The 55,783-nt window shown below is 68.4% G+C and carries 55 protein-coding genes and 3 pseudogenes; 42 read left to right on the forward strand and 16 right to left on the reverse strand.

The annotated features are described in order from the left end of the window. Window positions 1–1,581: 1,581 nt before the first annotated feature. The 3 genes from ACIBGM_RS41265 to ACIBGM_RS41275 form a co-directional block, all read right to left on the reverse strand. A complete protein-coding gene (locus tag ACIBGM_RS41265; RefSeq protein ID WP_396388651.1) occupies window positions 1,582–2,235 on the reverse strand; it encodes a DedA family protein in 654 nt (217 codons plus the stop codon). Between the two features lie 46 nt (window positions 2,236–2,281). Further along, window positions 2,282–3,316: a helix-turn-helix domain-containing protein gene (locus tag ACIBGM_RS41270; RefSeq protein ID WP_396388652.1), complete on the reverse strand. Its 1,035-nt coding sequence runs from the start codon at window positions 3,314–3,316 to the stop codon at window positions 2,282–2,284. 62 nt (window positions 3,317–3,378) lie between these two features. After that, the gene (locus tag ACIBGM_RS41275; RefSeq protein WP_360530799.1) at window positions 3,379–3,825 is read right to left on the reverse strand and encodes a hypothetical protein; all 447 of its coding nucleotides are present in this window, start codon (window positions 3,823–3,825) and stop codon (window positions 3,379–3,381) included. An 81-nt stretch (window positions 3,826–3,906) separates the two neighbouring features. Between ACIBGM_RS41275 and ACIBGM_RS41280 the strand changes: the two genes are divergently transcribed. From ACIBGM_RS41280 to ACIBGM_RS41305, 6 genes are all read left to right on the forward strand, one after another. Then, window positions 3,907–4,728, forward strand: coding sequence for a tryptophan 2,3-dioxygenase (locus ACIBGM_RS41280; RefSeq protein ID WP_396388653.1), 822 nt, complete (start codon window positions 3,907–3,909; stop codon window positions 4,726–4,728). 107 nt (window positions 4,729–4,835) lie between these two features. Continuing rightward, window positions 4,836–5,420, forward strand: coding sequence for a DUF6036 family nucleotidyltransferase (locus ACIBGM_RS41285; RefSeq protein ID WP_360530805.1), 585 nt, complete (start codon window positions 4,836–4,838; stop codon window positions 5,418–5,420). 103 nt (window positions 5,421–5,523) lie between these two features. Continuing rightward, complete coding sequence (locus ACIBGM_RS41290; protein ID WP_360530808.1) at window positions 5,524–6,336, forward strand: winged helix-turn-helix domain-containing protein; 813 nt, start codon at window positions 5,524–5,526, stop codon at window positions 6,334–6,336. A 56-nt stretch (window positions 6,337–6,392) separates the two neighbouring features. Beyond that, window positions 6,393–7,556 carry a murein biosynthesis integral membrane protein MurJ gene (gene murJ, locus ACIBGM_RS41295; RefSeq protein ID WP_396388654.1) on the forward strand — a complete coding sequence of 388 codons (1,164 nt, stop codon included), beginning with the start codon at window positions 6,393–6,395 and terminating at the stop codon, window positions 7,554–7,556. Next, window positions 7,529–7,906, forward strand: a complete 378-nt coding sequence (locus tag ACIBGM_RS41300) for a polysaccharide biosynthesis C-terminal domain-containing protein (RefSeq protein ID WP_396388722.1) — start codon at window positions 7,529–7,531, stop codon at window positions 7,904–7,906. The genes murJ and ACIBGM_RS41300 overlap by 28 nt, the downstream gene beginning before the upstream one ends. An 81-nt stretch (window positions 7,907–7,987) precedes the next feature. Beyond that, complete coding sequence (locus ACIBGM_RS41305; RefSeq protein WP_396388655.1) at window positions 7,988–8,710, forward strand: hypothetical protein; 723 nt, start codon at window positions 7,988–7,990, stop codon at window positions 8,708–8,710. A 57-nt stretch (window positions 8,711–8,767) separates the two neighbouring features. Here ACIBGM_RS41305 and ACIBGM_RS41310 read toward each other — a convergent pair whose 3' ends face one another. Next, window positions 8,768–9,445 (reverse strand): response regulator transcription factor, encoded by a 678-nt coding sequence (locus tag ACIBGM_RS41310; protein ID WP_396388656.1) that lies wholly within the window; start codon window positions 9,443–9,445, stop codon window positions 8,768–8,770. Next, window positions 9,442–10,980: an ATP-binding protein gene (locus ACIBGM_RS41315; protein WP_396388657.1), complete on the reverse strand. Its 1,539-nt coding sequence runs from the start codon at window positions 10,978–10,980 to the stop codon at window positions 9,442–9,444. Before ACIBGM_RS41315 ends, ACIBGM_RS41310 begins: the two co-directional genes overlap by 4 nt. 11 nt (window positions 10,981–10,991) lie before the next feature. Between ACIBGM_RS41315 and ACIBGM_RS41320 the strand changes: the two genes are divergently transcribed. The 4 genes from ACIBGM_RS41320 to ACIBGM_RS41335 all read left to right on the forward strand — a co-directional run bounded on the left by ACIBGM_RS41320 (window position 10,992) and on the right by ACIBGM_RS41335 (window position 14,014). Next, window positions 10,992–11,135, forward strand: coding sequence for a hypothetical protein (locus tag ACIBGM_RS41320; protein ID WP_360530823.1), 144 nt, complete (start codon window positions 10,992–10,994; stop codon window positions 11,133–11,135). A 242-nt stretch (window positions 11,136–11,377) separates the two neighbouring features. Next, window positions 11,378–11,983, forward strand: a complete 606-nt coding sequence (locus tag ACIBGM_RS41325; RefSeq protein WP_396388658.1) for a hypothetical protein — start codon at window positions 11,378–11,380, stop codon at window positions 11,981–11,983. Window positions 11,984–12,026: 43 nt separating this feature from the next. Further along, window positions 12,027–12,707, forward strand: coding sequence for a response regulator transcription factor (locus ACIBGM_RS41330; protein WP_360530829.1), 681 nt, complete (start codon window positions 12,027–12,029; stop codon window positions 12,705–12,707). A gap of 2 nt (window positions 12,708–12,709) precedes the next feature. Further along, window positions 12,710–14,014, forward strand: coding sequence for a sensor histidine kinase (locus ACIBGM_RS41335; protein WP_396388659.1), 1,305 nt, complete (start codon window positions 12,710–12,712; stop codon window positions 14,012–14,014). On the opposite strand, the gene ACIBGM_RS41340 is transcribed toward ACIBGM_RS41335, so the two are convergent. Further along, on the reverse strand, window positions 13,995–14,951 hold the full coding sequence (locus ACIBGM_RS41340; protein WP_360530835.1) for a helix-turn-helix transcriptional regulator: 957 nt from the start codon (window positions 14,949–14,951) through the stop codon (window positions 13,995–13,997). The two genes, ACIBGM_RS41335 and ACIBGM_RS41340, sit on opposite strands and share 20 nt — an antisense overlap. 145 nt (window positions 14,952–15,096) lie before the next feature. On the opposite strand from ACIBGM_RS41340, the gene ACIBGM_RS41345 reads away from it, so the two are divergent. Then, window positions 15,097–15,858, forward strand: coding sequence for a GAF and ANTAR domain-containing protein (locus ACIBGM_RS41345; RefSeq protein ID WP_360530838.1), 762 nt, complete (start codon window positions 15,097–15,099; stop codon window positions 15,856–15,858). Here ACIBGM_RS41345 and ACIBGM_RS41350 read toward each other — a convergent pair. Continuing rightward, complete coding sequence (locus tag ACIBGM_RS41350) at window positions 15,805–16,389, reverse strand: helix-turn-helix domain-containing protein (protein WP_360530840.1); 585 nt, start codon at window positions 16,387–16,389, stop codon at window positions 15,805–15,807. The genes ACIBGM_RS41345 and ACIBGM_RS41350 overlap by 54 nt on opposite strands. Before the next feature lie 57 nt (window positions 16,390–16,446). On the opposite strand from ACIBGM_RS41350, the gene ACIBGM_RS41355 reads away from it, so the two are divergent. Then, on the forward strand, window positions 16,447–17,418 hold the full coding sequence (locus tag ACIBGM_RS41355; protein ID WP_360530843.1) for an alpha/beta hydrolase: 972 nt from the start codon (window positions 16,447–16,449) through the stop codon (window positions 17,416–17,418). A 31-nt stretch (window positions 17,419–17,449) separates the two neighbouring features. Here the strand turns inward: ACIBGM_RS41355 and ACIBGM_RS41360 are convergent, their stop codons facing one another. After that, window positions 17,450–19,138 carry a sigma-54-dependent Fis family transcriptional regulator gene (locus ACIBGM_RS41360; protein ID WP_396388660.1) on the reverse strand — a complete coding sequence of 563 codons (1,689 nt, stop codon included), beginning with the start codon at window positions 19,136–19,138 and terminating at the stop codon, window positions 17,450–17,452. 186 nt (window positions 19,139–19,324) lie between these two features. Here ACIBGM_RS41360 and ACIBGM_RS41365 point away from each other — a divergent pair, with 186 nt between their 5' ends. The 11 genes from ACIBGM_RS41365 (at window position 19,325) to ACIBGM_RS41415 (ending at window position 30,648) form a co-directional block, all read left to right on the forward strand. Further along, window positions 19,325–20,971: a hypothetical protein gene (locus ACIBGM_RS41365; protein ID WP_360530849.1), complete on the forward strand. Its 1,647-nt coding sequence runs from the start codon at window positions 19,325–19,327 to the stop codon at window positions 20,969–20,971. 79 nt (window positions 20,972–21,050) lie between these two features. Continuing rightward, window positions 21,051–22,091 carry an FAD-binding oxidoreductase gene (locus tag ACIBGM_RS41370; protein ID WP_396388661.1) on the forward strand — a complete coding sequence of 347 codons (1,041 nt, stop codon included), beginning with the start codon at window positions 21,051–21,053 and terminating at the stop codon, window positions 22,089–22,091. Between the two features lies 1 nt (window position 22,092). Continuing rightward, window positions 22,093–23,190, forward strand: a complete 1,098-nt coding sequence (locus tag ACIBGM_RS41375; protein ID WP_396388662.1) for an aromatic/alkene monooxygenase hydroxylase subunit beta — start codon at window positions 22,093–22,095, stop codon at window positions 23,188–23,190. A 2-nt stretch (window positions 23,191–23,192) separates the two neighbouring features. After that, a complete protein-coding gene (gene mimD, locus ACIBGM_RS41380; RefSeq protein WP_360530992.1) occupies window positions 23,193–23,528 on the forward strand; it encodes a propane 2-monooxygenase effector subunit MimD in 336 nt (111 codons plus the stop codon). Between the two features lie 11 nt (window positions 23,529–23,539). Next, window positions 23,540–24,571 carry an amidohydrolase family protein gene (locus ACIBGM_RS41385; RefSeq protein ID WP_360530858.1) on the forward strand — a complete coding sequence of 344 codons (1,032 nt, stop codon included), beginning with the start codon at window positions 23,540–23,542 and terminating at the stop codon, window positions 24,569–24,571. Between the two features lie 116 nt (window positions 24,572–24,687). Then, window positions 24,688–25,416: an iron-sulfur cluster assembly protein gene (locus ACIBGM_RS41390; RefSeq protein WP_396388663.1), complete on the forward strand. Its 729-nt coding sequence runs from the start codon at window positions 24,688–24,690 to the stop codon at window positions 25,414–25,416. Then, the gene (locus ACIBGM_RS41395; RefSeq protein WP_396388664.1) at window positions 25,413–26,438 is read left to right on the forward strand and encodes an NAD(P)-dependent alcohol dehydrogenase; all 1,026 of its coding nucleotides are present in this window, start codon (window positions 25,413–25,415) and stop codon (window positions 26,436–26,438) included. Before ACIBGM_RS41390 ends, ACIBGM_RS41395 begins: the two co-directional genes overlap by 4 nt. A gap of 39 nt (window positions 26,439–26,477) precedes the next feature. Further along, window positions 26,478–28,127 (forward strand): chaperonin GroEL, encoded by a 1,650-nt coding sequence (gene groL, locus ACIBGM_RS41400; protein WP_396388665.1) that lies wholly within the window; start codon window positions 26,478–26,480, stop codon window positions 28,125–28,127. Between the two features lie 3 nt (window positions 28,128–28,130). After that, complete coding sequence (locus tag ACIBGM_RS41405) at window positions 28,131–28,361, forward strand: FeoA family protein (RefSeq protein WP_360530870.1); 231 nt, start codon at window positions 28,131–28,133, stop codon at window positions 28,359–28,361. Beyond that, window positions 28,358–30,283, forward strand: a complete 1,926-nt coding sequence (locus ACIBGM_RS41410; RefSeq protein ID WP_360530873.1) for a ferrous iron transporter B — start codon at window positions 28,358–28,360, stop codon at window positions 30,281–30,283. Before ACIBGM_RS41405 ends, ACIBGM_RS41410 begins: the two co-directional genes overlap by 4 nt. Beyond that, the gene (locus ACIBGM_RS41415) at window positions 30,283–30,648 is read left to right on the forward strand and encodes a metalloregulator ArsR/SmtB family transcription factor (protein ID WP_360530876.1); all 366 of its coding nucleotides are present in this window, start codon (window positions 30,283–30,285) and stop codon (window positions 30,646–30,648) included. The genes ACIBGM_RS41410 and ACIBGM_RS41415 overlap by 1 nt, the downstream gene beginning before the upstream one ends. On the opposite strand, the gene ACIBGM_RS41420 is transcribed toward ACIBGM_RS41415, so the two are convergent. Continuing rightward, entirely contained in the window at window positions 30,617–31,174 is a 558-nt protein-coding gene (locus ACIBGM_RS41420) for a hypothetical protein (RefSeq protein WP_360530879.1), read from the reverse strand. The genes ACIBGM_RS41415 and ACIBGM_RS41420 overlap by 32 nt on opposite strands. Window positions 31,175–31,472: 298 nt before the next feature. Between ACIBGM_RS41420 and ACIBGM_RS41425 the strand changes: the two genes are divergently transcribed. Both ACIBGM_RS41425 and ACIBGM_RS41430 read left to right on the forward strand, forming a co-directional pair. Continuing rightward, window positions 31,473–32,069, forward strand: coding sequence for a sigma-70 family RNA polymerase sigma factor (locus ACIBGM_RS41425; protein WP_360530882.1), 597 nt, complete (start codon window positions 31,473–31,475; stop codon window positions 32,067–32,069). Next, a complete protein-coding gene (locus ACIBGM_RS41430) occupies window positions 32,066–32,545 on the forward strand; it encodes a hypothetical protein (protein ID WP_360530885.1) in 480 nt (159 codons plus the stop codon). The genes ACIBGM_RS41425 and ACIBGM_RS41430 overlap by 4 nt, the downstream gene beginning before the upstream one ends. A gap of 8 nt (window positions 32,546–32,553) precedes the next feature. On the opposite strand, the gene ACIBGM_RS41435 is transcribed toward ACIBGM_RS41430, so the two are convergent. Then, window positions 32,554–35,172, reverse strand: coding sequence for a CHAT domain-containing tetratricopeptide repeat protein (locus ACIBGM_RS41435; RefSeq protein ID WP_360530888.1), 2,619 nt, complete (start codon window positions 35,170–35,172; stop codon window positions 32,554–32,556). A 41-nt stretch (window positions 35,173–35,213) separates the two neighbouring features. Here ACIBGM_RS41435 and ACIBGM_RS41440 point away from each other — a divergent pair, with 41 nt between their 5' ends. Beyond that, window positions 35,214–36,620 carry a S8 family peptidase gene (locus ACIBGM_RS41440; RefSeq protein ID WP_396388666.1) on the forward strand — a complete coding sequence of 469 codons (1,407 nt, stop codon included), beginning with the start codon at window positions 35,214–35,216 and terminating at the stop codon, window positions 36,618–36,620. On the opposite strand, the gene ACIBGM_RS41445 is transcribed toward ACIBGM_RS41440, so the two are convergent. After that, on the reverse strand, window positions 36,621–37,226 hold the full coding sequence (locus ACIBGM_RS41445) for a hypothetical protein (protein ID WP_360530894.1): 606 nt from the start codon (window positions 37,224–37,226) through the stop codon (window positions 36,621–36,623). A gap of 223 nt (window positions 37,227–37,449) precedes the next feature. Between ACIBGM_RS41445 and ACIBGM_RS41450 the strand changes: the two genes are divergently transcribed. After that, the gene (locus ACIBGM_RS41450; protein WP_396388667.1) at window positions 37,450–38,535 is read left to right on the forward strand and encodes a hypothetical protein; all 1,086 of its coding nucleotides are present in this window, start codon (window positions 37,450–37,452) and stop codon (window positions 38,533–38,535) included. Between the two features lie 211 nt (window positions 38,536–38,746). On the opposite strand, the gene ACIBGM_RS41455 is transcribed toward ACIBGM_RS41450, so the two are convergent. Continuing rightward, on the reverse strand, window positions 38,747–38,920 hold the full coding sequence (locus ACIBGM_RS41455; RefSeq protein WP_396388668.1) for a hypothetical protein: 174 nt from the start codon (window positions 38,918–38,920) through the stop codon (window positions 38,747–38,749). Between the two features lie 157 nt (window positions 38,921–39,077). On the opposite strand from ACIBGM_RS41455, the gene ACIBGM_RS41460 reads away from it, so the two are divergent. The 9 genes from ACIBGM_RS41460 to ACIBGM_RS41500 all read left to right on the forward strand — a co-directional run bounded on the left by ACIBGM_RS41460 (window position 39,078) and on the right by ACIBGM_RS41500 (window position 46,332). Then, window positions 39,078–40,247 carry a sensor histidine kinase gene (locus tag ACIBGM_RS41460; RefSeq protein ID WP_396388669.1) on the forward strand — a complete coding sequence of 390 codons (1,170 nt, stop codon included), beginning with the start codon at window positions 39,078–39,080 and terminating at the stop codon, window positions 40,245–40,247. Beyond that, window positions 40,244–40,930 (forward strand): response regulator, encoded by a 687-nt coding sequence (locus tag ACIBGM_RS41465; RefSeq protein WP_396388670.1) that lies wholly within the window; start codon window positions 40,244–40,246, stop codon window positions 40,928–40,930. Before ACIBGM_RS41460 ends, ACIBGM_RS41465 begins: the two co-directional genes overlap by 4 nt. 142 nt (window positions 40,931–41,072) lie before the next feature. Then, on the forward strand, window positions 41,073–41,969 hold the full coding sequence (locus tag ACIBGM_RS41470; protein ID WP_396388671.1) for an ABC transporter ATP-binding protein: 897 nt from the start codon (window positions 41,073–41,075) through the stop codon (window positions 41,967–41,969). Then, window positions 41,966–42,763 carry an ABC transporter permease gene (locus ACIBGM_RS41475; RefSeq protein ID WP_396388672.1) on the forward strand — a complete coding sequence of 266 codons (798 nt, stop codon included), beginning with the start codon at window positions 41,966–41,968 and terminating at the stop codon, window positions 42,761–42,763. The genes ACIBGM_RS41470 and ACIBGM_RS41475 overlap by 4 nt, the downstream gene beginning before the upstream one ends. A 172-nt stretch (window positions 42,764–42,935) precedes the next feature. Beyond that, window positions 42,936–43,433: a SigE family RNA polymerase sigma factor gene (locus ACIBGM_RS41480; RefSeq protein WP_396388673.1), complete on the forward strand. Its 498-nt coding sequence runs from the start codon at window positions 42,936–42,938 to the stop codon at window positions 43,431–43,433. Next, the gene (locus tag ACIBGM_RS41485) at window positions 43,430–44,515 is read left to right on the forward strand and encodes a hypothetical protein (protein WP_396388674.1); all 1,086 of its coding nucleotides are present in this window, start codon (window positions 43,430–43,432) and stop codon (window positions 44,513–44,515) included. The genes ACIBGM_RS41480 and ACIBGM_RS41485 overlap by 4 nt, the downstream gene beginning before the upstream one ends. Window positions 44,516–44,584: 69 nt before the next feature. Beyond that, window positions 44,585–45,235 carry a hypothetical protein gene (locus ACIBGM_RS41490; protein WP_396388675.1) on the forward strand — a complete coding sequence of 217 codons (651 nt, stop codon included), beginning with the start codon at window positions 44,585–44,587 and terminating at the stop codon, window positions 45,233–45,235. Window positions 45,236–45,356: 121 nt separating this feature from the next. Then, window positions 45,357–45,554 (forward strand): hypothetical protein, encoded by a 198-nt coding sequence (locus ACIBGM_RS41495; RefSeq protein WP_360530923.1) that lies wholly within the window; start codon window positions 45,357–45,359, stop codon window positions 45,552–45,554. A gap of 127 nt (window positions 45,555–45,681) precedes the next feature. Then, entirely contained in the window at window positions 45,682–46,332 is a 651-nt protein-coding gene (locus ACIBGM_RS41500) for a TMEM175 family protein (RefSeq protein WP_360530926.1), read from the forward strand. Between the two features lie 86 nt (window positions 46,333–46,418). On the opposite strand, the gene ACIBGM_RS41505 is transcribed toward ACIBGM_RS41500, so the two are convergent. The 3 genes and pseudogenes from ACIBGM_RS41505 to ACIBGM_RS41515 form a co-directional block, all read right to left on the reverse strand. Beyond that, window positions 46,419–47,021 (reverse strand): MMPL family transporter, encoded by a 603-nt coding sequence (locus ACIBGM_RS41505; RefSeq protein WP_396388676.1) that lies wholly within the window; start codon window positions 47,019–47,021, stop codon window positions 46,419–46,421. After that, window positions 46,954–47,457, reverse strand: a pseudogene (locus tag ACIBGM_RS41510) (MMPL family transporter); the annotation flags it as partial. The gene ACIBGM_RS41505 and the pseudogene ACIBGM_RS41510, both read right to left, overlap by 68 nt. Window positions 47,458–47,512: 55 nt before the next feature. Continuing rightward, window positions 47,513–47,764 (reverse strand): annotated as a pseudogene (locus ACIBGM_RS41515) (MMPL family transporter); the annotation flags it as partial. 537 nt (window positions 47,765–48,301) lie between these two features. Between ACIBGM_RS41515 and ACIBGM_RS41520 the strand changes: the two are divergent. From ACIBGM_RS41520 to ACIBGM_RS41540, 5 genes and pseudogenes are all read left to right on the forward strand, one after another. Further along, window positions 48,302–48,517, forward strand: coding sequence for a hypothetical protein (locus tag ACIBGM_RS41520; RefSeq protein WP_360530932.1), 216 nt, complete (start codon window positions 48,302–48,304; stop codon window positions 48,515–48,517). 671 nt (window positions 48,518–49,188) lie between these two features. Next, window positions 49,189–49,326 (forward strand): annotated as a pseudogene (gene gvpJ, locus ACIBGM_RS41525) (gas vesicle protein GvpJ); the annotation flags it as partial. Between the two features lie 706 nt (window positions 49,327–50,032). Continuing rightward, the gene (locus tag ACIBGM_RS41530; protein WP_396388677.1) at window positions 50,033–51,685 is read left to right on the forward strand and encodes a caspase domain-containing protein; all 1,653 of its coding nucleotides are present in this window, start codon (window positions 50,033–50,035) and stop codon (window positions 51,683–51,685) included. A gap of 464 nt (window positions 51,686–52,149) precedes the next feature. Beyond that, entirely contained in the window at window positions 52,150–52,551 is a 402-nt protein-coding gene (locus ACIBGM_RS41535) for a hypothetical protein (protein ID WP_360530938.1), read from the forward strand. Window positions 52,552–52,626: 75 nt separating this feature from the next. Beyond that, window positions 52,627–53,397, forward strand: coding sequence for a trypsin-like serine protease (locus ACIBGM_RS41540; protein ID WP_360530941.1), 771 nt, complete (start codon window positions 52,627–52,629; stop codon window positions 53,395–53,397). A gap of 304 nt (window positions 53,398–53,701) precedes the next feature. Here the strand turns inward: ACIBGM_RS41540 and ACIBGM_RS41545 are convergent, their stop codons facing one another. Next, window positions 53,702–54,403: a serine hydrolase domain-containing protein gene (locus tag ACIBGM_RS41545; protein WP_360530944.1), complete on the reverse strand. Its 702-nt coding sequence runs from the start codon at window positions 54,401–54,403 to the stop codon at window positions 53,702–53,704. A gap of 362 nt (window positions 54,404–54,765) precedes the next feature. On the opposite strand from ACIBGM_RS41545, the gene ACIBGM_RS41550 reads away from it, so the two are divergent. Beyond that, on the forward strand, window positions 54,766–55,539 hold the full coding sequence (locus ACIBGM_RS41550; RefSeq protein ID WP_396388678.1) for a class I SAM-dependent methyltransferase: 774 nt from the start codon (window positions 54,766–54,768) through the stop codon (window positions 55,537–55,539). Window positions 55,540–55,783 lie beyond the last annotated feature (244 nt).

The raw sequence follows: 55,783 nt of genomic DNA on the forward strand, positions 1-55,783 counted from the left end.
GATTCTGTGGAAGGTTGACTCGAAGGATCACGCGGTGACCGCTTCCTCGTCGACGAGCTCGGCGACCGCGCTACACCACTATCGGGGACTCAACTCCGGCCGGTCGGCAGGTAGCCCGGTGGACGGGTGAACCGGTGAATGTCGCCGACTGCCTGGGCGACTCGCCGCCGGCAACCTCCCGATCTGACCGTCGAATCGTGGATTTCGGCTGATGCCGGCCGCCGAATCCGACCAAAACCCAAGACTCGACGAGGCTCTGGGCGTCGGGCGATTGGCCGGCGGCAACATCCCGCTCTGAGTCGACGAGTTGTGGATTCCGGCAGATGTTGGCCGCCGAATCCGACCAATATCGACAACTCGACGAGGAGTTGAGCGTCGGGCGATTGGCCGGCGGCAACATCCCGCTCTGAGTCGTCGAGTTGTGGATTCCGGCAGATGCCGGCCGCCGAATCCGACCAAAATCCACGACTCGGCGAGGAGTATGGGTGTCGGGTGGCGCGTCGGCGGCGACATCCTGCTGTGAGTCGTTGAGTTGTGGATTTCGGCTGATGTCGGCCGCCGAATCCGACCAAAATCGACAACTCGGCGAGGAGTATGGGTGTCGGGTGGCGCGTCGGCGGCGACATCCTGCTGTGAGTCGTTGAGTTGTGGATTTCGGCTGATGTCGGCCGCCGAATCCGACCAAAATCGACAACTCGGCGAGGAGTATGGGTGTCGGGTGGTGCGTCGGCGGCGACATTCTGCTGTGAGTCGTTGAGTTGTGTTTTGGCTGGTGTTGGCCGCGGAATTCGACCGAGATCGACGACTCGGCGAGGAGTTGGGTGTCGGGTGGTGCGTCGGCGGCGACATCCTGCTGTGGGTCGTTGGGTTGTGGATTTTGGTTGGTGTTGGCCGCGGAATCTGACCGAGATCGACGACTCGGCGAGGAGTTGGGTGTCGGGTGGTGCGTCGGCGGCGACATCCTGCTGTGGGTCGTTGGGTTGTGGATTTCGGCTGATGTCGGCCGCTGAATCCGACCACAATCCACGACTCGGCGGGGAACCTTCGTCGGGAGCGGAGCGGGGCGGGGCGGGAGCGGGCGGGAGCGGGGGTGGGGCGGGAGCGGGGGTGGGGCGGGGGCGACCACGCCGGTCGGGACGTGCTCGCGGTGCATTCGCGCAGCGACGACAGCCGTTCGGAGGCCGGCGCGGGAAGGCGAAGGGATGGGGCGGGTGGGTCGGGGGGGTTCGGGTTTGGATGTTGGGGGTCGTGTGTGGATGAGTGTGGATGGGGTGATCGGGTAGGACGGTTCATGGTGACCGTTACGGTAACCGTTTGCCGCGGGGGTTGTCGTGAGGAGCGACGAGTATTTTCGGGTGCACTCGATCGTCGTCCTGTATGACGATCCGCTCGGCGACGTGTTGGTCCCCCTCGTCGTCTTGCTCGCGGTCGTTGCCTTCAGCACCGGTTTCACGCGCTGGCGTATCCCGCGGTCGCCTACGCGCTGCGGTCTACGCGACCGGCCGCAGACCACATCTCACCGTGCTGAGGATTGGCCGCGGCAGGCGTCCTCGTGAACCAGGTCCCATTGGGCTGTGCAGGTCAACGCGTGGATCGTGCTCGGTGGATCAGGCGCTTGGTGACGGGGATGAGGAGGGCGAGGCCGATCATCGACAGGCTGATGATGGAGGCGTACCTGTCGATCATCAGGACGATGTCGACGGCTCGCTGACCGCTCCAGTAGCCGAGTGCTGCGATCAGGCCGGTCATGAGCACGGCGCCGGCGAGGTCCAGCAGGAGGAAGACGGACAGCCGCATCCGGGCCCAGCCGGCCATCGCGTACACCACCGCGGTGGGAACGCCAGGCAGTACGGCGAGAAGTACGGCGACTCGCAGGACCCACGGCGGGAGCTCGGTGGTCCGGGCGGCGAAGCGCAGTACCCGTTGGCTGGTGGTGAACATCCGGATGATGCCCTCGCCCCACTGCCGCCCGGTCCACCACGTCAGCCAGTCGAACTTCACCATCCCGGCCGCACCCGCGACGATGACCAGCCACAGCGGCGCTTCCCCGATCCGCGCGAAAGCCGCCGCGGCCCCGATCGCCACCAGGTCGCCGGTCAGGAACGCGAGCGCGACCGGATGCGACGCGACCAGGAACGGCTTGAGCGGACGCAACGCGAGCCCGAGTGCGACGACACCGAGGATCGCGCCCATCAACGCAACGTCGACCCGGGTCGCGCGGTCCTGCCAGGGCACGAAGCGACGCCAGGCAGGGGGTGCGTCCTGCTGAGCTTCCGACACCTCACGCCCCCAGCAGCGAGTCGCCCACCGGCGTACGGCGATAGACCACGCTGTTGCCGCGTCGAGTTCGTCCGACCAGACCCGCCCGCAGGAGGACCTGCAAGTGGTACGACACCGTCGGAGCACTCCACGGCAGTCGGCTGCTCAGCTCCTTCGTCGACTGGTGTTCGCCGAGCTCGGTCAGCAGTGCCGCGCGGGTCTCGCCGAGGAGGTCGGCCAGTGCGCGATTGGGTGCCTGGATGTCGCGCTGCCAGAGTCGGGCGATGCCGTTCGCGCGGTAGACGACGGCCGGTTGCTCCGGGCACTTCACCGTGAACTGCACCGGGCCGACGTGCGTCGAGGTCGGGATCATCAGTACGCCGTCGTCCGCCCAGTCGACGGTGACGTCGTACGACCGGTCCAGGACGATGCCTTCGCCGTCCCACACCATGCCGCGGCCGAGGTCGTTGAGCATGGCGACGGCTCCGCGGGAGGCGAGCAGGTCGCTCTTGCGGCGTACGTCGTCCTCAAGGACTGCTGTGGTCCGGCTCCAGTCCGGTTCGATCGCGAGCTCGAAGAAGAGTTGCAGCGCCTTCGCGGCGGCCATGGCGACCGCTTCCGGGCCTTCGGCGATCACGCGCTCGAGCGGCTCGGGCGCCGTACGACGCCACCGCAGGTAGGTCTCCTCGTCGCCGAACAGCGCCACGACGTCGTCGCGGACCGGCCGGCCGCGCAGGCTGATGTCGAGTTGGCGCTCGATGTCGTCAGGGGAGCTGTTGGCGATGAGCCGCGCCTGCTCCTCGATCGTCACCGTAGGCCGCGCGGGCGGCGGCGTCAGGAAGTCCGGGGCGTAGTCGTGATCGGCCGGGACCAGCGCCTCCAGCAACGCCAGCTCACTGGCCGGCATCAACGATCGCGCCCGCGAGTACCAGGTCCTGGCGTGCTGCGCGGGATGCCCGTCGCGAAGGCGGACTGTGCTCACGACCTCCTGTGCAGGCGAGACGGCGAAGCGCGACCGACCAAGCTGATCCGCGGTCATCGTCAGGTGAATCGCCACCACTGCAGTATGCCGAGCAGCCCCCGCCAAGGAACCAGATTCGACCAGCTTCGAATCCGGTGTTACGTCAGGAGGGAAATGAGGATGGCGAGGGTGGTGAGGAGGGTGAAGGTGATGGCCAGGCGACGGCCGCGGGTGGTGCGGTGGTGGTGAGCCGTGCGGTCGAGGGTCCTGGCGCACGGGGTGAAGTCGGCGGCGTCGGGCGGCGCGAGCGCGCTGCTCAGGCGGCACAGCGGCGTACGGCGGGAGGCCTGGTGGGCTGCCTCCTGGATGACGAGCCGGCGCATGACCTCGCGCGGGTACGACGTGTCGGGTGGCAGCGCACGCTGGACGACGGCATGCGCCGCGGCCACCCGTCGGGGCCGGCTGATCGAAGGCGGGAGGATCAGGTAGGCCAGGTGGACCAGGAAGGCGTAGTCGTCGGGCAGCAACGCCTCGATCTGGGGTTCCTCACGCGTGGGTCCCTGAATCGGGCCCGGAACGAGTGGGGTCTGGACCGTGGCGGACATGCAACTCCTCGAATTGGCGTACCTCACACCCAACGAGCGAATCCCTGACCGGTCACGGACGGGTCGGCTACCCTCGGCCTCATGAGCACTGGTGACGGGGTGGCCGGACGGTGGGACGGGGTCGACATCCACTTCGGTGAGGAGGGTGGGCGGCTGACGTACGGCAGCTACCTGCGGCTGGCGCAGCTGCTGGACCAGCAGCGGCTGGAGTCGGATCCGCCGGCGCACGACGAGCTGCTGTTCATCACCATCCACCAGGTGTACGAGCTGTGGTTCAAGCAGGTGCTTCACGAGCTGACCGCGTCCCGGGACGCGATGCTGTCCGGTGAGCTGTGGCTGGCTGAGCACCTGCTCCGCCGGGTGCACACCATCGAGCGGACGCTGACCCAGCAGGTCGACATCCTGGAGACGATGACTCCGCAGGACTTCGGCGAGTTCCGGCACCGGTTGTCCCCGGCAAGCGGCTTCCAGTCGGTGCAGTACCGCGAGATCGAGTTCCTCTCCGGGGCCAAGGACCCGTCGTTCGTGAGGCGGTTCCGGGGCCTGACCGACGCCGAGAAGGCCCGCCTCGAGGAACGCCTGGCGGCGCCCACGCTCTGGGACGCGTATCTCGCCGTCCTCGAGAAGGCCGGATTCGCCACCGACTCCGAGGACGCGGTCCGCGACGCCCTCCGCAAGGTCGCCGGCGACCGCGCGCACTACGCCGCCGTCTGGGAGCTCGCCGAGGCCCTGGTCCAGCACGACGAGCTCGCCGCCGCCTGGCGAGCCCGGCACGTCGTCATGGTCGAGCGAATGATCGGCACCAAGCCCGGCACCGGCGGCTCGTCCGGCGCCGGCTACCTGCGCAGCCGCCTCGACCTGCGCTACTACCCGCTGCTCTGGGACTTGCGCTCGGCGCTCTGACCTACAAGAAAGGGCTGGACAGAGGGCACGAACAGGGTTGACCGTCTTAGTTTGCCTGCACGAATCGACCAGTTTACATGTTCGATCTACCTCGATAACATGACAGTATGTTCGCGCTCGAAGGACTGGAGGAGGCTCTGCAGACCCTTGGCGCGGTGCTCGAGAGCCGGCAGATCGAGAGCCGCATCCTTGTGGTCGGCGGTAGCAGCCTGCTGCTTCTTGGGGTCGTGAAACGACCGACAGCAGACCTCGACGTCGTGGGGCTGGTCGAGGACAACCACTACGTGAAGGCCGAGAGAATTCCTGCACCGCTCGCCGACGCGGCTCGTGAAGTCGGCGCAGCGCTCGGTCTGTCGGAGCGGTGGCTCAACAACGGGCCGGCTTCGCTGTTCGACTTCGGTCTGCCGGACCATTTCGAGGACCGGGTCACGGTACGGCGCTATGGATCACTCGAGGTTCATGTGGTCGGCAGGTACGACATGATCTGCTTCAAGCTGTACGCCGCCGTCGATCATTCCGGTGTTCGAACCAGCAAGCATCTGACCGATCTGCAAGCGTTGGCGCCGACAGCCGACGAGCTGGTAGCGGCGTCGCGGTGGACTCGGACGCACGACGACTCCGGCGGTTTCCGTCAGGAGCTCACGACGATCCTTGCGCAGTTGGGAGTTGAGGCCGGAGATGTCGACCTCTAGGAACCAGCGCTCATCCCTGCGTGAGCTCGAGCTCGAACTGCTCTGGGGAGCGTGGGCCGAGCTCGGGGTCTCGGGTTGGGGGCGGACTCACCGATCGTGGATCGTGGATCCGGAGCCGTTGATACTCCGCACAGCAGAGGTTGCCGACTTCGATCCCAGGCTTCGCGACGAGGCGCTCGACTGGTGCATTCACTACTGGCGCTACGTCTCACGGGTGCGCCTACGCGGTCTGTTGCGGAACAGACCGGAGGCCGCGGCGGCCTGGGGCTGGTTCGCGGCTACAGTCAACGAACACTCGACAGCTCGGTGGCCCGGGGCCACCGACGAGATTCCCTACGAGACCACCAATCGATCATCGCTGACGAGCATGAAACAGCCGTCTCGTGCTTGGCTGCGGATGCGAGCCGCGTTCGGTGTCGGCGCCAGGACGGAGATTCTCCGCTACTTCCTCTCCGGACCGTCACTTGGCTCGACGACGATCATCAGCGAGTGGATAGGTTATGCGAAGAGCAATGTCGTCAACGAATGCGACTCGCTCGAGAAGGCAGGAATCCTGCGCAGACGCCGGATCGGTAACCGGTTCTACTATTCACTGACACGATCGGAAGCGCTGCAGGACTTCGTCGGCGAGCTCGGAGCGCACCGCCCGTCGTGGACAGCATTGCTCGACGTGACTGCTGCTCTTGTCGCGCTCGAGGATGCCGCGGAATGCTTGCCGCCTGCTGTGCTGATGGTCGAGTCACACAAGACGAACGGCCAGTTGGATGTGTTTCTCGATCAACTGAGCATCGAGGAACGACCCGATCTCAGCCGGTCCGACGAGTACTGGCCGAACACTCGAGAGTTTGCCTATGCCTATCTGTCGGCCTGGGCCTCAGGAGAGTGGGATCCTGCATCACCTCGGCGCTCTGAGTGATGAGAGTTCTCCAATCGTCGCGCTGAGAACCCGCACGGATCCCTAGACTGCCGCGCATGTGGAGCGTGACACGCGCTGCGGCCGTGGTCACGGTCCTCACCGCGGTATCGACGCTGCTCGGGTTCGCCCGGGACGTCGTCATCGCCGCGGTCTTCGGCGCCGGGGCAGCACTGGACGCGTACTTCGTCGCGCAAGGCCTGATGAACGTCGTACTCGGCCTGGTCGCCGGCGCGATGGCCAAGGCCGCCGTACCCGTGACAGCACGCGAAGCCCGCGACGAGGGCGGCTGTTGTCGCCCGCACCGCAGCTTCGACGTCGCGTTGTCGGTGACCTTGATCGTCCTGGGCCTCGGCTCGCTGGTGATGTGGATCGCGGTCACTCCCGTGGTCGCCGCCCTCGCCCCAGGCTTCGAGGGTGAGCAGGTCGAGCTCGCTCGCCAACTGACCCGAGTCGTGCTCGCCGCGACGGTCCTGATCGCCGGCACCAACCTGCTGGCCGGACTCGTCCAAGCCCATGGCCGCTTCGGCTGGTCCGGCTTCCAGGGCGTGCCGTTCAACCTCGTGATGATCGGAAGCGCTGCGATCTTCGGTCCCCAGTACGGCGTCATCGCGCTGGCATGGGGCTTCGTCGCGGGCTCTGCCACCCGCCTGCTCCTGCAACTGATCCCGGTGCATCAGTTGGGCATCCGGCTCCGCCCGTCGCTCCGCCTGGACGACCCGGGCTTCCGCGAGATCGCACGTCTCGTGCCCGCCCTGCTCGTCGGAAGCGCAGTCGGCAACGTCAACACCCTGGTCGACCGCGCGGTCGGTTCAACCCTTGCCGAAGGAACGATCTCGGCTCTCGGATACGCCTGGCGGCTGGTCAGTCTCGGCGAGACGTTGCTCGTCGCCTCGTTGCTCACGGCCCTCTATCCCGCCCTCGGCGCGTACGCGACGGATCGCGCCCGGATGCGGAAGCTCGTCGACCAAGGCCTCGCCGTGACAGCGGTGTGCCTGACACCGCTCTGCGTGATCCTGGTCTGCGCCGCAGAACCCTTGGTGACAACGGTCTTCGGCCACGGCGGGTTCTCGGACGACGATGCCGCGCTGTCTGCCAAGGCGATGGTCTTCTACGCCCCGGCGCTGCTCGCCCTCGGAGGGCGTCGTACGCGGTCGGCGACACGACTCGCCCGGTCGCGGTGGCCGTGGTGGCGATGGTGGTCAACGTCGTCGGCGACCTGACGCTTGGCCTGCGGTACGGCATCACCGGCCTGGCCGCCTCGACGACGTTGTCGCTCCTGCTGGCCGCGGCCGCGAACACCTGGCTACTAAGGCACCGGCACGACGGTGTCAGCCTCCGACCCGCGACGTTCCTTCTACTTCGATCGATGGCCCTCGCCGTCGTCGCAGCCGGCGCCGGGCTCGCCGTACGCGTTCTGCTGACCCCGCATGCGGTCATCGAGTCCGCCTGCGTCGCGGTCACCGTCTGCGCCGTGTACGGCGCCGGACTGCTGGTCACCAAGGCGCCAGAGGGACGCCTGCTCCTGGACACGGTGAAGAGGCTGCGCGGCCGCGTCCGTCAGGCTGCATGAAAGGACTCTCATCGTGGATTCATCCACTCGCGCGGATTCGGCTGCCAGGCTGCGGACGAACCCGCGAAAGGACCTCGAGGAATGTCCGCTTGGACCACGATCGCCGTGCCGACCCGATGGCTGGAACCCACCGACGACCTGACCCTCGCGCTGGCCGAGCACCTGCCCGCGCTGTCCTCCGACGACACGATCGTGATCAGCGAGAAGGTCGCCGTACTGCTGTCCGGGGGCGCCGTCCCGATCGCCTCGCTGGGGGTCGGAGCCCTGGCGCGGTTCCTGGCCGGGAGAGTCCGGCCACGGTCGGGATCCCAGGGACTCTCGGTGCCCGCCAAGATGCAGTACGTCGTCCAGACGCAGGGCCGGGTGCGGATCAGTCTCGCCGTCCTGTGCGCCGGATTCACCCGGCCGCTCGGCCACAAGGGCATGTTCTACCGGGTGGCCGGCAACCTGGCGCGTGACCTCGACGGCGCGCGACCGCCGTACGACGACGTGCTCATCCCGCCGATGCCGCCGTACCAGGCTGTGGAGCTCTGCCGGCGCCTGGAGGCGAGGTTCCAGGCCGGGGTGGCGATCGTGGACATCAACGACTTCGGTGGATCGATCCGGGCGACGTCGTCCCGGTCGCTGCCGCCGGCCGACCTGCTCCGGATCCTCGGCGGGAACCCGCTGGGCCAGCGCCGGACCGGAACCCCGTTCGGCGTCGTCCGGCGGGCCACAGCCAATCTAGTTGCTGACGGCAATGAGGCGCCGCCGGTGCCGAGCCTCGGCGGGAGTGGCCCGAGCGGCCACCCCTCCTCCTGCTGACGAGGCTCCGAACGGGCCGCCCGGGCTTCACCCCCCACCGGGCGGCCCCTTCGTCTGTCAGTCCAGCAGCTCCGGGCCGGGCGCGAGGCGATAGCCCATGCCCCGGACGGTCTCGATCCGTTCTGGGCCGAGCTTCTTGCGCAGGTACCGGACGTAGACGTCGACGATGTTCGACCCGGGGTCGTAGTCGTACCCCCAGATGTGGCTGAGCAACTGCTGCCGCGACAGCACCTGGCCGGGGTTGCGCAGGAACATCTCCACCAGCACGAACTCCCGCGCGGTCAGCTCCACCACCCGCCCGTCCGCGGAGGCACGCCGGCTGCGCAGGTCGAGCGACAGGTCGCCGCAGCGCAGCACTGTGGGCTCCGCCGTCCGGTCGTCGCGCAGCCGCAACCGGATCCTGGCCAGCAGTTCCTCGAACCGGAACGGCTTGGGGATGTAGTCGTCCGCACCGCCTTCGAGCCCGGCGACGGTGTCGTCGACGGAGTCCCGGGCGGTCAGGATCACGACCGGCATCGTGCTGCCCGCCGCGCGCAACCGGGCCAGCACCGTGAAGCCGTCCAGGTCCGGCAGTCCGAGGTCGAGCACCAGCAGGTCGAACTCGCTGCTCAGCGCCCGCTCCAGGGCGAGCTGCCCGAAGCCCACGGTGGTCGGCGTGAAGCCGTTCGCCCGCAGGCCTTTCGCGACGAACGACGCGATCAGCTCCTCGTCCTCCGCGATCAGGATGCGGTTCACGACCGGTCCTGGTGACTCACTGTGGTTCCCCCAGGGATCTCGTACGGCGACGCCGTCCGCGGAATCTCCAGCCGGAAGGTCGCGCCACTGCCCGGCGGCGACTCCACCCAGGCATGACCGCCGTGGGCTTCGGCGATGGCCTGCACGATCGCCAGGCCGAGCCCGGAGCCCTCCGCCCGTTGGCCGCCGCGCCCACGCCGGAAGCGTTCGAAGATCCGGACGGTGTCCTCGGCCGGGACCCCCATCCCGCTGTCCCGGACCCAGAACCGGACGACGATCGCGTTCGCCGACGACCCGATCGCGATCACGTCGTCCGGTCCGGTGAACTTGACCGCGTTCTCGGCCAGTTGCACCAGCGCCTGGGTCAGCCGCTGCGCGTCGGCCGCGATCGTCGCCTGGGCCCGTTGGTCAATACGCCACTGGCGCTTGCCGAGGGCACGCGCCTTGTCGAACACCTCGTCGGTCAGCATCTCGACATCGACCGGCGCGGGGCGCAGGAAGTCCGGCCGCTGTGCCCGGGCGAGCAGCACCAGATCCTCGACCAGCCGGCTCATCCGGTCCAGCTCGCCGACCAGCAGCGTCCGGGTCTCGGCGACGTCACGCGGGTCGGACTCGTCCAGCAGCTCCAAGTGGCCGCGCACGATCGTGATCGGCGTCCGCAGCTCGTGCCCGGCGTCGTTCAGGAACTCCCGCTGAGTGGCGAACGCATCCTCCAGCCGGTCCAGCATCGCATTGAACGTGCGGGCCAGCTCGGACACGTCGTCGTGCCCGGTGACGTCGATCCGGCGGGTCAGGTCGGTGTCGCTGATTGCCAGCGCGGTTCGCCGTACGTCGCGAATCGGGCGGAGCAACCGGCCGGCCGTCAGCCAGGCGGCCAGCGCGACCACGGCCAAGGCAACGACTGCGACGGCGAGGTAGGTGCGGATCACGTCGGCGAACTCGCCGTGCTCGGAGGCCGTGAAGTAGGCGACCACGAAGGTGCCTTGGTGATCGGACTGTTTGACCGGCATCGTCGCGTACCGGACCGGTCCGTCGGGTGAGTCGTAGCTGCCGAACACCGGGACGTCCGAGCCCGTCGTCGCGGCCCGGAACGCCGGATCGTTGTGCAGCGGGAGGGCGTCGCGAGGCGTGAAGGTCCGGTCGGGCAGGAACGCGACGATGGTCTGGTGCTCGTCCGGCACGTTCCGGCTCATCGCGACCTGGAGCAGCCGGTCGACGCTGGTGAACGGCTGCCCGGTGCCAGGATCGATCCCGGTCCGGTGGAACTCGGCGAACTCCGCGATCTCCTGCTGCAGCGAGCGGTCGATCCGGACGTCGATGCGCTCGGTCTCGAGCAGGTACGCCGTACCGGCGGCGCCGGCCATGCCGAGGGCGGTGAGCACGATGACCCAGGCCAGGATCCGGGCCCGGACCGACCGGACCACCTCCGAGCCCGCGCCGACCAGCCGGCCGACCCCGGCCGGCTGCTCAGCCGTCCCCGCCTGCTTCGCCGTCGTCCCCGTCCGTTGCGCCTGCACTGCCGTTGCGGTCGTCATCATCATCGTCCATGCCTTCACCCCGGGTGCTGGACCGCACCGGCCGGCTCGGCTTCGGGGCCGGTTTCGGCGCCGTGGCCTGGGTCCGGGCCGGTGCCCGGGTCTTCGTCGCGGTCGGTGCCGGCGCCGGTTCCGGCGTCGGCGTGACCGTGTGAGGTGGTGTAGCCGGGGTACTCGGTCCGGGCACGACCAACGGTTCGCCGAGATCGGGCGGATCGGCCTTCGCGCCGAACAGCGCGGCCGCCGCGACCCCGAAACCGGCCGCTCCGGTCAGCGCCAACGTCACCAGCCTGGGAGACAAGAGCATGCTCAGACTATGGCGCGCCCAGCAGGCGCCCCCATGAAATCTGGATGAGAATCCCTTCATCGACCGCCCCGCCTCGAGGGAGTTCCGCTTGTGAAGGTCTATTCCGACGTCGGCTCGCAGCGGTTCGGGCAGGTGCTGGGTGATCTGATGCTGGTGGGGTGGGTCTGGCTGTGTGTGCAGCTCGGCCGGCTGGTCTTCCGGATCACCAACGCGCTCGGCACCCCCGGGCGGAAGGCGGCCGAGGCGGGCGACGGGCTGGCGGGTGACCTGCGCAGGCTGTCGGAGCCGATCGGGAAGGTGCCGGCGGTCGGCGATCAGCTCCGGTCGCCGGTGGATGGAGCCGCCGCCGCGGCCGGGCGGCTCGCACAGGCCGGGCGGGACCAGGCGCACGCGGTGGAGCAACTCGCCTACGTGCTGGCCGGTGTGACGATCGGGCTGCCGGTGCTGTTCGCTTTGCTGCTCTGGCTGCCGCGGCGGATCCGGTTTTCCCGGCGGGCGACCGCAGCGCAGAAGTTCATCGACAACGATGCGGACCTGGACCTGTTCGCGCTTCGGGCGATGGCCAACCAGCCGATGCACCGGCTGGCCAAGATCTCCGACGACCCGGTCGCCGCGTGGCGCGAAGGCGACCGGGACATCATCGGCCGGCTCGCCGACCTGGAGCTCCGCAGCACCGGCCTGAAAGCACCTTCGTAACGACCTCACAGAGGGTGCCTCTTCGAGGCACTACTCTCATCGCATGGCGCGGGTGTTGCTGGTCGAGGACGATCATGCGATCCGGACGTCGCTGGGCAAGTCCCTGACGGCGGCCGGGCATGTCGTCACGGCCGTGGCCGCCGGCGCCGACGGGGTCGCCGTGGTGGCCCGGGACCGGCCCGACGTACTGCTGCTCGATCTCGGCCTGCCCGACCTGGACGGCCGGGACGTGCTGGCGATGGTTCGTTCGGTGAGCGACGTACCGGTGATCGTGGCGACGGCGCGTGACGACGACGCCAGCGTGGTCAAGCTGCTCGATGCGGGCGCGGACGACTACGTGATCAAGCCGTTCAGCTCGGCCCAGATCGACGCGCGGATCCGTGCCGTCCTGCGCCGCCTCGGCCAGGACCAGCAAGGCGAGACGATCGTCGACCTCGGCGCATTGCGGATCGATCCACGCAGTCGCGAGGTGACTGTCGATGGCGCGCCGGTCGACCTGACCCGCAAGGAGTTCGACCTGCTGCTCGCGCTGTCCCGCCGGCCCGGCGCGGTGGTCAGCAAGCGTGAGTTGCTCGCCGAGGTGTGGGGCCTGCCGTGGGGTGGCGGTGACCGTACGGTCGACGTCCACCTGTCCTGGTTGCGCCGCAAGCTGGGGGAGACGGCGGCCGAACCGCGGTTCCTGCACTCGGTTCGCGGTGTCGGCGTGAAGCTGTCGGGCGGCTGACCATGCGCCGGCGGATCCTGCTCCTGTCGGTCGGCATGACCACGCTGGTCGTGCTGGCATTCGCCGTACCGCTGATCATCCTGCTGCGGAGCACGACCGCGTCGGAGTCGAAGGAACAGGCGCGGTACCGGGCCGAGTCGGTGGCCTACTACGTCGGCGACAAGGCCCACACGCCGGACGACATCACGGCGTACATCGAAGGCCTGGAGAACGAGGGGCCCGGCAACATCTCGGTGCGCCTGGCCGACGGTACGACGCTGGGCAAGCCACCACCCGGTGGAGTCTCGGCGCCGAAGCCGCTGCCGAGTGACTACGACGACGGCGGCGACGGCAAGAAGGGACCGCCGAAGATCGGTGACGCCGACTACCGCGACGTCGGCGGCGGGATGGCGGTCGAGGTCGGCGTCGGCACCGAGGACGGCCCCGCCTCCGTCTGCCTGTTCCTGACCTCCGACGAGTTGTACGACGGCCTCGTCCCGCGGGTCCTGATCCTGATCGGCGGCAGCCTGCTCGTCCTGCTGCTCAGCATCGTCGGCGCCGAGCTCGTCTCCCGCCGCCTCGCCCGCCCACTCGAAGAGACAGCGCGTACGGCGGAACGCCTGGCTCGCGGCGACATGGACGCCCGTGCTCCGACGACCGGCCCGGCCGAGGTCGCCAAGGTCGGCGCCGCCCTCAACGGGCTGGCCGACCGGATCGACGAGGTGATCGCCGTCGAACGCGAGGCCGTCGCCGACCTGTCCCATCGCCTCCGGACACCATTGACCGCACTCCGACTGCAGGTCGAGGCACTGCCGGATCGCGAGCGCGCCGAGGAGCTCAACACCCAGGTGAACAGCCTGGAGCGGACCCTGACCGCGGTGATCAGCGCGGCCCGACGACCACAGCGAGAAGGCCGCGTGCCGCACTGCGACGCGGTTGAGGTGACGCGCAACCGGGCCGCCTTCTGGGAACCGCTCTTCGAGGACCAGGGCCGGGAGCTCGCACTCGACCTGCCGAGGCCGCCGGCCATGGTCCGCTCGTCCGCCGAGGACCTCGGCGCCGCGCTGGACGCGCTGGTCGAGAACGTGGTCGCGCACACCCCCGATGGCACACCGGCCCGGATCACGCTGACGCGCGAGCCGCACGGCGTACGCATCGTCGTCGCCGACAAGGGGCCGGGGATCCCGCTCGGCGCCGGCGAACGCGGCCGCAGCGACCGCGGCTCCACCGGCCTCGGCCTCGACATCGCCCGCCGCTGCGCCGAAGCCGCGGGTGGTCAGCTGACCATCGGCCGCAACGAGGTTGTGCTTACTCTCGCGACTCCGTGAGGCTGTGCAGCGTGGTGCGGGGAGACTGTCCGTACTCGGCGCGATAGGCGGCTGCGAACCGGCCGTGGTGGTGGAAACCCCAGTGAGCGGCGATCGACGTGACGCTGGTCGTGGCGGCGTCGGCTTCCTGCAGTGCTTGGTGCGCCAGCGCCAGCCGGACCCGCCGGACGTAGCCCATCGGCGTCGTGCCGAGATGGTGCTGGAACGCCAACTGGACCGCGCGTGGCGTGACCGACACGGCCCGTGCGATGTCGGCCAGGCTGAGGTCGGACTGCGGGTGCGACTCGATGAAATCGATCGCCCGTCGCAGGGTGGCCGGATGGGCGTCGCGACGGTCGCCGGCGACCGTCTCCGTCGGCACGGTGCTGGGGAATGCGTTGAGCACGCTGGCAGCCAGCAATTGTGAGGCGGTTGAGGCGACCAGGCTGCCGGCCGGGATGTCGGGTTGGGAAAGCACCGAGTCACGCAGGTAGCTGATGGTGTCGATCAACTGGCGCCCGGCCGCAGGCGAAACCGGCCGGTGATCGAGCAGCCGCACCGGGGCCGAGCTGATGCCGGCGACCTGGGTCAGCAGTTGCGGGTCGAACATGACGATGTTGTAGCGGGAGTGCCGGATCGTTCCCCGGTACGGCCGGTCGGGTGGCGCGAAGGCGAACACCTCACCCGGACCGAAGCTCTCCCGCCAGCCGTCGGTCTCCTGGTCCTCGATGCCGCCGGACTCGATCAGGCACAGGCAGATCCGGCCCAGCGGGTCCGCGTCGTACTGCATGTCGAAGCCGATGTCGATCCGGTCGATGCTGACGGAAGCGATCACGTCACGGATGACCTCGGCGTGGAAGTGCTCGCTGGAGCTGCCGATCTGCATCGTCGTGTACGCGCTGTTCAGGAACTCCTCGGTGTCGGCGACATCGCGGCTGCTGAACACGAGCGACTCCATCACGCCTCCTGCGCTCCGGGCCCGGCGGTCGCCGGGGGACCAGCCTAGACGGCCGCCCGGCATTCGTCCGGAGTGCGAAGCCACCTGCGCCGATCGTTCGTTCTCCGGCTTGAGGGCCGGCCCCCGCGAGACCAACACTCGCAGCGTGGAGGGGACTGTGGGCGCGGCCCAGAGGAGTGGGGTGGGCCGCGCCCATGAACTCGTCGAGCTCGCGACTGAGCTGGTCGCGCTCGACACCGTCGCCGCGACCGCCGCCCTCGGGGTAGCAGCGGGCCGGGAGTTGCTCGGAGCTGAGGGCGCAGTGAGCATCCAGGTACGCCGCCGGCGCCGGCTGACTCCGGTGGCGGCGAGTGACCCACTGCTTGCTCTCGCCGATGCGTGGCAGGTCGCGGACGACGAAGGCCCGGCGGTCGATGTCGCCGCCGGTGCGGCCTCCGCGGGGTGCTCGGACCTGGCGACCACACCGCTGTGGCCCGGCTGGGCAAGCGGAGCCGCGGCGCTCGGCTGGCGTGGCTGGCTCAGCGTCCCACTGATCGGCCGCCGGAAGAGCGTGCTCGGCGTGCTCACCTACGCCCACCCCAAGCCGGACACGATCGGCTCCGAGCTGGCCGGTGCCGTGGCCGTGCTTTCGTCGTACCTGTCGATCGCGATCGACACGGCCCGAACCATGGAGAGCCTGGCCGTCGCCGCCGACAGCCAGGCCCATGTGGCGGTGGCCGTCGGCCTCCTGATGGAGCGCTACCGGCTCAACGCGGAGCAGGCGTTCAGCGTGCTCAGCCGCTACTCCCAGGATCGGAACGTCAAGGTCCGCGACCTCGCGACCGACCTGATCCTCAACCGACGGCTCCCCGGCTCAGCCGGTCAGGGAGCGCTGGACCAGGGAGACCAGGAAGTCCGCAGCGGCTGAGGTGTCGTAGCCGGGGTCGTTGAGGCGCTCGATGACGATCGAGTCGATGGCGCCGCCGATGATGATCGCGAGGGTCCGGGCGTCCGCGTCGGGCATGTCGGACGCGCGGGCCGCGGTGAGCAGGTCGGCGAGCGGACGCCACCGGTCGGCCGTGTTCGCCAGGTCGCCCGCGTCGGTCATCGCCTCGATGATCACCCGGGTGTGCCGCGGGTGCTCGCGCAGGTGGCCGATCATCGAGCGGATGTAGGCCGCGGGCCGATCGGCCGGCGCGGCGGCCTCGACGGCGGCGGCGACCGTCCCGACCAGGGCGTCGAGGACATACTTGTGGGCTTCCCGGAGCACCGCGTCCTTGGACGGGAAGTGGTACAGCACCGCCGCCTTGGTGATCTCCGCGCCCTCCGCGATCCGGGCCAGCGAGGTGCCGCCGTACCCGTGCTCGGCGACGAGGCCGATGGTCACGTCGATCAGCTGGGCCCGCCGCGCCTGCTCGGTCAGGGTCAGGCGGCGCTCGCCGGTTCTTGGCTTTGGCATGGCCCTCAACTTACCGTACGATCAAATTACTTACCAAACGGTTAGGAGAGGAAAATCGTGACGGAGAAGCCGAAACGCCGGTGGCGGCGGCGAGGCCTGATCACGCTCGGGGTGCTGGTGGTGATCGTCGCCGGGTTCGCGCTGGTCCTGCGGACGCCGTCGCCGGTCGGCCACTGGAACAGCGCCGAGGGATATGACCGGTTCGTGCGGATCTACGACCAGGTGAAGGAGGAGTTGCCGGAGCCGGCCGTCACCCGCGACATCCGGACGGACTTCGGCTACGTGCGGATCTACCGGTTCGACGGGCCGAGCAAGCGCGCCGAGCCGCTGGTGTTGCTGCCGGGGCGGGCGTCGGCGTCGCCGGTTTGGGCCGGCAACCTGCCCTCGCTGCTCCGGGTGGCCGACGTCTACACCATCGACCTGCTCGGTGAGCCTGGGATGAGCGTGCAGAACAAGCCGATCACCTCCGCCGACGACCAGGCCGCTTGGTTGAACCAGGTGCTGGAGGCCTTGCCGGAGGAGAAGTTCCACCTCGTCGGGTTGTCGATCGGCGGCTGGACCGCGACGAACCTCGCAGTGCGCCAGCCGGCGCACGTGGCCAGCCTGACCACGATCGACCCCGTCTACGTGTACGACGGCATGCCGGTCGAGACGATGATCCGAGCGATCCCCGCGAGTGTCCAATGGCTGCCGAAGTCCTGGCGGGACAGCTTCAACTCCTATACCGCCGGTGGTGCGCCGGTCGAGGACGAGCCGGTCGCGGACATGATCGAAGCCGGGATGAGCGGCTACACGCTGCGGCTGCCGCAGCCGCAGCGGATCACCGAGGACGAGTTGTCCAAGCTGACCGTGCCGGTTCTGGCGATCATCGCCGGGAAGTCCGTCATGCACGACCCCAAGACCGCGACCGCGACGGCGGAGCGGGCCCTGCGCAACAAAACCGTGCGGGTGTACCCGGAGGCGTCACACGCGATCAACGGCGAGTACCCGGACGAGCTCGCAGCCGACCTGGAGACCTTCCTGCCGTGAGTTGGTCAGCCAAGGTCACACCCGGCTGGGGTCAGCTGAGGATGCCGTAGTCGCGGATCTTGCGGTAGATGGTGGCTCGGGACATGCCGAGGGCGGTGGCGGCGGTGGTTTTGTCGCCGTTGTGGGCGGCGAGGGCGCCGACGATGGCGTCGCGTTCGAGGGCTTCCATCCGGGTGAGGTGCCGGCGGGTGGTGGCGTGGCACTCGGCGGGCAGGTCATCCAGCTCGACGACCCCGGAGCGTCGGCGCCGGGCGACGTCGGTCAGGACGGTCCGGAGATGGGTGACGTTGCCGGACCAGGGGAGTCGCATCAACTGGTTCATCGCGCCGGCGGACAGGGTCACACCGGTGATGCCGGCCCGGCTCAGCAGGCTTCGGACCAGGGCCGGCACGTCCTCGAGGTGATGCCGCAGCGGCGGTACGGCGACAGTCCGCGGGAAGAAGCTGAGCAGTTGGGTCCCGAGCGCGTCCTCGTCGGAGCGACCGGTCAGCACGCTCAGCGCGATCCACGGATCCCGGCCGATCGCGCCGTCCCGAGCGTTCTGCAGCAGGTCGGCCAAACCGTGGATGACCTCGTCGGACGCCACCTCGGCATGCCGGACGATCAGGTCGGACCCAGACTCCAGCTCACTCGCAGCAGTCGCGACGACCTCGGGATCGTCGGCATCCAGCACCGCCAGCCGCCGGGCCGGCGTCGTGTAGTCGTGGACCGCGCGGAGCAGGGTGGTCTTGCCGACACCAGGTTCGCCCTCGGCCACGAGCCATTCCGAACGACCGCACGCGTCCAGGACCTCCTGCGTGGTGTGCCGCCACAACGCGCTGGTCCCGGCCATCCCAGGCACCGCGGGGACCCGCGTCCCGGCACGCGGCGCCGACCGCTGCTCCCGGATCTGGATGATGCCGCCGGCCAGCGTCTCGCCGAGGAACGTCGGCTGGTAGGCCAGCCGCGCGCTGATCCCGCTCGGCAGGTCGGCGATGAAGGTCAGCGGTTTGGTGCCGCCGCGGGCGTCCCGGGTGCGGTCGATGAGCGCGGCCTGGTCGGTGGAGTCGAAGTGCTGCTGGGCGTGCGCGTTGATCATGAACACCTCGTCGCCGAGCGCGATCACCGAACCGCCGGTGTGCCGGCAGACCGCGTAGTACTCGCTCAGCAGCGCCTGGTCCAGCGCGTTCGCCTCCTCGATGATGCGCTCCTGGATCCGCCGGGCGGCGATCTTGGCCACCGACAGCAGTACGGCGTTGGAGTTCCGCGCCTGGGTGGTGATGTCCAGGACGCCGAGCAGCCCGCCGGTGATCGGATGCGTGATCGGCGCCCCGGCACACGCGAAGTTGCGTAGTACACCGGTGTAGTGCTCGGCGCCGAGGACCAGGATGGGGCCGCCGACCTCGAGCGCCGTACCGATGCCGTTGGTGCCGACCTCGGACTCGGCGTACCGGAACCCCGGCGCCAGGTCGACCGCGTCGAGGCGCCGGATCAGGGACCGGTCGCCGCCGCGGCGGTCCAGCACGATCCCCTTGGCATCGGTCAGGATGATGCACACCGGCTCGTCGGTCAGTTCCGACGACAGCGCGTCGATGACCGGCCGCGCGGCCCGGCTCAGCGTGGTGTCGAAGTCGATGCCGGGGAAGTACGCCGGGGCCGGCTGGTCGAGGTCGACGGCCGAGGCCTGAGAGCGCTGCCACGACATCTTGATCGAGTTCCGGACCGGCAGGTCAGTGGCCATCCCGGCTCCCTCCGCTCGGCGGCGCTGTTCGACAGCGGAACACGAACAACGGTACTGCGCAAGCCTGTGACCGCCGTCTCACATTGAGACAGGACTTGTGTCTGCGCACCGCTTTCATTCCTGCAACGCAGCTCAGCCGAACCGATGGAGCCGGCAGACACCGGCTCCCGACCCTGGAGGCAGACATTGAGCAGGCAGAGTCTCACCAAGGCGCATGCCAAGATCACCGAGCTCTCGTGGGAGCCCACGTTCGCGACGCCGGCCACCCGGTTCGGCACCGACTACACCTTCGAGAAGGCTCCCAAGAAGGATCCGCTGAAGCAGATCATGCGGTCCTACTTCCCGATGGAGGAGGAGAAGGACAACCGGGTGTACGGCGCCATGGACGGCGCGATCCGGGGGAACATGTTCCGCCAGGTCCAGCAGCGCTGGCTGGAGTGGCAGAAGCTGTTCCTGTCGATCATCCCGTTCCCGGAGATCTCCGCCGCCCGGGCGATGCCGATGGCGATCGACGCCGTACCGAACCCGGAGATCCACAACGGGCTGGCGGTGCAGATGATCGACGAGGTCCGGCACTCGACGATCCAGATGAACCTCAAGCGGCTGTACATGAACAACTACATCGACCCGGCCGGGTTCGACATGACCGAGAAGGCGTTCGCGAACAACTACGCGGGCACCATCGGCCGGCAGTTCGGTGAGGGGTTCATCACCGGCGACGCGATCACCGCGGCGAACATCTACCTGACCGTGGTGGCCGAGACCGCCTTCACCAACACGCTGTTCGTGGCGATGCCGGACGAGGCCGCGGCCAACGGCGACTACCTGCTGCCGACGGTCTTCCACTCGGTGCAGTCCGACGAGTCGCGGCACATCAGCAACGGCTACTCGATCCTGCTGATGGCGCTGGCCGACGAGCGGAACCGGCCGCTGCTCGAGCGCGACCTGCGCTACGCGTGGTGGAACAACCACTGCGTCGTGGACGCGGCGATCGGCACCTTCATCGAGTACGGCACCAAGGACCGGCGCAAGGACCGGGAGAGCTATGCGGAGATGTGGCGCCGCTGGATCTACGACGACTACTACCGCAGCTACCTGCTGCCGCTGGAGAAGTACGGCCTGGTCATTCCGCACGACCTGGTCGAGGAGGCCTGGAAGCGGATCGTGGACAAGGGCTACGTGCACGAGGTGGCCCGGTTCTTCGCCACCGGCTGGCCGGTCAACTACTGGCGGATCGACGCCATGACCGACAAGGACTTCGAGTGGTTCGAGGACAAGTACCCCGGCTGGTACTCGAAGTACGGCAAGTGGTGGGAGAACTACAACCGGCTCGCCTACCCCGGCCGGAACAAGCCGATCGCGTTCGAGGACGTCGGCTACCAGTACCCCCACCGCTGCTGGACCTGCATGGTGCCGGCCCTGATCCACGAGGACATCGTGGTCGAGAAGGTCGACGACCAGTGGCGCACGTACTGCTCGGAGACCTGCTACTGGACCGACGCGGTCGCGTTCCGCGGCGAGTACGACGGCCGGCCGACGCCCAACATGGGCCGGCTGACCGGGTTCCGGGAGTGGGAGACCCTGCACCACGGCAAGGACCTGGCCGACATCGTGTCCGACCTCGGCTACGTCCGCGACGACGGCAGGACGCTGATCGGCCAGCCGCACCTGGACCTGGACGACCCGAAGAAGATGTGGACCCTCGACGACGTCCGCGGCAACACCTTCAACAGCCCGAACGTGCTGCTGAACGAGATGTCCGACGCCGAGCGCGAGGCGCACATCGCCGAGTACCGCGCCAACGGCACCGTGGCTGAGTCATCGGTCGCCTGACCGCACCCGAACAGGCTGGTGGCGCCGCCGGGGATGAGCGCCGCCACCAGCCGCTGCACCCAGTGTGAGGAGGGCCGACGTGGCCGACACCCACCGGATCCGGTTCGAGCCGGTCGACATCGAGATGGACGTCACCGAGGACGACAAGATCCTCGACGCGGCGTTCCGGCAGGGCATCCACCTGATGCACGGCTGCAAGGAGGGGCAGTGCTCCGCCTGCAAGTCGTACGTGCTGGAAGGTGACCTGCAGATGGAGCGCTACTCCACCTTCGCGTGCAACGACGCCGAGGTGGCCGAGGGCTACGTGCTGCTGTGCCGGGCGCACGCGTTCAGCGACTGCACGATCGAGTTGCTCAACTTCGACGAGGAGGAACTGCTCGGCGGCGTCCCGATCCAGACCGTGAGCTCGCGGGTGGAGGCGATCGAACCGGTCACCCGGGACATCGTGTCGCTGCGGCTGCGGACCGAGCGGGCGTTCGAGTTCCGGCCGGGCCAGTACGCCGACATCACCATCCCCGCCACCGACGAGCACCGGTCGTTCTCGATGGCGACCACCCAGTCGACGCCGGACCAGCTCGAGTTCCTGATCAAGAAGTACCCGGGCGGCCGGTTCTCCGCACTGCTCGACGGCGAGCTCGCGGTGGGCGACGAGTTGTCGCTGACCGGGCCGTACGGCTCGTCCACGCTGAAGGACGGCCACGTGCTGCCGGTCGTCTGCGTGGCCGGCGGGGCCGGGATGGCTCCCATTCTGTCCATCCTGCGGCACCTGCGGGAGTCCGGCAGCACCCGTCCGGTCCGGTTCTACTACGGCGCCCGGACCGCGGCCGACCTGTTCTACCTCGACGCGATCGAGGAGCTCGGTGCGGACCTCACCGGCTTCGAGTTCGTCGCCTGCCTGTCCGATTCGGCCGACGGCGCGGGCGAGCTCCAGGTCGAGCACGGCAATGTCACCGACGTCGTCGAGCGGCGGGAGGCGGAGCTGCACCGCAACGAGGTGTACCTCTGCGGACCGCCCCCGATGGTCGACGCGGCCTTGGCGTTGCTGGAGGCAAACGACGTACCGAAGGACCAGGTCTTCTACGACAAGTTCACCAGCCCAGCGACTACCGATGGAGTCTGAGATGGCGCAAACCAAGCAGCGCAGCTTCCCGCGGATCGAGTTCACCGACTCGGAGGCCGGGGCGCTGGAGTTCCCGAGCTCGAAGAGCCGGAGCTACAACTACTACCGGCCGGCCAAGCTGCGGGCGACGATGTACGAGGACGTCACCGTCGACGTGCAGCCCGATCCCGACCGGCACCTGACCCAGGGCTGGATCTACGGGTTCGGCGACGGGCCGGGCGGCTACCCGAAGGAGTGGACGAAGGCGCAGTCGTCCAACTGGCACGCGTTCCTGGACCCGAACGAGGAGTGGGACCAGACCATCTACCGGAACAACTCCGCGGTGGTCCGCCAGGTCGACCTGTGCCTGCAGAACGCCAAGCGGGCCAGGGCGTACGACGGCTGGAACCCGGCCTGGCTGAAGTTCATCGAGCGCAACCTCGGCGCCTGGATGCATGCCGAGAACGGTCTCGGCCTGCACGTCTTCACCGCCGTACAGCGGTCCGGCCCGACCAACATGATCAACACCGCGGTCGCGGTGAACGCGGCGCACAAGCTGCGGTTCGCGCAGGACCTGGCGCTGTTCAACCTCGACCTTTCCGAGGCCGACGTACCGTTCGACGGCTCGGCGCACAAGGAGGTCTGGAAGGACGCCGCCGAGTGGCAGCCGACCCGCGAGCTGGTCGAGCGGCTGACCGCCGTCGGTGACTGGTGCGAGCTGTTGTTCGCGACCAACGTCGTCTTCGAGCAGCTGGTCGGTTCGCTGTTCCGCACCGAGTTGGTCATGCAGATCGCGGCCCGCAACGGCGACTACATCACGCCGACGATCGTCGGCACCGGTGAGCACGACTACGACCGCGACCTCGCCTACACCCGGAACCTGTTCCGCCTGCTGACCCGGGACGAGCAGTACGGCGAGGCCAACAAGCAACTGTTCGGCGAGTGGCTCGGGATCTGGGTGCCGCGCAGCCTCGCCGCCGCGCAGGCGCTGCAGCCGATCTGGTCGCAGCCGGCCGACAAGGCGGTCACGTTCGCGGCGAGTTTCGACGCCGCCAAGCAGAAGTTCCGTTCGCTGCTCGACGAGCTCGGGCTCGACTCTCCGAAGGAGCTGGACCAGTGACGATGCAGTTCGGATCCGAGACCGCGTTCTCGAACAAGTGCGGTGTGACCCTGATGAACACGCCGGTCGGCCGGGTGGTCGCGGACGTGATGGGCGCCAAGGACGGCGTCGAGCTGACCGAGTACCCGTCGATGATCCGGGTCGACGGCGTCGGCCTGCTCGACTTCGACTACGCCGAGCTGACCGACGCCCTCGGCTCGGAGTTCGACGGCTCGATCTTCGAGGAGATCAGCTCCACCCACTACGGCCGGATGGTCCACCTCGACGACAAGACGATCCTGTTCGCCAGCCCCGAGGACGCCGCCGAGTACATCGGCTTCGACCTCACCGCGCACTGAGAGGCGGCGGCATGTACTCCAAGGACGGCGAGAACTACTACGTGGTGGACGCCCACGTGCACATCTGGGACGGCCGCGAGTCGAACCTGAAGAACGTGCACGGCAAGCAGTTCATCGACTGCTTCTACGACTACCACAAGAACCTCAGTCCCGAAGAGGTCGTCTGGGACTACGACACCTACACCTACTACGGCGGCCAGCGGCTGATGAAGGACCTGTTCGAGGACGGGTACGTCGACCACGCGATCTTCCAGGCCACCCTGCTCAGCGACTTCTACAAGACCGGGTTCGGCCAGACCGAGGAGGCGTTCGGCCTGGCGACCGAGCACCCGGACAAGCTGACCTACAACCACGCCTACGACCCGCGGTACGGCGAGGCCGGCCTGGAGCAACTGCGCCGGGACGCCGACCGGATGGGCCTGAAGGGCGTCAAGCTCTACACCGCCGAGTGGCACGGCGACTCCCGCGGCTACAAGCTCGACGACCCGTGGTCGCGCCGGTACCTCGAGGAGTGCCTGAAACTCGGCATCACCAACATCCACGTGCACAAGGGCCCGACGATCCGGCCGCTGGACCGGGACGCCTTCGACGTCGCCGACATCGACAAGGTCGCCACCGACTACCTCGACCTGAACTTCATCGTGGAGCACGTCGGCCTGCCCCGGCTGGAGGACTTCTGCTGGATCGCCACCCAGGAGTCCAACGTGTACGGCGGTCTCGCGGTCGCGATGCCGTTCATCCACACCCGGCCGAAGTACTTCGCCCAGATCATCGGCGAGCTGCTCTACTGGCTCGGCGAGGACAAGATCTTCTTCGCCAGCGACTACGCGCTGTGGACGCCGAAGTGGCTGATCGAGCAGTTCGTCGACTTCCAGATCCCGGCGGACCTGACCGAGTACGCGCCGATCACGACCGCGCAGAAGAAGAAGATCCTCGGGCTCAACGCGGCCGCCATGTACGGCCTCGACGTACCCGAAGAGCTGCGGCTGCCGACCGACGCCGGTGACACCCCGGTCGAGGTGGCGGCGGGCGCCCGATCATGACTGAGTTGGATGCTACGCCTCCGGCGCAGCGGGTCATGGGGCTGGAACTCCCAGCCTTCCCTCGTCCCTCCGGTCGCTTCGCTCCCTCCGCTCCTCAGTCCAGGCAGGGAGGCCCCATGACCGGGGTCGCGACGTCGCTGGTGCACGAGGTGCTGGCAGCGTTGTCGACGGTGCTGGATCCGGAGCTGGACGAGCCGATCACCGACCTCGGGTTCGTCCGGTCGTTGGGTATCGACGACGCCGGGGTGACCGTGCGGTTGCGGCTGCCGACGTCGTTCTGCTCGCCGAACTTCGCCTACCTGATGGCGTCGGACGCGCAGGACGCGTTACACCGGATCGACGGTCTCGGCCGGGTCGTGGTGCAGCTCGACGACCACCATGACTCGGACAAGATCAACGCCGGCCTGGCCGCCGACGCCGGGTACGTCGGCACCTTCGGCGTCGAGGCCGAGACCAGCCTGGACGAACTGCGCGCGATCTTTCGCCGCAAGGCGCACACCGCGGCGATGGAGCGCAGCGCCGCCGCACTGCTCCGGGACACCGACCTGCAGGTCGACGAGCTGCACCGCATCACGCTCGCCGACCTGCCGGACGGACCGTCCAAGGAGGCACTGGTACGTCGCCGAGTCGCCATCGGGCTCGGCGTCGAGCCCGGCGATCCGGTGGTGGTCGACGAGTACGGCGGTGCGCTCGAACCAGCCGCCGTACCGCTGCGGCTGCGGTTCGCCAAGGCTGTGCGGATCTCCATCGAGGGGAACTCGCACTTCTGCCGCGGACTGCTCGCCACCCGGTATGCCGACACCGGCACGTCCACCCGCATCACGAACCTGAGGAGCACGGCATGAGAGCGGTCCAAGTCGTCGGCTACCACACGAAGCTGCAGCTGACCGACGTACCGGAGCCGAAGATCGAGGGGCCGCTCGACGTGATCGTGAAGATCGGCGGCGCGGGGGTGTGCAGGACGGATCTGCACATCCTCGAAGGACAGTGGGCGGAGAAGAGCGGCGTCACACTCCCGTACACGATCGGCCACGAGAACGCGGGCTGGGTGCACGCGGTCGGGTCCGCGGTGACGAACGTTGCCGTGGGCGACAAGGTGATCCTGCACCCGTTGATCACCTGCGGTCTGTGCCGGGCCTGCCGGTTCGGCGACGACGTGCACTGCGAGAACAGCGGGTTCCCGGGGATCGACACCGACGGTGGGTACGCCGAATACCTCCGGACCACCGCCCGCAGTGTGGTCCGAATCGACGACAACCTGGAACCCGCCGACGTCGCGGCCCTCGCGGACGCCGGGCTGACGGCGTACCACGCGGCGGCCAAGGTGGCCCGCGCCACCCGGCCCGGGGACGTCTGCGTGATGATCGGCGCCGGCGGTCTCGGCCACATCGGCATCCAGGTGCTGAAGGCGATCTCGGCCGCGACCATCGTCGTGGTCGACCGCAACCCGGCCGCCGTCGAGCTCGCCGTCGAGATCGGCGCCGACCACGGCATCGTTGCCAACGGCACCCAGGTCCGGGACGTCCTGGACCTGACCGGTGGGCACGGCGCCGAGGCGGTGATCGACTTCGTCGGCGAGGGCGGCGCGACCGCCGAGGGCGTGGCGATGCTGCGCCGGGCCGGCAACTACTACGTCGTCGGGTACGGCGAGAACCTCGACGTCCCGACGATCGACATCATCTCCACCGAGATCAACTTCATCGGCAACCTGGTCGGCTCCTACACCGACCTGCAGGAGCTGATGGTGCTCGCCGCGCAGGGCAAGGTCACCCTGCACACCACCAAGTACCCGCTCGCCGACTTCCAGCAGGCGATCGACGACCTCGACGCGGGCAGAGTCCGCGGCCGGGCGATTCTCATCCCGTGACCCGACTGTCACATCCGTGACGTGAAAGGCGGCTCGACCATGGCCAAGGAACTGAGGTTCAACGAGGAAGCACGACGGTTGCTCGAGTCCGGGGTGAACTCCCTGGCCGACGCGATCAAGGTGACACTGGGTCCGAAGGGGCGCAACGCCGTACTGGAGAAGCTCACCGGGCCGCCGACCATCACCAACGACGGCGTCACGATCGCCCGGGAGATCCAGCTGCGCGAGCCGTTCGCCAACATGGGCGCGCAGCTGGTCAAGGAAGTCGCGATGAAGACCAACGGCGTGGTCGGCGACGGGACCACGACAGCCACTGTGCTCGCCCAGGCGATGGTCCGCGAAGGCCTGCGCGCGGTCGACGCCGGCGCCAACCCGATGCGGGTACGGCGCGGCATCGAGCAGACCGTCCCGGTCGTGGTCGAGACGCTGCGGTCGTGGGCCGCCGAGGTCGGCGGCAAGCAGGACCTGCGGCACATCGCGACGCTGGCGGCCAGTGACGACGAGTCGATCGGCGAGGTGATCGCGGAGGCGGTCGAGCGGGTCGGCCGCAACGGTGTCGTCACCACCGAGGAGTCGGACTCGATCGGGCTGTCGGTCGAGGTGGTCGACGGGATCGAGTTCGACCACGGCTACATCTCGATGTACATGGTCACCGACAAGGAGCGGATGGAGACCGTGTACGAGAACCCGGTCATCGTGCTCACCAACAAGAAGATCACGCAGGTGCAGGAGATCATGCCGGCCGTCGAGGTGGCCAAGCGCGCCGACCGGCCGCTGGTGGTGCTCGCCGAGGACGTCACCGGGCCCGCGCTGCAGCTGCTCGTCGGCGGCAACATGCACAACACGATGCAGTCGGTCGTCGTACGCGCTCCTGGCTTCGGTCATCGCCGGGTCGCGGAGCTGGAGGACCTCGCGGTGGCGCTCGGCGGACATGTGATCGCCAACGACACCGGCCTCGAGCTGAACGAGGTCGCGCTCGAGCACCTCGGGTCCTGCGACCGGATCACGATCACCGAGAACAGTACGACGATCGTCGGCGGTCATGGCGACGAGCGAGCGGTCGAGGCCCGGCTGCGCCAGCTCGAGACCCAGTTCGAGCGCGCCCGGATCGAGGCGGACCAGGACAACCTCCAGCTCCGGCTGGCCCGGCTGTCCGGCCGGGTGGCCGTCATCCGGGTCGGCGGCGCGACGAGTGTCGAGCTCAAGGAGCGGATGCTCCGGGTCGAGGACTCGCTCGCCGCAACCCAGGCCGCGCTCGAGGAGGGCGTGGTGGCCGGCGGCGGTACGGCGCTCGTCCAGGCGCAGGACGCGGTGTCGCGGGTCGAGTTGCTCGACGACGACGCGGTCGGTCGCGAGGTGGTTCGCCGGGCGCTGCCCGAGCCGCTGCGCTGGATCGCGATCAACGCCGGGTACGACGGCGACGAGGTGGTCGCGCGAGTCGCCGATCTCCCGTTGGGCCACGGGTTCAACGCGCTGACCGGCCACTACGGCGACATGTTCGACGAGGGCGTGATGGACCCGCTCAAGGTCACCCGCGCGGCCCTGGAGAGCGCGGCGTCGATCGCGGCGCTGCTGATCACCACCGAGACCGCTGTGGTGGAGGAGGTCATGGGCCACCCCGGCGAGATCCTCGCCCCCGGCTTCGGCGACCTGGCCGAAGGCATGGTCCGGCCCTCCAACATCTACTGAGCCATGACCCTCGACCAGCTCCCACGCGGCTCCAGTGCGGTGATCACCGCACTGGACACCCGCGGCGCCGAACGCCACCGGCTGATGGACCTCGGCGTACTCCCCGGCAGAAAGGTCCGCCCCGACCTGACCAGCCCGCTCGGCGACCCCACGGCCTACCTGGTCTGCGAAAGCCTGATAGTCCTCCGCCGCTCCCAGGCCCGCGCGATTCATGTCGAACTGGTGAAAACATGAGTCACGACTGTGGGAGTTGTGGGCTGAATCCGCAGCGGTTGCAGGTGGTTGCCGGTGGCCACGACTTCGTCGTCGCGGTCGCCGGCAACCCGAACACCGGGAAGAGCACGGTGTTCAACGCGCTGACCGGGCTGCGGCAGCGGGCAGGGAACTGGCCGGGTACGACGGTCACGCGAGCAGAAGGTCTCTACGGATACGACGACCACAGGTACAAGGTGGTCGACTTGCCCGGGGTGTACTCGCTGCGATCGACCGGCGGTGAGGAGGAGGTCGCGCGGGAGTACCTCGAGCACGGGGCGCCGGATGTGACCGTCGTGGTGGTGGATGCGACCCGGCTGGAGCGCAACCTCGCGTTGGTGCTGCAGATCCTGCAGATGACCAGCCGGGTCGTGGTCGCGGTCAACCTGGTCGACGAGGCCGAGCGACACGGGATCTCGGTCGACACCAGGCACCTTGCGCGCGAGCTCGGCGTACCGGTGGTGGCGATGGCGGCTCGGCGGGGGCGGGGGATCGCGGACCTGAAGGAGTCGATCGACTTGGTGGCACGCGGGGCTGTGGCTCCGCGGCGCCGGCCTCGCCCGGATGGTGAGGGGGAGGACGAGGCGGTGGTGGCGTTGTTCGCCGAGGCGGCCCGGATCGCTCGGCGGACCGTGGACGGGCAGTCGCGGCTGACGTTCGACCGGCTGTTGGACCGGGCGCTGACGCATCGGGTCTGGGGCTTCGCGGTGATGGGACTGCTGTTCTTCGGCGTCTTCTGGTTCACGATCACCGGGGCCGCCGTACCGTCCGACTTCCTGTATCGGGTGCTGGTGCAGGACGGGCACGCGGTCGTGCGGGAGTTGCTCGACGGTGCACCGTGGTGGGTCACCGGACTCGTTGCGGACGGCATCTACCTGGGCACGGCGTGGGTGATCGCGGTGATGCTGCCGCCGATGGCGATCTTCTTCCCGTTGTTCACACTGCTGGAGGACTTCGGGTATCTGCCGCGGGTGGCTTTCAACCTGGACCGCCTGTTCGCGGCGGCCGGTGCGCACGGCAAGCAGTCGCTGTCGATGATGATGGGGTACGGCTGCAACGCAGCCGGGGTGACCGCGACCCGGATCATCGACAGTCCGCGGGAACGCATGATCGCGATCGTCACCAACAACTTCAGCATCTGCAACGGGCGCTGGCCGACGCTGATCCTGATGGGCACGGTGTTCATCGGGACTCTGGTGTCTCCGGCCGCGGCCGGGCTGGTGGCGGCCGGGAGTGTGGTGCTGGTCGCCGTACTCGGGATCGTCACGACGCTCGTGGTCTCGTGGGGACTGTCGAAGACGGTGCTGCGCGGTACGACGTCGGTGTACTCGCTGGAGCTTCCGCCGTACCGGCCGCCGCAGGTCCTGCGCACGATCTACACCAGCGTCATCGACCGCACGCTCAAGGTGCTGTGGCGCGCGATCGTGATGGCGGCGCCGGCCGGCGCGGTGATCTGGCTGATCGGCAACGTGTCCATCGGCGACGCGACCATCGCCGGCCACCTCGCCCACGGCCTCGACCCGCTCGGTCTCGCAATCGGCCTCAACGGCATCATCCTGCTCGCGTACGTCGTCGCGATCCCGGCCAACGAGATCATCATCCCGACCATCCTGATGCTGACAATGACACTGGGCCCACTCGAGTACGGCGCTGCGAACGGCGTGATGCTCGAACTCGGCGACGCCGAGGCCGGCGCGGTCCTGGTCGCCGGTGGCTGGACGGTGCTGACCGCGGTCAACCTGATGCTGTTCACCCTGCTGCACAACCCGTGCAGTACGACGATCCTGACGATCTGGAAGGAGACCCGGAGCCGGAAGTGGACCGCGACGGCCACCCTGCTGCCGTTGTCGCTGGCCTTCCTGGTCACCTTCTCGACGACCCGCCTGGCGCACTGGATCCAGTGATGACCGAGCCGACCCGACTCCAACTCGACGCCGCGGCCCGCACGCTCGCGCTCCTGGTCGCGCCGGTCCGGCTGCACCTGCTCTGGCTCGCGATCGACGGCGAGTACGACGTCGGCACCCTGGCCGACCGGGCCGGCGTCAGTATCACCACCGCAAGCCAGCACCTGGCCAAACTCCGCCTGGCCGGCCTCATCACCGCCCGCCGCGAAGGCCGCCGCCAGATCTACACCGTCGACGACCCCCACATCCTCACCCTGGTCGACCAGATCCTCGCCCACATCACCCCATCGGGCACCCTCGCCCCGAACCCGCCGCTGCTCGAGCGGGAGGTGGTTACTCGGCGGCTGACTGGAGTGAGAGGCTGAAGCCTTTCGGCTCTTCGTGGAGGTAGACGTCCAGGCGCATGCCGTCGTGGATGGCGACGCTGCCGCGGCCGGTGGCGTTGGTCAGGTGCTCGGCGCCGGTTGCGTCGTACCACCTGATCGAGGCGTCGAGGACGTAGCTGTAGTTGCCGGCCTTCGTCGCGGTGATCCGCTTGGTCACGATCGGCCGCTCGCGGGTCGCGTGCAGGCGGGCCACCTGCTTGCCCTCCAGGCTGATCAGGATCACCTCTTCTTCGGCGCCTTCGGTGAGCTGGTCGGAGACGGTCAGGCTGATCTGCCGCTTCTGCGTCGGCGCCACCGGCTGCAGGGTCTGCTGTGGGGCGGTGGTGACGATCTGGGTCCGCGGCGGCGTCGCGTCGTCCTCGGCCCGGCCGGGGAGCCCGGTCTTCACCAGGATCGGCACCAAGGCGGCGATCAGGCCGATGACGGCGGTCAGTGCCTGGCCCATCGTGCCGATGCGGGTCCACCAGTTCTCTTTCGCCGGCGGTCTGGGGTTCTGTGTGCTCATTTGCTCCTCCCCTTTTCACAGTGCGGAGGGCCGGAGCGGGCCTGAAATACCACCGGAATCGAGATCGCTCAAACGCATGTTTTCGGCGGAACTGGTATCAGAAAGAGCGGCTCGGCCTCTTGTCGGCATTACGGCGATCGCAAGGAGGTTCGAGATGGCCAGACCGACGTGCGTCACCGCCGTCACCGCCCGCCGCCGGCAGCGGTGCGGGCGAAGTGCAGCCCATGGACGGTCCTGTTGTTCTCGGCAAGAATGCCGGAGGGGGCGAATGGCAGCCGACCGTCCGGGGGCCACTGCGATGGACCAGAAACGGCAGCTCGACAATCCTGCGCTGGTCGCAGGAGTGCGGTCCGACGACCCTGCCGCCTGGGCAGCGCTGACGGATCGCTACACGAATCTGCTGTGGTACATCGCGCGCGGAATGCGACTGAACCAGGAGGATGCGGCCGACGCCATCCAGACCACGTGGCTGCGCCTGGTCGAGCGGATCGACACCGTTCGGCAGCCGGAGAGCATCGGAAGCTGGCTCGCCACCACGATGCGGCGCGAGTGCCTTGCGGCGTTGCGGCGCCGATCCAAGGTGGTCGTCTCCGAGACGTGGGAAGACTTCGCGGATGACGCAGACCCGCTGGACGACGGGTTGCTGCAACGCGAGCAGGACTCCGCCCTGTGGCGAGCCTTCCGGTCCCTGAAGCCGCGCTGCCAAACGCTTCTGCGGGTCCTGCTGGCTGACCCGCCACCCAGCTACACCGAAGTCGCGGCCGCGCTGGACATGCCGCTCGGAAGTGTCGGCCCGACCCGGCAGCGGTGCCTGACGTCGCTCCGCGAAATCATGGCGACCGGCTCCTACCCGTTCGACCCCAGCATGACCGAGGCGGGCGGTGACCTCCGATGAGCGCCGACCGAGACGAGGCGCTGCTGGCGTGGTTGCGACAGGTCGCCAACGAGGCGGATCCGGTGCCCGAGGTGATCAGCGCCGCAGCGCGCGAGGCGATCAGGATGCACGACCTCGACGGTGAGCTCGCCGAGTTGATCGCCGACTCCTCCGGAACCACGCCGGACCTGCAGTACGACGTCGTACGACGAGCGACACCGGACGCGACCGCGGACCGGCTGCTGTCATTCGAGGGTGGTGGGGTCCGGGCCGAGCTGGAGATCGTGCCTGGCGACGACGGGCTGACGGTCATCGGGCAACTCATCGGCGCATCGCCGGACGGCTGTGAGCTCGAGTACGGCGACGGTCGCCGCGAGGCGCTGGAGTTGGACGAGCTCGGGCGCTTCCTGCTCGATCGGAGGCGAGGTGGTCCGGTGCGGATCAGGTGCCGATCTGTCCGCGGGAGTCCGGTCACCACCTCCTGGGTCAACCTGTGACGGCCCTCTCACCGGCCGAGCGCGACGAACGACAAGGCCGTCGCGACCGCGACCGGGTCGTCGCCGACCTTGCTGCGGGCTTCGTTCAGCGCGACGCCGAACGAGGCCCGATCACGCAGCTGCTGGTGGAAGTCGACCATCAGCGCAGCGGTCGTCTTGTCGTTGACCGGGACGACACTGGCCAGCAGGCTGGCGGTCCCGAGCGGGACCAACGCGGACACTGCGCCGAGCAGCTCGTCCGCGCCGATCGGAGCCGCGACGCCGGACTCGCAGCTGGACAGCACGAGTCGCAGCGGCGCGCGCCGGAGCCTGCCGAGGTCGTAGAGCGTCAGCGGCCCGTCGTCCAACGCGATCGCGGAGAACAGCGGGTTGTCGCGCCGGAAGAGTCCGTGGGCCGCGATGTGTGCGGTCCAGGCGCCGTCGAGTGCGGTGAGGGTGTTGTCGGCCGTGGCCTGCCCGTCGGTGAGGACGACCGAACCGGGGTACTCGCGCCCGATCTCCTTCATCTCGCTCCGCCCACCGTCGAGGCCGGGGCCGACGACGAGCGCGACCCGGCGCTGCCGGGGGACCGGCAGCTGACCGGCCCGCAGCCAGACCGACGCCGAGGGCGCGACGACGACCGGACTCGATCGCAACGCCGGCAACATCGCCCAGGGCACCGCGTGCAACGCCGCCGGCGGTACGACGAGGACGGGCCCGTCGTCGAGATCATCAGCGGCCGGCCCCAGCAGCACCTGCTGCAACCGCAGCCCAGCAGCATCCAGTCGTTCGAGAGCCCCAGCCGGCGCCCGGCCATGGGCGAGCCGACGCAGCATGAACAGAGCGAGCTCGAGCTCCCGGACGGCGGTCCCGACCGGTCCGACCGGGTACATCCGCACCCGCCGCCCGACGACTGTGATCGCGTAGAGCAGGCCGTCGACGGCGGCGAGCTCGACCAGCCGATGGTCACCGAGTCCGTCGACCACGGCGCCGACGTCGGCCGTGGTGTCGCGGTGCTGCGCATCGGACTCGCGAGCGCGCAGGCGCCTGGTCCGCGCCCGGATGGACGACTCGAGCCGGCCGCTTTCGAGCCGGAGGCGATCGGTGTCGCCGTCCGCGCCGAGCGCCGCGTCCAGTCGGCGCGCGACGTTGCGCAGCGCCGCGAGGTCCGCCGCCAGCTCGGGATCGTCCGGCGGCCGGACCGGCGGCAAGGCGAGCGCACTGGCCCGCCACTGCTCGCTCCAGCGCAACAGCATCCGCGCGTCGTCCCGTCGTACGGCGTGCCGTTGCGCCAGGGCGGCGAGTTCGATGCCGTAGCCCGCGGCGTGTGCGCGCAACTCCGGCGCGGCCAGGGATCGCTGATGGTCGGCGGCCGCTTCGAGCCCGTGCCGGCAGGCGATCAGAGTCGCCGCCGTGGCTCCGCGACCCTCGGCGCGCAGCGCTTGCGCAAGCCAGCCGGCCGCATGACCGAAGGTGGGACCGCGGTGGCGGAAGCGTGCCGCGCGGGCGAGGTGTCGGTCGGCGTCGTCGGGGTGGCCGTCGGCGGCAGCGAGGTGACCGGCCAGCAGGTGCGCCGCGGGTGCTTCCGAAGCGTTCAGCTCGTCGAGTTGGTCGGCGAGTCGTCCGGCCTTGGCAGTGAGGCGGGCACCATGCTTTCCGGCGTCGTACTGCGCTTGGATCATGACGAAGGTCGCGCGGGCGAGCCAGCCTTGCCGGTCCTGTCGCCGGAAGAGTTCGGCAGCGGCCAGTGCGCGTTCCTCGGCAAGTTCGAGTCGGCCGGCGGCCAGCGCGGCCTGCGCCGCGGCGAACAGCAGCTCCGCCGTCTCGGCCCCTTTGCTGCGGCGATGCAGGTGGTCCTGCAGGACATGTTCGGTCGCGGTGACCGCTTCGGTCGCCAGACCGGCAGCGAGCAGTACGGCGCAGCGGTCGATCTCGAGACTGGTCCACTCGGTCTGCAGCGCGGCGTAGCGGGCAGCCGCCTCGTCGAGGAAGCCGAGCGCCGCGGGCAGATCGCCGGCTTGGAACGCCACGTCCGCGCGGTTGTGCACGAGCATCGCCGACTCCAGCTCCTGCCCGGTGGCCGCCGACAGACGTTCGGCCACCACCAGGTCGCGGTCGGCGTGGGCAGCCTGGCCCATGGCGGCGTACACGAGGAACCGGTGAGTGCGGGCGCGGGCCTCCCAGACCTGGTCGCCGCCACGACGCAGCAGCGTGATGGCCTGGCGCAGGTCGGTGAGCGCTTCGTCGTACCGGCCGACGACGCGGAGCAGGTAGCCACGGCGGGTCAGCACCCGGCCGGCGGCGAGCCCTCTGCTGTTGGCGATCGCCTGGTCCAGCGCGGCGAGGCCCTCCTTCGGTTTGCCGCCGAGACCGAGGGTGAGCCCGAGGGTGGCCTGGACGTCCGCGATGCGACCCGGGTCCGCCGACTTCTCGGCCTGGCGCAGGGCACGGCGGAGCTCGGCGACTGCCTCGGCCTGGCGGCCGGAGTCGCGCAACACGATCGCCTTGGCCTGGTGAGCGATCGACGCGGTCACGGCATCCGGCGACCCGTCGAGCAGCGCGGTGGCGGAGGTGAAGGCCTCGGCGGGCCGGGACAGCGCGAGCGGTAGCAGGTACTCGTGACCTTGCTGTCCACGGTCGGCTGACATTCAAGGAGTCTAAGGAACTCGATGGGGAACTGGGAGGGCCAATGGCATCGAACGACGCGACCGGCACCGGGGACGAGCCTGCAGCGACGGAGGACCTGACCAAGACACGGCAGGGCGTTCAGCGGGCCCGGCTGCGCGACAAGTTCGACCGCGACGCCGAGCAACCGCGGAAGGTGGACGAGGGGAGGAGCCGCCGGACCGAGGAAGGTGCGGACTTCCTGTACGAGAAGGGCGCCGTGCTCGTCCGCGAGGAGTACTTCGACAAGGTGCGGGTCATCCTCGAACGGCTGTTCCTGTTCCCGATCGACGACGACCGGCGGCCGCAGCCGATCATCTCCGGTGTCCGGCTGATCCGCCTCCGCACGGACATCAACCCGCAGCTGGACACGATCCAGGTGCTGAACCTGATCCGCGACGGCGGCGCCGTCCCGATCAACCGTCCCCAGCAGGAAGGCAGTCCGGAGCAGACCGAGGGGTCAGCGGATGACGAGGACCGGCCGATCGTCACCATCACCGGGCTCGGCGCCGGTGCGGCCAACCTGAACCACCTCGTGCACATCACCGGCAACGGCGGCGGCTGCCCGGCGTCCGAACCCGAACCGATGCCGGCCGGCAGTGCGCCGTACCCCAGCCTCAGCTCCGACCGCTGCGCCGGCGAGGGCGTGAAGGTGGTCGTCGTCGACACCGGTCTCGACGAGTCGGCCCGGGAACGGAGCCGGTGGCTGCAAGGCGTGGAAGGTGACGACGACCTCGGTGCGAACGGCACGACCATCGACACCTACGCCGGGCACGGGACGTTCATCGCCGGGATCATCCGCTCCATCGCGCCGCTTGCCGAGGTCTACGTCAAGCGGGTGTTCGGCTTCGGGGACGGGGTGCTGGAATCCGATCTGGTGCAGGCGCTGGACGACGTGCTCGAGGAACACCACCCCGACATCATCAGCATGTCGGCCGGGACCTACACGTACGACGCGACCGGGCTGCTCACCTTCCCGGTGTTCCACGAACGCCGGCTGAGCCACCACAAGGGCGTCGTCATGGTGGTTGCGGCGGGCAACGACAGTGACCGGAAGCCGTTCTGGCCGGCGGCGGCGCCGTACACGGTGTCCGTCGGCGCGCTCGGCACGTACTGGCGCGGCCGCGCGGACTTCAGCAACTTCGGCGGCTGGGTCGACGTCTACGCGCCCGGCCAGGACCTGGTGAACGCGTTCCCGGTCGGGACCTACACGTACACCGAGCCACCGCACGACGCCACCGGACGGGTCGAGCAGTTCTACGGGATCGCGAAGTGGAGTGGTACGTCGTTCAGCACGCCGGTCGTCTCGGGGTTGATCGCGGCCCGGATGTCGCGGACCGGTGAGAACGGCCAGGACGCGGCCGCCGCCCTCATCGCCGAGGCACAGGCGGCGGCCCAACATGGTGTCGGTGCCGTGCTGCTGCCGGAGTAGTCAGCGCCGGTCGGCGCTCGGGGTCGTCTCGTCGTCGGGGACCTGGGTCTCCTCGGGCGGGGTCGCGCCCAGCATCGGCCGGAGCCGGCGCATCGCCTGGTCGGTGAACAGGCCGGCCAGGCACCCCGCCATCACCAGGACCGTCACGCCGGCCGTGGAGGTCGTCTCGTCGCCGATGCTGATCAGACCGGTGTTGAAGGCAACGACGACGACCGCTCCGAGCAGTGCGGACCAGACCGGGCGGAGCAGGTACCACCACACGAACCCGCGTTCGAGGGTCTCCAGACCGGCTCGCTGCGCGAAGACCATGCTCTGGTGGATGACGCTGCCGACGGCGCCGGCCGCTGCTCCGACGATCAGCAGCGACATGTTCAGGGTGGTGGTGAAGTCGGGTCCCCACCAGTGCACCGTCCGGGTCGCGACGAGGTCCGGCCCGGCGAGCTCCTGCGCGGACACCAGCCGCTCGGCGATCCCGTACGCGGCGACGAGCCCGACCAGGGTCAGGACGGCCTCGGCGAAGTTGATCGTGCCGATCATCCGCCGGGTGAACGGCTTCATCGCCGGCCCGCGCCGCGGGCGCGGACCCGGTGCTGCTGTGGTGGTCACGTCGATCCCTCTGTTTCCTTGGTTCTCCGACGCGGTGCGGGGGCGCCTCCCCCTGGTGTGTCACCAGGCGACCCGCACACCGCGTCAGCCCTCCCCCCGGACTCGATAGTCGGAGTCGCGAACCGGTCGCCAAATACATCGGCTTGACCACGTATTTGAAACGGTGGTCACGCCTCCGGTCGGCGAAGGCTGTCTTCGGGGGTGAACCACCATGTGGAAAACCATGGAACCGCAGCGAAACCGGCGGCCGCTCAGCCGGCAGATCAAGGACACGCACGCCTTCAGCGGCAAGTCGCTGTTCTTCGCCGTCCTCGCGTCGGTCGTGTGCTCGGCGATCGTTCCGGCGCTGGGCGCGGGACGGACCGCGACGGTGCTGGGCGCCGCGCTGAGCCCGCTGGTCGTGGCCGTCATCAGCACGCAGGGACCAGGGCTGGCCCGGACGATCGGCATCGCTTCGCTGAGCGCGGTCGCACTCCTGATCACCATCAGCGGGTTCACGATTCCAGAGGCGATCGCCGGCAACGGATCCCTGACTGCCACTGGCTCCGGCACCTTCGTGACCACCAAACGCAGCCCGACCCCGACACCGCCGCAGGTCCAGGCGGCGCCCGCCGGGAAGCCTACGACGATCCGCCAGCCGACATCCCAGCCGACCTCTGCACCGACCTCTCAGCCGACGTCGGAACCGACGAGGACACCCTCTCCGACCCCCAAACCCTCATCATCAGAGCTGGTCGAGCTGCCGGCGAACCGGCAATGCCCCGACGTCCCGGCCGGGGAGGCCAAGGCCTGCAAGCAGATCGGCATCCGCAACACCGGCACCACCAACGTCCAGATCGCCACCGTCAGCCTCGACGGCGACCAGGCTTCCGCCTTCACCCTCACCAAGGTCTGCAACGGCACCCTGAAGCCAGGCACGGCGTGCTCGATCCGGCTGCGCTTCGAACCGATGGGACTAGGGGCCCACGAAGCCGTCCTCGTCGTACGCCTGGATCCCGGCAACGTCGAACGCCGCGTCACCATCACCGGAAACGCCACCGGCTCCGAGACCGGCACCTGCCTGAGCGGTTACCTCTTCCGACGTGCGACCCCTGACGACACGGTCTGCGTGACGCCCGACGAGCGAGCCCTGACCCAGCAACAGAACGCCGCCCACATCCGAGCGCACCTGGCCACCGCCAACGGCACCTGCGTCGAAGGCTACGTCTGGCGCGAAGCCGTCCCCGGCGACCACATCTGCGTAACCCCCGAAGAACGCACCGCCGCCCAACGCCTCAACGCGCTCCACTCCGAACGAGTAGCCCACTAAGCCTGCGGGCGGGTCGAGTGGTGGGGGCCCGACCCGCCCGTCAGCTCTTCCTTGAACCAAAGCCGACGCCTCGCGTACTCAACGCCGCTGGATATCGCTTACCGATCTCATGGAGGAGACATGCGAATCGCAGTACGCGCGGCAAGCGCCCCGAGCCATTGGATCGTCGAGGACCTCCACCGGGACTGCTGACCGCCGTCAATCCTGTTGGTCAGGAGTGCGGGTGCGCCTGGGTCAGGTCGCGGCAGACGGTGGTCATCGCGTCCAAGTCGGTCCGGGTGGGCGCGGGAGCGTCGCTGAAGTCACCGGCGTAGTAGCCGTTGTGCGGGTGGATCGAACCGGTCCAGATACCGGTCTCGACCTCGACGATCAACGATCCTGCCATCTCGTCCACCTCCTCGGGTTCCGATGGTCACGACGCTAGGCGGCCGGCACCCGGCGGCGCGTCGTCGGAAGGCCGTGTTCGTGCGGGCACCAAGCGATGAACCGCAGTACTACCTTGGTAGGACGCAGACAACGTTGTGCTGTCGTACGTTGACGAGGTGAGCCGAGCGCGGCTGTTCTTCTCGAAGTACGGTCTCGACCTGCTGATTGTGATCGCGGCGGTCGAGAGCGCGATCGCTACGGCGCTGAGCGACGCCCCGGGTCGCCCGACCGGCGTGTTGCTGTGGCTCGAGGTGCTGGTGGTCGCTGCGATCGTCCTGACCCTGCTTGCACGCCGCCGTTTCCCGTTCGCCGCGCCGGCGGTCACCTGGTTGGCGAGTGCGGCGGTGTCGTTCGCGGACGGCCGGCTCATCGTCGACAAGGCCGGGCTCTTCCTCGCGGGAATGGGCGCTGCCCTGCTGCTCGGCAACTCCCGCAGCGATCGCCAGGCACGCATCGGCCTGGCGATCGTGCTCAGCGGCGCCGCGATCGTCATCTACAACGACCCGCTTCACCAGCGCGGCGACATCATCTTCACGCCGGTGCTGTTCGCGATCGGCTGGCTCCTCGGCTTCGCCCTGCGGCAGCGCACCGAGCGGACCGAGGCTGCCGAGGAGCGCGCGACTCGGGCCGAGCGGGAGCGGGAGGCTGCGGCTCGCGTCGCGGTGGCCGAGGAGCGCGGCCGGATCGCACGAGAGCTCCACGACGTCGTCGCGCACGCCGTCAGCGTGATGGTTCTCCAGGTGGGGGCCGTGCGGCACCGGATGCCCCTCACCGACACGGAGGATCGGGAGACGCTCAGGAACGTCGAGCACGCCGGACGTACGGCGCTCGCGGAGATGCGCCGCCTGCTCAGCGCGATGCGGCAGGACGGGGACGAGCTCGAGCTCCTGCCGCACCCTGGACTCGACAACCTCGACGCACTCGCGGACGACGTACGGGCTGCGGGGCTCCCGGTGAAGCTCGAGATCCGGGGTGAACCGTTCCCGCTGCCGCCCGGCCTCGACCTCTCTGCCTACCGCATAGTGCAGGAGGGATTGACCAACGCCCTCAAGCACTCCCGCGCCAGCCACGCGGAGGTGGACGTGGACTACTCCGCGACAGAGCTCCTGCTCGAGGTGCGTGACGATGGCCCGGGCGGCCCGTCCGCCGAAGCCGGTCTCGGCCACGGACTGGTCGGTGTCCGCGAGCGGGTCAAGATCTTCGGCGGGGACATGACCGCGGGCGCTGCGCGGACCGGTGGCTTCGTGCTCCGCGCGCGGCTTCCATTGGACGGCGGTGCCAGATGACCATCCGCGTTCTCGTGGTCGACGACCAGTCGATGGTCCGGGCGGGATTCCGGCTGCTGCTGGCCGATGAACCCGACCTGGAGGTCGTGGCGGAGGCGAGCAACGGCCGCGAGGCCGTGGCCCAGGCGGCCCGGTTCCACCCGAACGTCATCCTGATGGACATCCGGATGCCAGAGCTCGACGGGCTCGAGGCGACCCGGCGGATCCTGGCGGCCGACGCGTCCGCGCGGATCCTGATCCTCACCACGTTCGACCTCGACGACTACGTCTACCAGGCCCTGCGCGCCGGTGCGAGTGGGTTCGTCCTCAAGGACGACCCTCCGGAACAGCTGATCGCCGCGGTGCGAACCGTTGCCGGCGGGGATGCGCTGCTGTCGCCGACCATCACCAAGCGGGTGATCCAGCACTTCACCCGCCTGCACCCGCAGGCGCCGCCGAAGGCCGTGAACACCTTGACCACCCGCGAGCTGGAAGTGTTCCGCCTGATCACGCAAGGCCTTTCCAACGCCGAGATCGGGCAGCAGCTCTTCATCAGCGACACGACGGTCAAGACTCACGTCACCCGCCTGCTGCAGAAGCTCGATCTGCGCGACCGCGCGCAGGCGATCGTCCTCGCTTATCAGACGGGCCTGTTCGATGCGTCCGATCCGGGGCTGCAGCAGGGTTCCGACGGCGCACGCTGAGAACTCCTACTTGAGTAGGACATCCGGCTCGTCGGCTGGTCTGAGGTGATCGCGACCTCGTGACGACGCGCTCCGGCCGTCGCATTCCTAGCGTTTGAGGTACGGGGGCAACCAATCCCAACCACGCCAGGAGCAATCGCGAATGATCACCATCGACTCGCTGTCCAAGAAGTACGGCGCCAACACGGTCGTCGACTCCATCAGTTTCGTCGCGCCACCCGGCCGGGTGACCGGTTTCCTCGGCCCGAACGGGGCCGGCAAGTCGACCTCGATGCGGATGATGGTCGGCCTGACCACGCCGACGTCCGGGCATGCCACCATCGCCGGCCGCAGGTTCGCCGATCTTCCGAACCCCGGACGTGAGGTCGGCGTGATGCTGGACGCTTCCGCGCAGCACGCCGGCCGGACCGGCCGGGAGACCCTCACCATCGCGCAGCGGATGATGGGACTACCCGCTCGTCGGGTCGACGAGCTGCTCGAGCTGGTCAGCCTCACCGGGACCGAGGCCGACCGCCGGGTGGGCACCTACTCGCTCGGGATGCGTCAGCGGCTCGGCATCGCCACCGCCCTGCTCGGCGACCCGGCCGTGCTGATTCTCGACGAGCCGGCCAACGGGCTCGATCCGGCCGGCATCCGCTGGATGCGGGACCTGCTCCGCGACTACGCGGACCAGGGCGGGACCGTCCTGCTGTCCTCGCACCTGCTGCGCGAGATCGAGGTCGTCGCCGACGACATCGTGATGATCGGCAAGGGCAAGATCGTCTGCCAGGGCTCCAAGGCACAGCTCCTGCAGTCCGCGGGCACCGTCGCCCGGGCCGGGGACGTGTACGCCCTCAAGCGGGCCCTCGACACCTCCGGGGTCCACACCACCGTCTCCGATGACGGCGCCCTGCGCACCGACGCGCCCTCGGAGTGGGTCGGTCGCGTGGCTCAGGAGGCAGGCGTGGCGCTGGTCGAGTTGCGCACCGCCGACGGCGGGCTGGAGGAGATGTTCCTGCAGCTCACCGCAGACACCCAACGAGAAAGGAAAGCAGCATGACCGCCATCGCCGTCCGCCCCGAGACAGGCCGGCGCGTCGACGTCGGCGCCGTACCCTTCGGTCGCGTCGTCAGCGTCGAACTGCGCAAGATGTTCGACACCCGATCAGGCTTCTGGCTGATGGCGAGCATCGTCATCACCGCCCTGCTCACCACGATCGGAACGATCGCGTTCGCCCCCGACGCGAGCCTCACGTACTACACCTTCGCCAAGGCGATCGGATTCCCGATGACGGTGGTGCTGCCGATGATCGCGATCCTGTCGATCACCGGCGAGTGGAGCCAGCGCAGCGGTCTGACGACGTTCACGCTGGTGCCGCGCCGTACCCGGATCGTGGCGGCCAAGGTGGTCTCGTCGGTCGCCGTGGCCGTCGTCTCGATGCTGTTCGCCTTCGCGATCGGGGCCGTCGGCAACGTGATCGGAACCGCGATCGCCGGGACGGACATGGTGTGGGACGTGTCGTTCGCCGAGGCCCTCAACATCCTGCTGGGCAGCCTGCTCTGCCTGCTGACCGGCACCATGCTGGGCATGGTGATCCGCAGGTCGGCGGGGGCACTGGTGACGTACTTCGTCTACGCGTTCCTGCTGCCCACCGTCTCCGGCGTCCTGGCCTCCAGCCAGGAGCGGTTCCGGGACCTGCAGCCGTGGGTGGACCTGAACTACGCCCAGGCCGCCCTGTTCGAAGGCACCCTCACCGCCGAGCAGTGGGCCAACATCGCCGTCACGGCGACGGCCTGGATCCTCCTGCCGGCTCTCCTCGGCCTCCGCCTGGTGATGAAGTCCGAGGTCAAGTGACCCCGAACCACTCCGACCACCTCTGGCCCTGTCGCCCCCACCCAGCGACAGGGCCAGAGCCCGGTCACTTCGACGCAACTTCGCAGCTTGTGTCATCCATGCACTCGTTCCAACCGGTCTTCTGGGGTGTGACCATCGGAGTTGGCAGGCCTGTCCTGCGTCAGGGGGACCGATGACGGCAGCGGAGGGATTTGACGCGTTCGTCACGGCACGGTCACGCCAGTTGCTTCGTACGGCGTACCTGCTGACCCACGATCACGCATTGGCCGAGGACCTGGTCCAAACCGCGTTGGCCAAGGCGTGGTTCGTGTGGAACCGGATCGAGGCGGACGACCCGGGACCCTACGTGCGGAAGGTCATGGTCAACACCTACGCGTCGTGGTGGCGGCGACGGTGGAACGGTGAGCAGAGCACCGCCGAGCTTCCTGACACCGGCGAGCCGACGACCGGCGCCGAGGAACGGAGCGACCTGTGGCGTGCGCTTCGCCGGCTGCCGAAGCGGCAGCGCGCGGTGATCGTGCTCAGGTTCTACGAAGACCTCACCGAGACCGAGACCGCGCGGGTCCTCGGCTGCACGATCGGCACCGTGAAACGCCATTCCACCAGGGCGCTTGCCAAGCTGCGGCTGGACCCGGCGCTGGACCGATCAGGGCAGGAGGCGAACCGATGAACCTCGACGACCTGCGGGGCGAACTCCGGACACGCTCTCGAGAAGCTGACCGGAACGACCCGGACCTGTTCCCTGGCATTCAGCGCAAGATCCGGATCGTCCGGCGCCGCAGTACCGGCGTCATCGTCGGCGCGGCGGCGGTTGTGGCCGCACTGGCACTCGCGGCTCCAGCCCTGCTCGACCACGACGGCGCACGACCGAACAACCCGGTCGATCGCCCGACGCCAGGCGTGATCGTGTCACCACCACCCGGCGACGTGTTGGCGGCCGGCGTCACCTACCGCAAGACCTTCGGCGGCCGCACACTGCTCGCCGCAGTCATCGGCGAGCCCGGCCAGGACTCGATCACGCTGCGCTGGAAGGTCTCCACGACGAACATCGTGCTGTATCAGTACTGCGCCGACCCTGGCGCACCACAGCCCAGCGACACCCCCAACGAGCTGCCTTGGGTGGCCTTGTCACGCGAGCGAGGACCGCTGATCATGACGGGACCCTGCACACCGCCGTCCTCGCCCGACCCGGTGGTGCTACCCGTGGACAGCTATGCCCGTGGACTTGCCAACCTGGAACAGCGCCGTGCCATCACCGTTGGCTCGACGTTGGCGTTGACCTTCTCCTTCAAGAAGTCGCCCGAACCCGGCGGCATGGAGCCGAGCTCGCGGGTCCGTCTCGCTCTCGCCATCTACGAGCGCGGCGAAGAACGGCACGTCGCCGGACATGAACTCCAGGTCGTCGAAGAGATCGACGGCACGACCTACCGGCTCGCAGCCGTCAAGAGTGCAGCGGTGCGGCAGGGTGCCACGGTGAGCGTCCCGACGCCGGCTGATCGTCGCTTCGTCGTGCGACTCGGCGGATCCGATTTCGCCGACGGGGTTCGATTCCGCATGGAGGGCATCGATCCGGAGGGCCGCCGCTATCCCTGGGTCGATCAGAACGGCAGCTTTCCGGCCGTCGGACCCTTCTTCGGCCCGGTCTCCGGGACGGTGGACGCACGGCCGGCGGGCGTTGCGACAGCACGAGTAGTCTCCGCACCAACCAGCAGGGGCACGATGTATATCGCCGTTTACGAACCCGTCCGGTGACCCGGGCAGGCATGGCGTGGGTTTCGCGGTAGCTACCCAAGGCCGGAGGCGTCGGCAAGGATGCCTGCCATGAAGCATCCGTACGAGTCACTGCCCGAAAACCCGCAGGCGGCCATCACGATCATGACCACCGAGCACTTCAACCTGCAGACAGCGCGGTCGGCCACCATTTCGGAGTCCAACGGGCGTACCAGCATTTTTCTCGGGGCCGTGTCGGCCGGCCTGGTGGCGCTCGCGTTCGCCGGGCAGACGTCGCGGAGCACGCTGCTGACGTTCGGGCTGGTGCTGTTCCCGGTGCTGAGCTTCCTCGGCCTGGTCACGTTCGAGCGCGTGCTGCAGTCCTCGATCGAGGACACGCTCTATCTGCAGCGCATCAACCGGATCCGGCGCTTCTACCACGAAGCGGCTCCCGGGCTCAGTGGCTACCTCGGCGTTGCCGCCCCCACCGACGACATCGCCGCCGTATTGGCTCTCGATGGCTACCTGCGGTCGCGCTGGCAGGTCGTGCTGAGCGCCGTCGGCATGGTCGGCGTGATCAACAGCGTCCTGCTCGGCGCTGTCGGTGGCTTCGCGGTCGCCGCGATAGCGGGCGGGGCACTGTGGCTGCCGATTCTGGTGGCCGCCGTGGTGTTCGCAATCGCCGTGGTGCTCCACCAGCGCTATCAGCTCCAGGCCCGCGGCCGGAAGCCGTTCCCATTCGCAGCGGAGCCGCGATCCTGACCGCTGTCGCCTGCGGGTAGACCTAAGTCCACCGAGGTTGGGGTGGCAACGCCAGTGCTCGCGAGGACAGTGCGGACGATCGTGGAGATATCCCCGAGGAACCGTGCGGAAGGAGCCTCCGATGTTCACCACCACCACCGAGCACCAAGTGATCGTGACGCTGCTGGCTGCCGGCAAGCCGGTTTGGTACGTCGCCGCCGTGGTCAAGTGGCATCCGCATGACGTGTACTCCGTCGGCGCCGCGTACGGCTATCCGGACCGGATCCGGCTGCGGCAGGCGGTCGAGCAGTTCGCTGTCTTCGGTCCCGACGCCGCGTGAAATCTTCGGGCTCCTGACAGCTTTCATCACCTACTGAACAGCCGGCTGTCTGATCGGACTCCAGCGATTCCGCCTAGGCTGTGGCGAAGTCTGTCGCGGGACGGCTCGAAGGGGTCACAATCGCGCCGTGGCCACCCAGCCGGACCTCGCCGACACGTCCCGGATCGAGGCATTCAGCGACGGAGTCTTCGCGATCGCGATCACCCTGCTGGTGATCGAGTTGCACCCGCCCGAACTCGATCCTGGTGAAGGCCTGTGGCCGGCCCTGCTGCATGAGTGGCCGCAGTTCGCGGCTTACCTGACCAGCTTCGCGGTCATCGGCATCATGTGGGTCAACCACCACTCGATGTTCCGGCAGATCCAGCGGGCCGACCGCGAGCTGATGTTCCTCAACCTGCTGCTCCTGCTCTGGACGGCGCTGCTGCCGTTCCCGACGAACCTGTTCGCGGAGCACCTGCTGGACGACTCCGCCAACGCCAACGTCGCGGCCGCCGTCTACAGCACGAACCTCACCCTCGCGGCGATCGCGTTCAGCCTGATCTGGTGGCACGTGCTGCGCAAACACCTGGTCGATCACAACCTGAGTCCGGCGCAACAACGCAGATCGGTTCTCCGCTTCTCGGTCGGCACCCTGTTCTACGCACTGACGATCGGCCTGTCGTTCGTATCGGCCCCGCTCACCTTGCTGGTGCAGTTCCTGCTCGCCCTGTACTACGGCTTCGAACAGGTCCGCGCTGACCGCACGCCGTCGACCACACCCTTCACTGAAAGCGATTGATCCTCACACCTCGGCCGACCCCAAGCTGCTCGCGTTGAGACATCTACACATCTCGGGTGTAAATCAGCTCGCACATCTGCTACTGCCTAGACAATCACTTGCGCAGTAGTGGCTCCGGGGCCGCTTGATGGACGAGTTCCTGGCTGTCGATTTCCCCATCGACTGCGCCGCGATGGGGTGGTTGGTGGCGCAGGACTCGGCGCAGCGCCGAGGGCAGGTACCAGGTTCGGTGGCCGAGGATCGCGAGTGTGGCGGGGACCGATGAGCAGCCGGACGAGCGTGACGTCGACCAGGATGGCGACTGCCATGCCGACTCCGATAATCTTGACCATGATGATGGGGTCGGCGGCGAACCCTGCTGCTACTGCGATCATGATGGCAGCGGCGCAGGTGATCACCTTCGCGCTCGACGCGAGTCCTTCGATGATGCTGTCGCGGTGTCCCAGTCCGGCGGTGTCGGCTTCCTTGACTCGGCTGAGCTGAAGACCTCGTAGTCGGTGGACAGTCCGAACAGGATCGTGAACAGAACCACGGGTGCCCAGGCCGCGATTGGTACGGGTCCGGCCAGTCCGAGCAGTTGGGCGCCGGCCGGGGTTTGGAACCCACGGTGAGCGCCCCGAACGAGGCGGCGACCGACAAGAGGTTTGCCAGCACGGCCTTGACTGCGAGGACGAGGGATCCGAAGACACCGATCAGCAGTACGAGGGTGGCGGCCAGTACTGCGGCGATCACCAGCCACAGGTGGTCGCCGAGGGTTGTGGTCATGTCGACGATTCCGGCTGTGGGGCCGGTCAGCTCGACGCCGCCGGGGAGGGTGTCGTGCAGCCGGTGTGTCAGGTCGTACGTCGATTGGTCCTGTGGTCCTGTGGTCGGTATGAAGTTCAGTACCGCTGTTGTGCCGTCGCCGGACACGACGGGAGGCGTCACGGTGGCTACTCCGGGGACCGAGCCGAGTTGCTTGGCCAGGGTGGTGGGGGAGGCCTGGGACGTGTCGATGACGACGTGAGCGGGCCGTTCGCGCCGGGGCCGAATGGGTCGGCGACCAGGTCGTAGGCTTGCCGGGTCGGATTCGAGGCGAGCTCGCTGCCGGCGTCGTTCTGGCCGAGTCGCATGCCGAGTGCTGATGCGCCAGGGTGAGCAGTGCGAGCAGACCGATGCAGAGGGCGGTGACTGGCCGGCGAACGACCGTCCTGGTGGCGCGCTCGGCCCAGGCGGACCGGAATGAGCCCGGGGCGCGCGTGCCGCGTCGGGTTCGGCGGGGTAGGACCCGGTCGCCCAGGGGTACCAGGGCGGCGGAGAGTAGGGTGCTGGCTGCGGTCAGGGTCGCAAGGACGACCAGGCCGGCGGCGACACCCATCGAGGCGAAGCTGGGGATGCCGCTGAAGGCCAGACCGGTGATGCCGACGAGGACGCACAGGTCGGCGTACACCACGGCGTGGCCGCGGTCGAAACCGTGCGGACGCCGTCAAGCTCGTGCAGCGACCGGAGGCTTCACATCTGAGCTGCTTGAGCTCGATGCGGAACGCTCCATAGCTGTGATCGTCGATATTCTCCACCGAGTGCGGCCCCTCGGGCTCCAGCCACCCGGCCCGCGGGCCGGACCCGGCGACAGGAGGCTGGTCCGATGAGGTGAACGTCAAGGTGTCGCCGGTGTAGTAACGGATCCGTGCCGGCCGGTGTACCACCATGATGCTCGGCCAGGGGTGAGTGTGGACCGGCTCGCGCGACTCCGGCCACGACGACCTGCTTGCTGACTGCGGGGTGACGAGTGGACAGCGGCGCTCGCGGTGCCTGTCTGCGCGGCGAGGCCGCCGACGCGCCCATCATGCAGTCGAAGTGACATGATCTAGGGCTGGACGGGAATGTGCGGGGCGGCATCGGGCACAGGGAAGCAAGTAGCGCGTCAGGGATCGTCTGCCGGGGGAAGGACGCGGCCGGCGCGGTGCATGATCCGATCCGAGGAGCAACGATGAGCCCCAACCCTACCCAGCCCGTCAAGAAGGCGGCGAAGAAAACCACAGGATCGACCACCGCGGCGGCGAGCACGGTCAAGCCAAGCCGGCTGACGAAGCGGATGGTCAAGGCGCTGCCCCTGAGTTGGGGCCACAGGATCAAGCTTTTCCTGGCCCGCCTCTGGGCCAAGCTGAAGACGTGGCGCCTGCGTCGGCGCGTGCGGAACGTCTAGGCGCCCCAGACACAACTGAGCTGGCCGTCCGCCGAAGCGCGTGCGTTCGCCGTTGCACAGAGAGTACGTCGGTCTGCACGGAACACCGCGCGGGAGGACATGAAGGTACTTGAAGGTTGCCTGGCTGACAGACGGATCTCCCGGTACGCCGTCGACGTACGGCGAAGGCCTGGTCGAGGGCAGCGTTGCGTCACCCACCGCAGCCAGATTGTCGGTCCAGGACTGGCCGTTCTGTACCCGTTCCGGCCGGGCGTCGCGTCCGGTGAGCCGGCTGCTTCGGTTGACGTAGGCAATCAGTTGCTGAAGGCAAGCAGTTCTGGAGTGAGGACTGCCTGCACAACGGAGGCTGCCCTGGCAGCAGCCTAGGTCGGTGCCCCAACGCGAGTAGCCGTAGCCCGCCTACGGACCGTCCGCGACTTCCGTCAGCCTCGCGCCCGGAGGGTTTGGGCGTTGGGTACCGACCGAGTCTCTTCCCGATTTGGGTGGCTGGGGGCAGCCCGCCGTCGCGGAGGCCCTGCATCTCGTGTCGCCCGATGCGGCATCGAGACCCCCAACGCAGGGCCTCCGTCTACACAGTCGACCCAGAAGGGAGACCAACGATGGTCTCGGCCTCAGGCCCTCGCCGCTCCGGCGGCTATCTCGAGCGTCCCGCACCGAGCAGTCTCGCGGACGTGATCGACAGCATCCTCGACAAGGGTCTCGTCATCGATGCCTACGTCCGGGTGTCTCTGGTCGGGATCGAACTGCTCACCATCGACGCACGCATCGTGGTAGCGAGTGTCGACACCTATCTGCGCTTCGCCGAAGCCACGAACCGCCTCGACCTGTACGAGAAGGGCGGAAAGGACCTTCCGGAACTCCTGGCCGACGCGACCGAGAGCAGCTTCGAGGCCGCATCCCGCGGCCTGGTCGACAAGACCCTAGGCGCCCTGACCGGCCGCGACGAGACCCGCCAGCAGCGCAGATGACGCAGTACAACCGAGGAGCGATGAAACCCTAGGCTGAACCCGAAAGGTTCGACTCCGAACAGAGCACGCCGGGCCTAATCAACCTGTTGTTCCGATCGGGGCTGCTGCGAGGCGGCGTCTGCGGGTCGGAGGTCTTGCTCGTCGATGCAGGCGATGCGCCCATCGGGCAGCTGTACGCGCCCCAGCCTGCGACCGCCCCTCGCTGGTTCAAGCGTCCAGCTCGCCGGCGGTCTGCCAGGCGTCGACCGGTTTCGGCGGGCTGACCCGCCGGACCTTCGTTTCCTGGCGCCTTGGACGTCGTACTGCAACTCCAGGTCCGCGGCCAACTCGTGGGCCTGGACATGCGTCAGATCGCGGCCCCGCTGCCCGTTCATGGCGTGGTCCCCACACCAACCAGTCGCCCACGCGATGCACGTACTGCGTGGTGATGCCGCCGGTTTTCGTTATCTGGGTGTTGTCGACGCTTTGAGGCGTTCGTGGACTTGGCGGTCGATGGTGGCCCACACTGAGAGTGAGGATGCGCTCCGGGCCGGGGGGAGGCGGCTGGATGGCTGGGCGGCGCAAGGCGCTGATTGTCGCGAACGACGTCTACGAGCACGAGGGGCTCGGGCGGCTTCGCGCGCCGGCGGCGGATGCGCAGGCTCTCGGCGGCGTTTTGGGTGACCCCGGGATCGGTGGTTTCGACGTCGAGGTCGTCCGCAACGAGTCGGCACACGTGATCCAGGGGCGGGTCGAGGACTTGTTCGCGGACAGTCGGCCCGAGGACGTGTTGCTGCTGCACTTCTCGTGCCACGGCCTCAAGAGCGAGTCCGGGGAGTTGTTCTTCGCGGCGCGCAACACCCTGCCGAACCGGCTGGGTTCCACCGCTGTGTCCGCCGACTTCGTGCAGCGATGTCTGCGGATGAGCAGGTCGCGCAGCATCGTGTTGCTGCTGGACTGTTGTTATGGCGGCGCTTTCGGCCGGGGCGTGACTGTGCGGGCCGCCGGTGATGCCAACGTGCTGGACAGCTTCTCCGGTGGGAAGCTGGGCGGTGGCCGGGGCCGCGCGGTGATCACAGCTTCGAGCGCGACGGAGTACGCGTTCGAAGGTGACCGGCTCGCCGATGACCGCAGCAGTCCGTCCGTGTTCACCGCTGCCTTGGTGGAAGGTCTGGCCAGCGGGGACGCAGATCTCGACCAGGACGGCTGGGTGTCGCTCAACGAGCTCTACGACTACGTCTTCGACCGGGTCCGCGAACGGAATCCTCACCAAACCCCCAGCCGCGACGTGGAGATGCAAGGTGAGCTGTACATTGCCCGCCGCAGTCGTCCGGTCACTGTACCGGCGCCGCTGCCGGCCGAGCTTCGCGAGCTGATCGACCATCCACTGGCCACGGTCCGGGCCGGCGCGGTGCAGGAGCTTGCCGGCCTGCTGCAGGGCAGGAATGCCGGGTTGGCGCTGGCGGCCAGGGTGGCCCTCGAGCGTCTGGCGGACGATGACAGCCGTTCGGTGGCCGCCGCGGCGACGGCAGCGCTGAGTGCCGCCGCCCCAGGCCCGCGCCCGCAGCCTGAACCGCGACCGGAACCGCGGCCGAAGCCGGCCCGCCAGGACCGGTCCGTACGGTCGTGGCGCCGGCGGTTGGTTTACCTGTCCGGCGCAGGAGTGGTCCTCGCAGCCGGGACCGTGGTCGCCTTGCAGCTGGTGAACGACAACGACCCGCCCGGAGGGGGTGGAGCGGCGGCCGACGAGTTCAACGAGGCCTCCCCGTGGCGGCTCAGGGTACGCGGCGCCGGCGGCTGCATCGTCACGGTGAGGAATGTCGACAGCGGCCAACAGAAGGTGTTCGACAATCTCTGGGGGCCTGTGAGCTTCCAGATCGCGGACACCGGCACGTTCGAGGCGAACGCCAGCGATCCCGTCTGCATCGTGACGCATTCCGCCGGTACCGGTCAGATCGCCCTTCCCTTCGCACAGAAGAACGCGACCGGTGACAGTGACGCGTTCACGGTGCCGTCCGGCGACAAAGCCATCGTCCGCGTCGTCGCCTTCAACAGTTACGGTCGTTGCGACTTCGAGTTGCACGACGCCACGGACGGACGCCCCCTCGACTTCGGTGGGACACAGCCGGGAGGCCCCCCGGTCCAACTCGACCCCCGCGGCAGCTCCAAGGTCTACCTCGCCCACTTCTACGGTTGCGACGTTCAGGTGTCCAGCGGCTGAGGAGCAGTGCCGCGCGAGCCGTAGTGGCTGTAGAGATGGGGGAGGGTGCCGCCGCGGCCTACGAACTCCTGCGGGTTGAACTCCGTCCACGGATGCAGGTTCGGGCGGCGGATGGGGGCCCCGATCCGCCGCGCAGATCACTTGATGGAGATGCCGCCTTTGTGCTTGGTGAGCCAGTCGGCGAAGGACTGGAGGGATGGGTTCAGCTTGCGCACCCCCCAACCGCGGATAAAAGGGGCAATGATGCCCTAGCGACCAGCCTCTCTAGGCGTCAGAACTCTGTGTTCGAAGGGACTCCGGCCCCGCTAGCCGACCTCTTTCGACTCCATTTCGCACCACGAATGATCCCACGGCGAGCGACGGTTGGTGGCGGATGGCCAGGCGGGCCGGCCGAACCACCGGTTCAGGTGGAGGTCGAGTCATGGCCTTGGGCGGGCGTGGCAGCGGCCATGCTCTCAGGTCGCGTGGTGCGCGTCCTCCTTACTGCACTGATTGTGCTCGGCGTCGCCGCCACAGGGTGCGCCTATCCAGTAGCTGGCGCCGACCCGGCCGACGCGAACCCGGCGCATCGCGGTGAGCCCACCAGCGATCCGCACGCCCTTCAGCCAGCGGCCGGCACGGCGAAGCTGATCTCTGCCGAACTTCGCGGGATTTGCGTCATCGCCGACCGACCTGACGTGCCTGGATACAGGCGAGACCAGTTCGGCGAGACCTGGACCGACGTCCATGCAGGCCGACCTGCGGCCTGGCCGGTACACCTCGAGTTCGACCTTTCAGACCGCGGGCCGACTGAGGTCGACGTGACGAGATCTGCGGTATTGCACCTGTCGCAGGGGCTGACCATACTGCGAGGGATGGTCGGGTGAGGGGAGTCCGTGATGCGACGAGTTCGGATCGGCCGACTGGCGGGCGCGCTCAGCGCTTTGTCGCTTGTTGCCGGCATGCTGCTGACCGTGCAGCCGGCCGCGGCGATCATTGGCGGGCAGCGCGATGAGGTGCATACCAACGTGGGCGTTGTCCGGTTCACCACCGAGTCGGGTCGGTTCCGCTGTTCCGGCACGCTGATCTCGCCGACGGTGGTGCTCACCGCGGGTCACTGCACGGGGGACACCGGCGCGAGCCCGGCGACCAACGTCTACGTGTCGTTCAACACCGACCTGCCACTCGATCCGCTTGCGCCGGGCATCACCCCGCAGGAGAGAGCGGCGCGCGCGGCGAACTACATCACCGGCACGGCACACCCCGATCCGGGGTGGACCGGCAAGCTGTCGATCTCCAAGCAGCACGATCAGGGCGTCGTGGTGCTGGATGCGCCGGCGGCTTCGAAGTGGCCGGGCATCGTGCCGGCGCCGCTGCTTCCCGTGGGCACGCTCGACGGCAACCAGGGCGCGCTGAAGAACGAGACGTTCACGCTCGTTGGCTACGGCGTTGACATCGGCGCGAAGAAGTCGCAGATCGTCGTGCCGGAGCGGCGCTTCACCACGTCGTTCCTCAAGAACGTGCAGGATGAGGTCGTCACCTTCCAGATCAACGACCGCGACTCCAAGGCCGGCGGGGGCTCTTGCTTCGGTGACTCCGGTGGGCCGGTGTTCCTCGGCCAGTACGTGGCCGGTGATGCCTCCTTCGTGAACTCGCTGACGTGTAACGCGACCGGCGGCTACCAACGGGTCGATACGCCGTACTCGCGTGCCTTCCTGGAGCAGTTCATCTAACCCGGTCAGCCCTACGTAGGGAAGGCGAGCAAGGCAGTGGCCACCTCACGCCGCCGCTGGGCGGTCGTGTCGGGCTGGCCGGCACCGGCTGCTTCGGCCCCGGGCGGGATCACCATGCAGAAGGTAGAGCCCGCGCCCGGTCATGGTTCCTCGCTCGGCGAACGCAATCACCGCATCCACCCCAGATGGAGATACCTCCAGCTCGCCACGCTGCGTGCCGGTCAGCGGCTTCCCATGGCCCCACGCAGCGAGTGTCGTCGGGTGCCACGAGCAGCGGGCGAAACTCGAACCCGGCGCCCAGGGATTATGAGAGCCACGCCACTTGCCACAGCACAGAGGTGGGATCCAAGGCCGACATGTCGAACGGGATCGGAGGCGGAAGTTCGAGGTCGGCGATCCTGTCCCAGTCCTGCTCGCGTGCTCCGATCTGCACGTCGGCACCCAGCGGAGCGGCGAGTTCTTCGGCGACGAACTGGGTCAGCGAGCGGCCGTCGGTGCGCCGTATCAACTCGCCCAGAAGGTGTCTCTGGCTGAGTGCGTGGTATCCGGCGGCGGTGCCGGGGTCCCACCACGGGCGTTGTACGGCGAGCCTTGCGGTAGAGGTCGGTACGTAGAGGTCGGTCAGAGTCACGGGCTGGTCCCAGCCGGACACTCCGGAGGTGTGGCTCATGACGTGCCGGACGAGAATCTCTTCTTTGCCGTTCTGGGCGAACTCGGGCCAGTACGTCGCGACGGGCTCATCCAGATCGAGGATGCCGCGGTCCGCGAGGACCAGGATGGCCAGTGCAGTCACAGTCTTCGTGGTGGAGAAGACGTTGACGATCGTGTCGTGGCGCCACGGCGTACTGCGCTCCGGGTCGCGGTGACCGCCCCACAGGTCGACGACGGTCTCACCATCCACATCGAACGCGATCGACAGCCCGACCTCGTCACCCTGGTCCAAGACCTCCTGCAGTTCGTCATGGACGACACCGAAGCCGTCCTTGACTGTTCCTTGTACTTTCACGACTTCTCCTCCTGGCCGCGCAGCATTTCCTCGGACAGTTGCCACAGGCGCGCGGCGTCTACCAGACGAGTTCGTCTAGATGGTTATGGCCGGAAAGCAGGCGAGCGATGTGGTCCTGCGCCGCTTCGCGTATGTCAGGCTGAGGGTGGTGCGCGTATAGCGCGAGCTCCCCGTACATGTCATAGAAGTTCAACCGCTCGCGCAGATGCTCGCACGCCGGACGACGCGATTCGCGAGTTGCGGCAGTAGCGTGCATCGCCGCACGCACGCATAGCGGCATGACAGGGCGGGTTGCCCTTGCAAACCATTGGTGAACCGACTTGCTCCGCTGATGTACTGATGTCCGACCGTGAGTCTGCCCCGTGTCGGAGGTAGTAGTTGTGACGAGCTATAACGCGCTTGCCGAGGTGTACGAGTGGCTCATCTCAGATGCAAAGCTGGCCCCGGCCGAGTTCGCTGCGTCGTTCGACGACGTCCTCAGTCTCCTGCCGCCGAACGCTCACGTCCTCGATTGTTCGTGCGGAACCGGACAGTTGGCGGTCGGCCTCGCCGGTCTTGGCATGCAGGTGGTCGCAACTGACGCCAGCGAAGCGATGGTTCGTCGGACTGCGGAGTTGTCTGAGGAATTCAGGGCACCTGTCCGGACAGTGCGGGCGGACTGGCAAGAGTTGCCCGACCATTTCGATGACGACACCTTCGACATGGTGTTCTGCGTTGGCAACTCGCTGCACCATGCCGAGGGCGCGAGAGGCCGGGTTGCTGCTCTGGAGTCGATGTCACGGCTTCTGCGCCGTGGCGGGCGCTTGGTACTCACCTCCCGCACCTGGGAACTCGTGAGGGCCAGAGGTTCCCGGCTGGACATCAGTGACCGTCTTGTCCGCCGGAACGGGCGTAATGCCGTCGTGGTCTACCGCTGGGAGATTGCGTCACAGTGGGAGGAGGAGCACCACATCGAGATTGCGGTCGCGCAAGTTGATGCGGCTGGGTCGGTTCTTGTCCGCTCGGAACTGCTGTCGTGCTGGCCCTACCGATACGACGAACTCGCAGCCGAGTTGCACCAGGTCGGACTCCGGACGGAAAGGAGCACGTACAACCCTGAGGCCGAGAACTACATGGTGGTGGCGAGCAAGGTATAGACAACGGGCTCACAGTCCCTGGCCGGACCGCGCGGTTGCTCGCAGGAGGCTTGCGCCCTCTCATCGGCATGTAAGTAGCGTTTGATCGGTAGCACCGGAGTCTCTGCGTATTGAGTTCGGGCGTATTCGGTCCTGATCCGGGCGCCCGCGCGTCGACCGTTGACCGGGCAGGGAAGCGGGGCGGGTGTTGCGGGCACCTCGTCGCTCCGCGCGCAAGAATCGCTCAGTGCCGGCCCGGTGGTGG

This window comes from Kribbella sp. NPDC050470 (genome assembly GCF_044458365.1).
Classification (GTDB): Bacteria; Actinomycetota; Actinomycetes; order Propionibacteriales; family Kribbellaceae; genus Kribbella.

Bases quoted from the DNA above. Each gene is read 5' to 3' on its own strand.
- ACIBGM_RS41275 (WP_360530799.1), bottom strand. From the start codon at position 3,825: ATGTCCGCCACGGTCCAGACCCCACTCGTTCCGGGCCCGATTCAGGGA.
- ACIBGM_RS41280 (WP_396388653.1), top strand. From the start codon at position 3,907: ATGAGCACTGGTGACGGGGTGGCCGGACGGTGGGACGGGGTCGACATC.
- ACIBGM_RS41285 (WP_360530805.1), top strand. From the start codon at position 4,836: ATGTTCGCGCTCGAAGGACTGGAGGAGGCTCTGCAGACCCTTGGCGCG.
- murJ (WP_396388654.1), top strand. From the start codon at position 6,393: ATGTGGAGCGTGACACGCGCTGCGGCCGTGGTCACGGTCCTCACCGCG.
- ACIBGM_RS41300 (WP_396388722.1), top strand. From the start codon at position 7,529: ATGGTGGTCAACGTCGTCGGCGACCTGACGCTTGGCCTGCGGTACGGC.
- ACIBGM_RS41305 (WP_396388655.1), top strand. From the start codon at position 7,988: ATGTCCGCTTGGACCACGATCGCCGTGCCGACCCGATGGCTGGAACCC.
- ACIBGM_RS41315 (WP_396388657.1), bottom strand. From the start codon at position 10,980: ATGACGACCGCAACGGCAGTGCAGGCGCAACGGACGGGGACGACGGCG.
- ACIBGM_RS41320 (WP_360530823.1), top strand. From the start codon at position 10,992: ATGCCTTCACCCCGGGTGCTGGACCGCACCGGCCGGCTCGGCTTCGGG.
- ACIBGM_RS41330 (WP_360530829.1), top strand. From the start codon at position 12,027: ATGGCGCGGGTGTTGCTGGTCGAGGACGATCATGCGATCCGGACGTCG.
- ACIBGM_RS41335 (WP_396388659.1), top strand. From the start codon at position 12,710: ATGCGCCGGCGGATCCTGCTCCTGTCGGTCGGCATGACCACGCTGGTC.
- ACIBGM_RS41340 (WP_360530835.1), bottom strand. From the start codon at position 14,951: ATGGAGTCGCTCGTGTTCAGCAGCCGCGATGTCGCCGACACCGAGGAG.
- ACIBGM_RS41350 (WP_360530840.1), bottom strand. From the start codon at position 16,389: ATGCCAAAGCCAAGAACCGGCGAGCGCCGCCTGACCCTGACCGAGCAG.
- ACIBGM_RS41360 (WP_396388660.1), bottom strand. From the start codon at position 19,138: ATGGCCACTGACCTGCCGGTCCGGAACTCGATCAAGATGTCGTGGCAG.
- ACIBGM_RS41375 (WP_396388662.1), top strand. From the start codon at position 22,093: ATGGCGCAAACCAAGCAGCGCAGCTTCCCGCGGATCGAGTTCACCGAC.
- mimD (WP_360530992.1), top strand. From the start codon at position 23,193: ATGCAGTTCGGATCCGAGACCGCGTTCTCGAACAAGTGCGGTGTGACC.
- ACIBGM_RS41385 (WP_360530858.1), top strand. From the start codon at position 23,540: ATGTACTCCAAGGACGGCGAGAACTACTACGTGGTGGACGCCCACGTG.
- ACIBGM_RS41390 (WP_396388663.1), top strand. From the start codon at position 24,688: ATGACCGGGGTCGCGACGTCGCTGGTGCACGAGGTGCTGGCAGCGTTG.
- ACIBGM_RS41395 (WP_396388664.1), top strand. From the start codon at position 25,413: ATGAGAGCGGTCCAAGTCGTCGGCTACCACACGAAGCTGCAGCTGACC.
- groL (WP_396388665.1), top strand. From the start codon at position 26,478: ATGGCCAAGGAACTGAGGTTCAACGAGGAAGCACGACGGTTGCTCGAG.
- ACIBGM_RS41405 (WP_360530870.1), top strand. From the start codon at position 28,131: ATGACCCTCGACCAGCTCCCACGCGGCTCCAGTGCGGTGATCACCGCA.
- ACIBGM_RS41410 (WP_360530873.1), top strand. From the start codon at position 28,358: ATGAGTCACGACTGTGGGAGTTGTGGGCTGAATCCGCAGCGGTTGCAG.
- ACIBGM_RS41415 (WP_360530876.1), top strand. From the start codon at position 30,283: ATGACCGAGCCGACCCGACTCCAACTCGACGCCGCGGCCCGCACGCTC.
- ACIBGM_RS41420 (WP_360530879.1), bottom strand. From the start codon at position 31,174: ATGAGCACACAGAACCCCAGACCGCCGGCGAAAGAGAACTGGTGGACC.
- ACIBGM_RS41425 (WP_360530882.1), top strand. From the start codon at position 31,473: ATGGACCAGAAACGGCAGCTCGACAATCCTGCGCTGGTCGCAGGAGTG.
- ACIBGM_RS41430 (WP_360530885.1), top strand. From the start codon at position 32,066: ATGAGCGCCGACCGAGACGAGGCGCTGCTGGCGTGGTTGCGACAGGTC.
- ACIBGM_RS41435 (WP_360530888.1), bottom strand. From the start codon at position 35,172: ATGTCAGCCGACCGTGGACAGCAAGGTCACGAGTACCTGCTACCGCTC.
- ACIBGM_RS41440 (WP_396388666.1), top strand. From the start codon at position 35,214: ATGGCATCGAACGACGCGACCGGCACCGGGGACGAGCCTGCAGCGACG.
- ACIBGM_RS41450 (WP_396388667.1), top strand. From the start codon at position 37,450: ATGGAACCGCAGCGAAACCGGCGGCCGCTCAGCCGGCAGATCAAGGAC.
- ACIBGM_RS41455 (WP_396388668.1), bottom strand. From the start codon at position 38,920: ATGGCAGGATCGTTGATCGTCGAGGTCGAGACCGGTATCTGGACCGGT.
- ACIBGM_RS41465 (WP_396388670.1), top strand. From the start codon at position 40,244: ATGACCATCCGCGTTCTCGTGGTCGACGACCAGTCGATGGTCCGGGCG.
- ACIBGM_RS41470 (WP_396388671.1), top strand. From the start codon at position 41,073: ATGATCACCATCGACTCGCTGTCCAAGAAGTACGGCGCCAACACGGTC.
- ACIBGM_RS41475 (WP_396388672.1), top strand. From the start codon at position 41,966: ATGACCGCCATCGCCGTCCGCCCCGAGACAGGCCGGCGCGTCGACGTC.
- ACIBGM_RS41480 (WP_396388673.1), top strand. From the start codon at position 42,936: ATGACGGCAGCGGAGGGATTTGACGCGTTCGTCACGGCACGGTCACGC.
- ACIBGM_RS41485 (WP_396388674.1), top strand. From the start codon at position 43,430: ATGAACCTCGACGACCTGCGGGGCGAACTCCGGACACGCTCTCGAGAA.
- ACIBGM_RS41490 (WP_396388675.1), top strand. From the start codon at position 44,585: ATGAAGCATCCGTACGAGTCACTGCCCGAAAACCCGCAGGCGGCCATC.
- ACIBGM_RS41495 (WP_360530923.1), top strand. From the start codon at position 45,357: ATGTTCACCACCACCACCGAGCACCAAGTGATCGTGACGCTGCTGGCT.
- ACIBGM_RS41520 (WP_360530932.1), top strand. From the start codon at position 48,302: ATGAGCCCCAACCCTACCCAGCCCGTCAAGAAGGCGGCGAAGAAAACC.
- ACIBGM_RS41530 (WP_396388677.1), top strand. From the start codon at position 50,033: ATGGCTGGGCGGCGCAAGGCGCTGATTGTCGCGAACGACGTCTACGAG.
- ACIBGM_RS41540 (WP_360530941.1), top strand. From the start codon at position 52,627: ATGCTGCTGACCGTGCAGCCGGCCGCGGCGATCATTGGCGGGCAGCGC.